The sequence below is a fragment of the Acinetobacter sp. RF15B genome (assembly GCF_007558235.1).
GTDB classification, from domain to species: Bacteria; Pseudomonadota; Gammaproteobacteria; order Pseudomonadales; family Moraxellaceae; genus Acinetobacter; species Acinetobacter lwoffii_C.
On the sequence record NZ_VLSR01000017.1, the window covers coordinates 1 to 53,400 of the forward strand.

At 43.8% G+C, this 53,400-nt stretch carries 46 protein-coding genes and 1 tRNA gene; 31 read left to right on the forward strand and 16 right to left on the reverse strand.

Translation table 11 applies throughout. From position 1 onward, the window contains the following. Window positions 1-426: 426 nt before the first annotated feature. Window positions 427-780 (reverse strand): hypothetical protein, encoded by a 354-nt coding sequence (locus E2K74_RS11480; protein ID WP_151204121.1) that lies wholly within the window; start codon window positions 778-780, stop codon window positions 427-429. Window positions 781-1,006: 226 nt separating this feature from the next. After that, window positions 1,007-2,029 carry an AraC family transcriptional regulator gene (locus E2K74_RS11485; protein WP_151207703.1) on the reverse strand — a complete coding sequence of 341 codons (1,023 nt, stop codon included), beginning with the start codon at window positions 2,027-2,029 and terminating at the stop codon, window positions 1,007-1,009. Window positions 2,030-2,166: 137 nt separating this feature from the next. On the opposite strand from E2K74_RS11485, the gene E2K74_RS11490 reads away from it, so the two are divergent. From E2K74_RS11490 to E2K74_RS11500, 3 genes are all read left to right on the forward strand, one after another. Continuing rightward, window positions 2,167-2,937 carry a 3-hydroxyacyl-CoA dehydrogenase gene (locus E2K74_RS11490; RefSeq protein ID WP_151207705.1) on the forward strand — a complete coding sequence of 257 codons (771 nt, stop codon included), beginning with the start codon at window positions 2,167-2,169 and terminating at the stop codon, window positions 2,935-2,937. Between the two features lie 100 nt (window positions 2,938-3,037). Next, entirely contained in the window at window positions 3,038-4,174 is a 1,137-nt protein-coding gene (locus tag E2K74_RS11495; RefSeq protein WP_151207707.1) for an acyl-CoA dehydrogenase family protein, read from the forward strand. Between the two features lie 253 nt (window positions 4,175-4,427). After that, window positions 4,428-6,074: an AMP-binding protein gene (locus tag E2K74_RS11500; protein ID WP_151207709.1), complete on the forward strand. Its 1,647-nt coding sequence runs from the start codon at window positions 4,428-4,430 to the stop codon at window positions 6,072-6,074. A gap of 192 nt (window positions 6,075-6,266) precedes the next feature. Here E2K74_RS11500 and E2K74_RS11505 read toward each other — a convergent pair whose 3' ends face one another. Continuing rightward, on the reverse strand, window positions 6,267-6,779 hold the full coding sequence (locus tag E2K74_RS11505; RefSeq protein ID WP_151207711.1) for a pyridoxamine 5'-phosphate oxidase family protein: 513 nt from the start codon (window positions 6,777-6,779) through the stop codon (window positions 6,267-6,269). A gap of 419 nt (window positions 6,780-7,198) precedes the next feature. Between E2K74_RS11505 and E2K74_RS11510 the strand changes: the two genes are divergently transcribed. The 4 genes from E2K74_RS11510 to E2K74_RS11525 all read left to right on the forward strand — a co-directional run bounded on the left by E2K74_RS11510 (window position 7,199) and on the right by E2K74_RS11525 (window position 10,216). Then, entirely contained in the window at window positions 7,199-7,969 is a 771-nt protein-coding gene (locus tag E2K74_RS11510) for a HesA/MoeB/ThiF family protein (protein ID WP_151207765.1), read from the forward strand. Between the two features lie 58 nt (window positions 7,970-8,027). Continuing rightward, entirely contained in the window at window positions 8,028-9,326 is a 1,299-nt protein-coding gene (locus tag E2K74_RS11515) for an ABC1 kinase family protein (RefSeq protein WP_151207713.1), read from the forward strand. 121 nt (window positions 9,327-9,447) lie between these two features. Beyond that, a complete protein-coding gene (gene folB, locus E2K74_RS11520; RefSeq protein ID WP_151204128.1) occupies window positions 9,448-9,828 on the forward strand; it encodes a dihydroneopterin aldolase in 381 nt (126 codons plus the stop codon). Beyond that, on the forward strand, window positions 9,785-10,216 hold the full coding sequence (locus tag E2K74_RS11525; RefSeq protein ID WP_151207715.1) for a 2-amino-4-hydroxy-6-hydroxymethyldihydropteridine diphosphokinase: 432 nt from the start codon (window positions 9,785-9,787) through the stop codon (window positions 10,214-10,216). Before folB ends, E2K74_RS11525 begins: the two co-directional genes overlap by 44 nt. A gap of 433 nt (window positions 10,217-10,649) precedes the next feature. Here the strand turns inward: E2K74_RS11525 and coq7 are convergent, their stop codons facing one another. Next, window positions 10,650-11,285, reverse strand: a complete 636-nt coding sequence (coq7, locus tag E2K74_RS11530; RefSeq protein ID WP_151204130.1) for a 2-polyprenyl-3-methyl-6-methoxy-1,4-benzoquinone monooxygenase — start codon at window positions 11,283-11,285, stop codon at window positions 10,650-10,652. A 3-nt stretch (window positions 11,286-11,288) separates the two neighbouring features. Next, window positions 11,289-12,605 carry an MFS transporter gene (locus tag E2K74_RS11535; RefSeq protein WP_151207717.1) on the reverse strand — a complete coding sequence of 439 codons (1,317 nt, stop codon included), beginning with the start codon at window positions 12,603-12,605 and terminating at the stop codon, window positions 11,289-11,291. A gap of 173 nt (window positions 12,606-12,778) precedes the next feature. Between E2K74_RS11535 and E2K74_RS11540 the strand changes: the two genes are divergently transcribed. Then, entirely contained in the window at window positions 12,779-15,532 is a 2,754-nt protein-coding gene (locus tag E2K74_RS11540; RefSeq protein WP_151207719.1) for an autotransporter assembly complex protein TamA, read from the forward strand. Window positions 15,533-15,569: 37 nt separating this feature from the next. Next, on the forward strand, window positions 15,570-20,090 hold the full coding sequence (locus E2K74_RS11545) for a translocation/assembly module TamB domain-containing protein (protein ID WP_151207721.1): 4,521 nt from the start codon (window positions 15,570-15,572) through the stop codon (window positions 20,088-20,090). A gap of 690 nt (window positions 20,091-20,780) precedes the next feature. Here E2K74_RS11545 and E2K74_RS11550 read toward each other — a convergent pair. Further along, a complete protein-coding gene (locus E2K74_RS11550; protein ID WP_151207723.1) occupies window positions 20,781-20,987 on the reverse strand; it encodes a hypothetical protein in 207 nt (68 codons plus the stop codon). A gap of 439 nt (window positions 20,988-21,426) precedes the next feature. Between E2K74_RS11550 and E2K74_RS14730 the strand changes: the two genes are divergently transcribed. Beyond that, on the forward strand, window positions 21,427-21,567 hold the full coding sequence (locus tag E2K74_RS14730) for a hypothetical protein (protein WP_162850572.1): 141 nt from the start codon (window positions 21,427-21,429) through the stop codon (window positions 21,565-21,567). A 222-nt stretch (window positions 21,568-21,789) separates the two neighbouring features. Here E2K74_RS14730 and xseB read toward each other — a convergent pair whose 3' ends face one another. The 4 genes from xseB to E2K74_RS11570 form a co-directional block, all read right to left on the reverse strand. Further along, entirely contained in the window at window positions 21,790-21,984 is a 195-nt protein-coding gene (xseB, locus tag E2K74_RS11555; RefSeq protein WP_151207725.1) for an exodeoxyribonuclease VII small subunit, read from the reverse strand. Then, on the reverse strand, window positions 21,974-23,245 hold the full coding sequence (gene xseA / locus E2K74_RS11560; protein WP_151207767.1) for an exodeoxyribonuclease VII large subunit: 1,272 nt from the start codon (window positions 23,243-23,245) through the stop codon (window positions 21,974-21,976). The genes xseB and xseA overlap by 11 nt, the downstream gene beginning before the upstream one ends. Before the next feature lie 385 nt (window positions 23,246-23,630). After that, entirely contained in the window at window positions 23,631-24,296 is a 666-nt protein-coding gene (locus E2K74_RS11565; RefSeq protein WP_151203175.1) for an HAD family hydrolase, read from the reverse strand. Beyond that, window positions 24,263-25,471 carry a DUF1615 domain-containing protein gene (locus tag E2K74_RS11570; RefSeq protein ID WP_151207727.1) on the reverse strand — a complete coding sequence of 403 codons (1,209 nt, stop codon included), beginning with the start codon at window positions 25,469-25,471 and terminating at the stop codon, window positions 24,263-24,265. The genes E2K74_RS11565 and E2K74_RS11570 overlap by 34 nt, the downstream gene beginning before the upstream one ends. 80 nt (window positions 25,472-25,551) lie before the next feature. On the opposite strand from E2K74_RS11570, the gene dusB reads away from it, so the two are divergent. Further along, window positions 25,552-26,577: a tRNA dihydrouridine synthase DusB gene (dusB, locus tag E2K74_RS11575; protein ID WP_151203173.1), complete on the forward strand. Its 1,026-nt coding sequence runs from the start codon at window positions 25,552-25,554 to the stop codon at window positions 26,575-26,577. A gap of 247 nt (window positions 26,578-26,824) precedes the next feature. After that, window positions 26,825-27,502: a hypothetical protein gene (locus E2K74_RS11580; protein ID WP_151207729.1), complete on the forward strand. Its 678-nt coding sequence runs from the start codon at window positions 26,825-26,827 to the stop codon at window positions 27,500-27,502. A 68-nt stretch (window positions 27,503-27,570) separates the two neighbouring features. Here E2K74_RS11580 and E2K74_RS11585 read toward each other — a convergent pair whose 3' ends face one another. Further along, window positions 27,571-28,617 (reverse strand): NAD(P)H-dependent flavin oxidoreductase, encoded by a 1,047-nt coding sequence (locus tag E2K74_RS11585; protein WP_151207731.1) that lies wholly within the window; start codon window positions 28,615-28,617, stop codon window positions 27,571-27,573. A 401-nt stretch (window positions 28,618-29,018) separates the two neighbouring features. On the opposite strand from E2K74_RS11585, the gene E2K74_RS11590 reads away from it, so the two are divergent. Then, window positions 29,019-29,537 (forward strand): hypothetical protein, encoded by a 519-nt coding sequence (locus E2K74_RS11590; protein WP_151207733.1) that lies wholly within the window; start codon window positions 29,019-29,021, stop codon window positions 29,535-29,537. Window positions 29,538-29,581: 44 nt separating this feature from the next. Here E2K74_RS11590 and E2K74_RS11595 read toward each other — a convergent pair whose 3' ends face one another. The 4 genes from E2K74_RS11595 to metK form a co-directional block, all read right to left on the reverse strand. Beyond that, on the reverse strand, window positions 29,582-30,793 hold the full coding sequence (locus E2K74_RS11595; protein ID WP_151207769.1) for a YeeE/YedE family protein: 1,212 nt from the start codon (window positions 30,791-30,793) through the stop codon (window positions 29,582-29,584). 129 nt (window positions 30,794-30,922) lie between these two features. Beyond that, entirely contained in the window at window positions 30,923-31,624 is a 702-nt protein-coding gene (locus E2K74_RS11600; protein WP_151203169.1) for a VIT family protein, read from the reverse strand. A 118-nt stretch (window positions 31,625-31,742) separates the two neighbouring features. After that, window positions 31,743-32,078 carry a hypothetical protein gene (locus E2K74_RS11605; RefSeq protein WP_151207735.1) on the reverse strand — a complete coding sequence of 112 codons (336 nt, stop codon included), beginning with the start codon at window positions 32,076-32,078 and terminating at the stop codon, window positions 31,743-31,745. Window positions 32,079-32,407: 329 nt separating this feature from the next. Further along, complete coding sequence (gene metK / locus E2K74_RS11610; RefSeq protein ID WP_151203167.1) at window positions 32,408-33,574, reverse strand: methionine adenosyltransferase; 1,167 nt, start codon at window positions 33,572-33,574, stop codon at window positions 32,408-32,410. Window positions 33,575-34,038: 464 nt separating this feature from the next. Here metK and E2K74_RS11615 point away from each other — a divergent pair, with 464 nt between their 5' ends. From E2K74_RS11615 to E2K74_RS11630, 4 genes are all read left to right on the forward strand, one after another. Continuing rightward, window positions 34,039-34,422, forward strand: coding sequence for a pilin (locus tag E2K74_RS11615; protein ID WP_151207737.1), 384 nt, complete (start codon window positions 34,039-34,041; stop codon window positions 34,420-34,422). Between the two features lie 478 nt (window positions 34,423-34,900). Then, window positions 34,901-36,889 (forward strand): transketolase, encoded by a 1,989-nt coding sequence (gene tkt, locus E2K74_RS11620; protein WP_151207739.1) that lies wholly within the window; start codon window positions 34,901-34,903, stop codon window positions 36,887-36,889. A 244-nt stretch (window positions 36,890-37,133) separates the two neighbouring features. Next, entirely contained in the window at window positions 37,134-37,556 is a 423-nt protein-coding gene (locus E2K74_RS11625) for a GNAT family N-acetyltransferase (protein WP_151207771.1), read from the forward strand. A gap of 127 nt (window positions 37,557-37,683) precedes the next feature. Then, entirely contained in the window at window positions 37,684-38,277 is a 594-nt protein-coding gene (locus E2K74_RS11630; protein ID WP_151207740.1) for a YceI family protein, read from the forward strand. Between the two features lie 434 nt (window positions 38,278-38,711). Here E2K74_RS11630 and E2K74_RS11635 read toward each other — a convergent pair whose 3' ends face one another. Beyond that, the gene (locus tag E2K74_RS11635; RefSeq protein WP_151207742.1) at window positions 38,712-39,446 is read right to left on the reverse strand and encodes a glutamine amidotransferase; all 735 of its coding nucleotides are present in this window, start codon (window positions 39,444-39,446) and stop codon (window positions 38,712-38,714) included. A gap of 223 nt (window positions 39,447-39,669) precedes the next feature. On the opposite strand from E2K74_RS11635, the gene yfcF reads away from it, so the two are divergent. The 14 genes from yfcF (at window position 39,670) to E2K74_RS11705 (ending at window position 53,232) form a co-directional block, all read left to right on the forward strand. After that, window positions 39,670-40,308: a glutathione transferase gene (yfcF, locus tag E2K74_RS11640; RefSeq protein WP_151207744.1), complete on the forward strand. Its 639-nt coding sequence runs from the start codon at window positions 39,670-39,672 to the stop codon at window positions 40,306-40,308. A 263-nt stretch (window positions 40,309-40,571) separates the two neighbouring features. After that, complete coding sequence (locus E2K74_RS11645; protein ID WP_151207746.1) at window positions 40,572-41,507, forward strand: cation diffusion facilitator family transporter; 936 nt, start codon at window positions 40,572-40,574, stop codon at window positions 41,505-41,507. A 190-nt stretch (window positions 41,508-41,697) separates the two neighbouring features. Then, the gene (gene cysS, locus E2K74_RS11650) at window positions 41,698-43,119 is read left to right on the forward strand and encodes a cysteine--tRNA ligase (RefSeq protein WP_151207748.1); all 1,422 of its coding nucleotides are present in this window, start codon (window positions 41,698-41,700) and stop codon (window positions 43,117-43,119) included. A gap of 65 nt (window positions 43,120-43,184) precedes the next feature. Beyond that, window positions 43,185-43,260: transfer RNA gene (locus E2K74_RS11655), tRNA-Gly, on the forward strand. A 252-nt stretch (window positions 43,261-43,512) separates the two neighbouring features. Further along, entirely contained in the window at window positions 43,513-44,505 is a 993-nt protein-coding gene (locus E2K74_RS11660) for a KpsF/GutQ family sugar-phosphate isomerase (RefSeq protein WP_151207750.1), read from the forward strand. 3 nt (window positions 44,506-44,508) lie between these two features. Beyond that, the gene (locus tag E2K74_RS11665) at window positions 44,509-45,048 is read left to right on the forward strand and encodes a KdsC family phosphatase (RefSeq protein ID WP_151203158.1); all 540 of its coding nucleotides are present in this window, start codon (window positions 44,509-44,511) and stop codon (window positions 45,046-45,048) included. A gap of 33 nt (window positions 45,049-45,081) precedes the next feature. Beyond that, window positions 45,082-45,630 carry an LPS export ABC transporter periplasmic protein LptC gene (lptC, locus tag E2K74_RS11670; protein WP_151207752.1) on the forward strand — a complete coding sequence of 183 codons (549 nt, stop codon included), beginning with the start codon at window positions 45,082-45,084 and terminating at the stop codon, window positions 45,628-45,630. Beyond that, window positions 45,614-46,180 carry a lipopolysaccharide transport periplasmic protein LptA gene (gene lptA / locus E2K74_RS11675; protein ID WP_151207754.1) on the forward strand — a complete coding sequence of 189 codons (567 nt, stop codon included), beginning with the start codon at window positions 45,614-45,616 and terminating at the stop codon, window positions 46,178-46,180. Before lptC ends, lptA begins: the two co-directional genes overlap by 17 nt. Further along, window positions 46,180-46,923 carry an LPS export ABC transporter ATP-binding protein gene (gene lptB / locus E2K74_RS11680; protein ID WP_151203155.1) on the forward strand — a complete coding sequence of 248 codons (744 nt, stop codon included), beginning with the start codon at window positions 46,180-46,182 and terminating at the stop codon, window positions 46,921-46,923. Before lptA ends, lptB begins: the two co-directional genes overlap by 1 nt. A 141-nt stretch (window positions 46,924-47,064) precedes the next feature. Continuing rightward, on the forward strand, window positions 47,065-48,600 hold the full coding sequence (locus E2K74_RS11685) for a TolC family protein (RefSeq protein ID WP_151207756.1): 1,536 nt from the start codon (window positions 47,065-47,067) through the stop codon (window positions 48,598-48,600). Then, window positions 48,597-50,735, forward strand: coding sequence for a type I secretion system permease/ATPase (locus E2K74_RS11690; RefSeq protein WP_151207757.1), 2,139 nt, complete (start codon window positions 48,597-48,599; stop codon window positions 50,733-50,735). Before E2K74_RS11685 ends, E2K74_RS11690 begins: the two co-directional genes overlap by 4 nt. Beyond that, entirely contained in the window at window positions 50,732-51,919 is a 1,188-nt protein-coding gene (locus E2K74_RS11695) for an HlyD family efflux transporter periplasmic adaptor subunit (RefSeq protein ID WP_151207759.1), read from the forward strand. Before E2K74_RS11690 ends, E2K74_RS11695 begins: the two co-directional genes overlap by 4 nt. 103 nt (window positions 51,920-52,022) lie before the next feature. After that, the gene (locus E2K74_RS11700; RefSeq protein WP_151207761.1) at window positions 52,023-52,622 is read left to right on the forward strand and encodes an IMPACT family protein; all 600 of its coding nucleotides are present in this window, start codon (window positions 52,023-52,025) and stop codon (window positions 52,620-52,622) included. Beyond that, a complete protein-coding gene (locus tag E2K74_RS11705; protein WP_151207763.1) occupies window positions 52,615-53,232 on the forward strand; it encodes an acyltransferase in 618 nt (205 codons plus the stop codon). Before E2K74_RS11700 ends, E2K74_RS11705 begins: the two co-directional genes overlap by 8 nt. Window positions 53,233-53,400 lie beyond the last annotated feature (168 nt).

A 53,400-nucleotide genomic window follows, 5' to 3' on the forward strand; every position in this document is an offset into this window, starting at 1 on the left:
CTTCTTGAGTAAGATGAGTATAGTTCATGATGCAACTTTGACTTTGGTCGGTCGGAAGCAAAATGCTAGCTCATCTTGCTTCCTTCCAATAATTTAATCTCTGTTGCACTTCATTTGAGAATCCAAGTGATAAAAAAGCGGCTGAACTGAGTCGCTTTTTTATTGGAATATGAGTTTTAGAGGCATTTCTATCAAGACACAGGAACCGGTTTTAAAACTAGATTTTGCAAATATAAAATTTCCTAGCCACAGCTTGGTAGCTGGCCAATATCTTAGCTGGCCGCCCTGCGTTTTATGGCCCTGAATCATTACTCCGGCAGGATGAACACTAACAACTTTATTTTCATAAGTGATTTGCTATTGGTTTTATTATTCAAACCAAAAAGCGATGCCAAGGCACCGCTTCTGAATAATCCTTTAGACGAATTACATCGGATAATCTTCTAGACAGTCATAAATTTCGACTTGATCTAGGCTGCCGGTTTCCATTGCCAAGCATAATGCGACAACTTTTATCGTATCTGTCAAAGATTTTTCATCTTTTAAGTCAATGCCTTGCTGTAATTCCTGCATACGCTCTGCCGGAATTTCAAGTGCATGCGCTGTTTCCGTTGCGTCCACTTGGTTAAAGAAGTGCGAAATTGCGTCTTTCAGTTCTGCATCCGATGCATTCAAAATTCCTTGGTTCAACTGCTCTGTCAGCAGATCAGTTGAAGAAGATAAAGCTTGAGAGAATTTTTGAGCAAGGTTTTGACCCAGCACATCAGTCATCTTTAACATGGAGATACCTTCAACAATAAAGGAGAAAAGGGAGAAAATAACCCAAAGGGATGTTTTAAATTGGTTGAAAATTAACCTATATTGAGTGGAAATGCAAAGCTTTGTAGATGACTGAGCAGTAGGATAATTTAAGAGAATAAGCCTTGAAATATATAACTATCAGATAAATATGAGCTTAAATGGGTTTTAGAGCCAAATTTGATTTTTTGGAGCTATATTAAAGGAATTATTTAGTAACATTTTGCCGATACGCCCCTGGACTTACACCTGTCCATTTTTTAAAAGCCCGATGAAATGCGCTGACTTCCTGAAAGTTCAATTGTTCACTGATGTCTTGCAAACTTTGGGCGGTACGGGTTAACAGCTCAATTGCGGTATCACGTCGAATCTCATTTTTAAGCTGCTGATAACTAAATCCTTCATTTTTTAGGCGCCGTTGCATCGTGGCTTCGGACATATTCATTTTCAGGGCCAGTTCATTGAATTCCAGCCATTCGGCGGGTGGAACCGTTAAAAGCCGTTTGCGAATTTGGGTGCTTAGCGCATAAGGGTTTTTAAACCGGACCAACAGATTGTCGGGCGTTCGCTGGATAAATTGATACCAGGAGTTTTGATCCTGCTTCACCGGCAGATGTAAATAGGCTGCATCAAACTGGATATAATTTTCGCTGGCCTGATATTCAATCTGTTCACAAAAACGGACTTTATAATCAAAATCCTCCAGCGGTGCAGCACACTTGAGTTGAATCTGATTCAGCAAAATTCGCTGTCCACTTAACCAGCATAAGAGAGAATGAATTAGCATTAGATAGGTTGCATAGCTAAACATGCGCTTGGTCTGCTTCTGGTCATAAATCAGAATATAGGCGAAATTTTCCTGAACCATGAGGGTGCTGTGCAGGTCGTCCAGAACCAGATTAAAAAATTGCAGGATTTGTTGCAGGGCTTTTTCCAGCGTGTCGGCCTGTAACAGCATTCTAGATAAGAGCTTAAAACTGCCACGGCGCATCGGATGGCTATCCATCCCGAAAAACTCATCATTCATGCTGTCGGCAAGTACAGTCCACAAGGCGGCATATTGCGCGACAGAAACCCGGGCTTTGGCTGAGTGAAGAATTTCTAGCGGAATACCGGCTTTATTTAAGATTACAGAAATATCATAGTGCTGCGCTTTGGCATTTAACAGCGCTTCATGAACCAGATCAATCGAGATCGTTCCCTTACTATATTTCAAGGCAGGTAAATGCATGGCCAGTCCAATTTTCCTTTTTTATTGTCCAAATCCATCAATCAAGATGCGATATTTGGAAATTGTACAGAATTAAATCTCTGTTTACTCTGCCTATTAAGTCTTAACTTGCCAAACTATCTTAATAGGACATTAAAATGAAGATTCAGGGAAAAGTCATTGTGGTTACAGGTGGTGCATCAGGTCTGGGTGCCGCCACCGCCACGCATCTGGTAGAGCAGGGTGCACAAGTGATTCTTGTTGATATGAACCAGGAACTAGGCATTGCCTTAGCGCAGCAGTTGGGCGAACAGGCTGAATTTGTGCAACTGGATGTCACTGATGAGCAGGTAGTAGAAAACTTTTTTGCTCAGGTGGAAAATAAATATGGTCAGCTCAATGGTCTTGTGAACTGCGCCGGAATCGCACCTTCAGCGAAGGTGCTGGGCAAGAAGGGTATTCACGAGCTTGCTATGTTCCAGAAAGTATTAAATATCAATGTGGCTGGCACCTTTAATATGTTGCGTCATGCAGCGGCATTAATTGCAAAATATCAACTGCAATCAGACGAAGAAGAACGCGGTGTCATTGTGAATACGGCTTCAGTTGCCGCCTTTGAGGGGCAGATCGGTCAAAGTGCTTATGCTGCTTCTAAAGGTGCTGTGGTTGCCATGACTTTGCCTTTGGCACGTGAGTTGGCGCGTGAAGCGATTCGTGTAATGACCATTGCACCGGGCATTATGGAAACGCCCATGTTGAAAGGCATGCCACAGAATGTACAGGATGCCTTGGGGCAGATGGTTCCTTTTCCACCACGTCTGGCCAAACCTCAGGAATTTGCTCAATTGGTCGGTCACATCTTTGAAAATAGTTATTTAAATGGTGAAGTGATTCGTCTGGATGGGGCGATTCGTATGGCAGAAAAATAAAGATTTGAGCTTAAAGGGCATAAAAAGATCGGGTAAAAACGCCTTTTTAGCTATTTACCCTGTATTAAAAAATAAGAAAGATCAGTAAAGGAAATACACTGTGCTTTTAAATGATGAACAAAAAATGATTCAGGAGATGATGCGTAACTATTCGCAGCAGAAACTGAAGCCTACCGCGGCCTTGCGCGATAAAACGGCCCAATTTCCAGCTCAGGAACTCAAAGAACTGGGTGAGCTGGGAGCGCTGGGAATGACCGTTGCCGAACAGTGGGGCGGTGCAGGTCTGGACTATGTTTCTCTGGTATTGGCACTGGAAGAAATTGCCGCCGGAGATGGGGCTATCTCGACTATTGTCAGTGTGCAAAACTCCCTGCCTTGTGGCATTACTCAGCGTTATGGCACAGAAGAACAAAAGCAGACCTATTTAACCAAACTGGCTTCGGGTGAATGGCTGGGTTGTTTCTGTCTGACTGAACCACAGGCTGGCTCAGATGCCAGTGCTTTGCAATGTAAAGCAGAACGTGATGGAGATGAGTGGGTACTCAATGGCACCAAGCAATTTATTACCACTGGCAAACATGCCCAGATTGCCCTGGTGTTTGCAGTCACCGATAAGTCTGCTGGCAAGAAAGGTATTTCATGCTTTCTGGTACCGACAGATACGCCGGGTTATCTGATTTCAGGTCTGGAAGAGAAAATGGGCCAGCATTGTTCTGATACGGCCACGATTATCTTTGATCAATGCCGGATTCCAGCTCAAAACCTGTTAGGACAGGAAGGTGAGGGCTACAAAATTGCCTTGTCTAATTTAGAATCTGGCCGGATCGGGATTGCAGCACAGTCTGTGGGCATGGCACGAGCTGCGCTGGATGCCGCAGTGGAATATGCCAATGAGCGCAAATCTTTTGGGGTGGAACTGGTTCAGCATCAGGCAGTAGCCTTTCGGCTTGCTGATATGGCGACCCAGATTGAAGCAGCGCGACAACTGACTTTGCATGCAGCTACTTTGAAAGATGCCGGTTTAGCATGCTTGAAAGAAGCCTCTATGGCCAAACTGTTTGCTTCGACGATTGCAGAGCGGGTCTGCTCGGATGCCATTCAGATTCATGGCGGATATGGCTATGTGTCGGATTTCCCCGTAGAACGTATTTATCGGGATGTACGCGTCAGCCAGATTTATGAAGGGGCTTCAGATATTCAGCGTCTGGTGATCGCCCGGGAGGTCAGCAAAATCTAAGGCGCAGGGCGAATAGGACTTTTCAAATCCTGCAGGCCTATTGATGGATATGGAAATTGTAGAAGGTGATAAAGCATGGTGAATTATTGATTCAATCGAAAAGCCACTCGCTACAAGGACAGCAACACATGCTCTGAAGCTAAAGCAGCTTTTAACCTGCCTGTAATGGACTTCGCAGGCAGTAGAGAGAACAACAATTACAACGGACACAGACACATCGTCTGGACATACAACAGAAATAGAGGTTGTCGGGATGAAGACACTAGAACAAGCATATCGCGAATTTGATTTTGACATGATAGTTCAACAACAGCTGGCAGGAACGCCGGAGGCACTCAATGCTTATACAGAATGCTGCGGACGCTATCTGGGCCAGAACCGGACTGCGCTGATCTGGGAAAGTAAAAATGGCACAACACAGCATTGGAGTTTTGAGCAGCTGGCAGACGCTTCAGCACAGCTTGCCCACTATATGACAGCACTCGGTTTGCAGGCAGGTGACTGCATTGCTGGTCTGCTTCCGCGTACTCCTGAATTACTGATTACTATTCTTGCCACCTGGCGTATTGGTGCTATTTATCAGCCTTTATTTACGGCTTTTGAGAGTAAGGCGATTGAACATCGGATTAATACGGCTCACACTCAACTGATTGTTGCTAACCAGGAACAGCGTCCAAAACTGAACGGGCTGGATATTCCTCATATTTTAACGGTGCAACCAAGTCCAGAAAATGCGGCTCGAGATGCTGATTTCTGGGCGAAGCTTAAAAAGTACCCTACCGAGTTTGACACGGTTCAGGGCGGTTTAAGTGATATTTTTCTGATGATGTTTACCTCAGGTACGACTGGTCTGGCGAAATCCGTCCCTGTGCCTTTAAAAGCTCTGCTGGCCTTTAAAGGTTATATGTTGCACGCCGTAGATTTGCGTGAAGAAGACTCATTCTGGAATCTGGCCGATCCCGGTTGGGCTTATGGTTTGTACTATGGCATTGCCGGTCCATTGAGTCTGGGGCATAGCATTATTATGGATGAACGTGCTTTTAGTGTAGACCATGCAGTTGAGATTATTAAAAAATATCAGGTCAATAATTTAACCGGCTCACCAACGGCATTCCGGATGTTCTTTGGTTTTAAAGAAAAATTTGATGCCGAAATCAGTTCATATTTACGTGTGGTCAGTAGTGCAGGTGAACCTTTAACTCCAGAAGTCATTCAATGGTTTAACCATGAACTGGGAGTAAATATCCACGACCAGTATGGACAGACTGAGCTAGGAATGGTGATCGCCAATCATCATGCACTGGATCATCACAAGAAAATTGGTTCAGCCGGTTTTGCGATTCCGGGGCATCGCTTTGCAGTGCTTAATAATGACCTTCAGGAGGTAGCAAAAGGTGGCATTGGTACTTTGGCGATGGATTGTACTGCTTCACCGCTGATGTGGTTTGAAGGCTATGGCGGTCATAACCGGAAGGCTTTTGCCGGCCAGTATTATTTAACTGGTGATACGGTCAAACTAAATGAATATGGCGGGGTTGATTTTATCGGACGTGCTGACGATGTCATTACAACTTCAGGGTATCGGGTGGGACCTTTTGATGTGGAAAGCACCTTGCTTGAATGTGAAGAAGTGCTGGAATCTGCTGTGATTGGCAAGCCTGATCCGGAGCGTACCGAAATTGTGAAAGCCTTTGTGGTATTAAAGCCACAGTGCTTGGCCAGTGAAGAGCTGAGGCTCAAACTTCAGCACTATGTACGTTCACGACTGTCCAAGCATGCTTATCCCAAAGAAATAGAGTTTGTGAAGGATTTACCAAAAACCTCAAGCGGTAAAATTCAACGCAACCTGCTCAAGCAACAAGAAATTGCAAAAACTCAGGACATTCAACAGGTCAGTTAATAATTTTACTTATCTTAAGGTCGCGGTTGCGGCCTTTTTTTATCGGATTTGATTTGGTGAGGTCTAAAACTGATTAAACTCAATAACTGCTCTTTGTGATTACAATGTCATTTCATTTTTCTGGGAAATTTAAGTTTATCAAAAAATTAGCCCCTTTTAAAAAGAGGCTAAAAGGAGAGAAAGGTTTAAAAATTATAAGTTTATTTTCGCATGTTCTGCATCTGGCTTTTCCGGTTTTCCAGTAACATTGCCTTTGAGTACTTTAAGTAAATGCGTCACTTTATTGTCGGTAATATTCCAGTATTCTGCACTGAAGGCTTTGGCCACCAGAACACGAATACTAGGATCATCCTTGCCGTCAAACCAGTTTTCCGCCCACGGATTCCATAATTTTTCAATGAGTGCACGATCGGTACTGATTTCACCATGCGCACTGATAGACACATAAGTATCATCCGAAGGCTTGGCAAATGACAGGCCTAAATGATGGCGTCCTGTAGTGATGGCCTGCACAATATCATTGGTATCTTTCATAATGAAATATAAGTTCTGGTTTTCATTCATTCCCTCAAAATTCAGCATTGTCATAGGCTGAGAGTGGATTTCTTGAGTCTCGGTCTGATGGCTGATCATGGTAAAACGAACACCTTTAATCAATTCCCATAATTTTTCACGATCATTATGCTCTGAATAAGATTCGGTCATACAAATTCTTCCTTCTATTTTAGATGGGGTTTTCTGGGTGACTACTTAAACAGCTTAATCTGATTTATAGGAGCAGGCAGAAGGTCTCACTGAACTTATACATTTTCAAACTGAAACACAGAGTGTGAATACAGAAGCACTCAAAAGAGTGCTATCTATTAAAGTTCGTTCAACAGAATAAGCAAAATAAGCGCCATGAATAAAGGCAGCATTCAAATGATTTCTACTTGATGCTGCGGGTTAAGCTGATATGCTATTTGACGCCCAATTGCATTCTCCTTTATTAAATCGCTATTGAAGCGCTGTGACATTGATCACATTCTTATTGGTATGACATTTCCATATTTCTATAAAGGTAATTTTTGGGTAAGCGCTTTTTAAACATTTTGGAACAAGGAAAGACGTTGTCTACATTCACGATGGATGCTATCTCCCCGGAACTTGAATTGACAGATGCCGAATTGCACCTGTATAGCCGTCAGATTTTATTAGAGGGCTGGGATATTGAAGCACAGGAACGACTGAAACTGTCAAATGTCTGTATTGTGGGGTGTGGCGGGATCGGTTGTGTGCTGGCAGAACTGTTGGCGCGGGCTGGTGTGGGTAAAATCACCCTGATTGACCCAGATACGATTGAGATGAGTAATCTGCAACGTCAGCTGGCTTTTACCCCCGAAGATCTGGGTTTCTATAAAGCAGAAATCCTGGCTAAAAGGTTGAGACAGATTAATCCGCATGTACGGGTTGAATCTATTAATCGGGCTTTAACGACTGAAAATGCGACTGCTCTCATCCAGCATCAGGACTTGGTGCTGGATGGTTGTGATCAGTTTGCAACGCGTTATCTGGTGAATCAAAGTTGTGTAAAATTAAATGTGCCCTTATTGAGTGCCTCTGCCATTGGATTTCAGGGGCAGTTATTTATGATTGAAGGGGATTCCGCCTGTTATGCCTGTCTGTTTCCTCCAGAAAATCAGGCAGATGAAAGCCTGCGTTGTGCGGATTCAGGTGTGTTGGCCACCACACCCAATGTCATGGCCAGTTTGCAGGCCCACCATGCTTTGCTTTACCTGGGCTTAGGAAAAATGCCATTGAGACAGAAGTTTCTGCTGTGGGATGGCCTCAATTTCAAACAGCGAATTTTAAGTTTCCAAAAAGATACAGATTGCCCGGTTTGTCAGGCAAGATAAGCCTGCAAATTTTATTTTTTTTGCTACACTGCGTGTAATTAATTTTTCCTAAGACATTATGAAAAACAATATCTGGTTAGATGGACTTCGTTCAGTGGCCCGTATGGGAGAAACTGCGGTCGTTGCAGCAAAGGCGGGCATTAAATATGCAACTGAAAAGCCGAGCAATGCCAAACTCATGCGTGAAACTTTTGAATCTTTAGGTTCGACTTATATCAAGCTCGGGCAGTTTATTGCCAGCACACCTTCGCTGTTTCCGCGCGAATATGTAGAGGAGTTTCAGGGCTGTCTGGATCAAACACCGACTTTGCCCTTTAGTTATATCCAGCAAGTCTTAGCCTCTGAGTTTGCTGATCGTAATCTGGATGAAATTTTCGCTTCAATTGATGAAACGCCGCTAGCGTCTGCTTCTATTGCGCAAGTTCATGCTGCCAAGCTGGTGTCTGGCGAAAATGTCGTGATTAAAGTGCAAAAGCCGGGTGTGGAAACCATTCTTTACACTGACCTGAATGTGCTGCACTGGGCCACCAAGCTGCTGGAAAAAGCTGTACCTAAAGTTAAATTTGCGTCTCTGGCCGATATTGTGGAAGAAATTAAAACCCGCATGGTACGTGAAGTTGATTTTATCGAGGAAGCGCAAAACCTGGATGATTTTGTCAACTATCTCAACGTGACCAATAATCAGGCAGCAACAGCACCTAAGGTTTATCATCAATATTCTACCCGTCGGGTCTTAACCATGGAGCGTCTCTATGGGGTGTCATTGACGGACTTTGAAGTGGTCAAGAAAATTTCTAAAGATCCATCACAGGTGTTAATTACTGCAATGAACACCTGGTTTGGTAGCTTGATGATGTGTAATAGCTTCCATGCGGACTTGCATGCCGGTAACCTGATGTTGTTGGAAGATGGCCGGATCGGTTTTATTGATTTTGGTATTGTGGGGCAATTGAAGCCAGAAGTCTGGACTGCATGTATGGCCTTTATGGAGGCTTTGCAACACACCAATTATGAATTGATGGCAGAGAACATGCTAAAAATGGGCATGACTGCAGTCGAGATTGACACCAAAGTTCTGTCAGCCGATCTTGAGCGTTTATTTAGCGGTGTACTGATGTCTGATCCTCAGGAGCTACTGAGTTCAAATCCTGCTGATCTGAATGATATCATGATGGATATGGTGGCCGTCGGTGAACGTCATGGTATTCGTTTCCCACGTGATTTTGCCCTGTTATTCAAGCAAATGCTGTATTTTGATCGCTTTATGCGAATTCTTGCACCGTATACCGATATTTATGCCGACCAGCGTCTGCAAATGGTGCAGGATATGGATCCTAATCTGCTGTTAAAGCATTAATTAAATCCCGCTTATCCTTTCTTTCATTCAAGTAAGGGAAGGATTTCCCCAAAAAGTTCTTTTTTATTCAAGGAGGGCTTTGGGGAGTTGACTTATCAATATCCTATTCTCGAGTGATCAAATGGACGCAATTATTATTGAAGGCTTAAAAGTCGATACGGTGGTCGGCTGCTTTAATTGGGAGCGTCAAATCATTCAGCCTTTATTGCTGGATTTGACCATCCATACCAGTCTGGAACAGGCATCACAATCAGATAGGCTGGACGATACGCTAAACTATGCCGAAATTTGTGAGATTTCAGCACGTGTGATTCAGGAAGCACAGCCAGAATTGATCGAACATGCAGCAAAATTGGTGCTGGATGCGCTTTTTACTACCTTTGAAAGTATAGAATCGATTATGATTACGATCCGTAAGCCTGCCATCATCGCGCAAGCCAATTCTGTAGGGATACGTCTTGAACGCCACCGAAACGATATTCGCCTTAGCACTGGCGAGTAATTGTCATCCACAGCACCATTTTCAGACTGCACAGCAATGTATTTCACAATGGGGAGAGGTAAAATTCTCGCCTATATATGCAATTCCATGTCGTGATGCGATTGGTTCAGATTACTGGAATGGCGCCTGTCTGCTATCCAGCCATATTTCTGTTGAGGAATTAATCAATTTTCTTAAGCAGCTGGAAGCAGACTCGGGACGGGTACGTCCATCCCATCAGATCACTCTGGACGTCGATTTAATTGCATGGGGGCCTGATCTGGCCCATATGCAGCTGAATGAGAAAAAACTGCCGCTGGCATTGGATGTCAAAATTCCTATGTGGGATGTATGGAAAAATGATCTTTTTCAACATCAGGCACACGCTTTTCCTGTTATCCAGCCTTAAGACCTGAATATTAATTGCTTCATTAGACGATATAGTTTTAAGCTAAATGGATGACTTGTTTATTATTGATTTTTGATCAATTTGGATAAATCGTCTTCAAATAGTCTGTTTTATTATTTTTGGTGCTGATGAACAAATAAAAATAATTATAAGTATAAAAAAAGCTTGTTTTAATGGGAAGGAAATAATTTTTTCGATTTTAAATTGGCATTATTTTTATCTAAATTAAGTTTAAAATAGAATACAACGTGGATTTAAGTCCGCGTTATATTCATTCTGATGTTCAGAATAGCGATATTGTTATGAACTAACAGGTACTAAATCTTCTTTGATCATCACATGGTGGATTTCTTCGTCCACCGCAGCGATCATCATCTTATGTTAGGGCGAAAAAAAGCTCACCTTACGATGAGCTGTTGGGCTTGGTTAGCAATTAGATATAATAACTGGTTTGGGTCATTAATTTTGAAATTGCAGTCATGGTCATCCGTACGGGAGCAGGCAAATCTACGCCACCTGCGGCCAGCGCTGTATCGCGGTGATGCAGCTCATCTTCATTCATTTGCTGCAAAATGCGTCGGGAGCGCTCGTCTTGCGCGGGAAGCTGACGAATATGATGCTGCAAATGTATGCTGACCTGACGCTCAGTTTCTGCCACAAAACCCAGACTATATTTGTCACCCGCAATTCCGGCAATGGCGCCCATACCAAAAGACAGACCGTACCAGACCGGGTTCAGCAAACTGGTATGACTGTCCAATTCTTTAAGCCGGTCTTCACACCATGCCAGATGATCCTGCTCTTCAATAGCTGCCTGTTGCATTTCCCGACGAACATTGGGAAGCTTTGCTGTCAAAGCCTGCCCGTGATAGAGTGCCTGGGCACAGACTTCACCACTGTGATTAACTCGCATCAGGCCAGCGACATGGCGTGCATCGCTCACCGTTAACTGGGTCTCTACCAATTGGGCTGGATTTTCACGTTGTGCAGAAGTACTCCCCGGAACAAGACTGCGTAGTGCCTGGTCAAAGGAATGAATAAGTTTATCGACACCTGTATATTGACGCATGAATTAATCCTCCAAGGGGGCGTTTGCGGTTTTGAGCATGGATTTGAGCCGGTAGAGTAGCCAGACAGTGAAGATGCCACTCAAGACTGCGGTAATACAAAAAAGTATTTTAAGATCAAACTCTAGAACGCTTAAAATAATAATTGAAAATATAGCAGAAGATACCATGAAAACAGCATTCAGGATGTTATTTGCAGCAACCACACGCGCACGATGTGAGCGAGGAGAATGAGCCTGCATCATGGCATATAACGGGACAATATAAAAACCGCCACTGATGCCCAGCAAGGTTACTGCCAGCATGACATGATAATAGCTCCAGCCTTGCTGAAATACCTCAGCCAGGCCGAGCAAAGCACCGCTACGTTCAGGAATGGCAGCCAGGCTTGCTGCCAGATAGAGGGCAAAAATAACCAGCCCAACTGCACCAATCGGAACCATTTTAATATTGACTTCGGTGCCGCCCAATCTGCGGCATAAATAAGAACCAAGGCCAATCCCGACTGAGAAAAAAGTCAGCAGCAGGCTGGCTACATTTTCCGAGGCATGCAGGTTTTGTAGGGTCAGTTGGGGAATCTGGGTCAGATAGGTCGCCCCATAGAACCAGTACCAGGAGTTACCCAGTAAAATTAAAAAAATCAGCGGCAAGCTTTTTGCATATTTTAACGTCTGAAAACTGGTGCGAAAAAAATTCCAGTCAATCTGAATGTCGGGGGCTGGAATACTCTGTTTCAATATAGAGCGACTAGACCAATACCCCAGCATGGCAATTGTCAAGATAGTCAGACTAATCCAGAGCAGATGACCATTTGAGGCTGCAATAACAGTGCCGCCCAGAATCATACCAAACAGGATGGCCAGTGATGTGCCAGACTGAAACAGGGCATTTCCAGACATCAGCTCATCTGGCTTCAGGACTTCAGGTAAAATGGCGTATTTAATCGGGCCAAAGAACGTGGACTGGGTGCCCATCAAAAACAGGGCAAAGAGCAAAATCCATAAATTCCCCAGTAAAAAACCGATGGTTCCCAAAATCATAATGACGATTTCTAGAATCTTTAAATAACGAATCAGTTGGGCACGTTCATATTTGTCAGCAATCTGTCCGGCAGTGGCTGAAAAAATGAAATAAGGCAGGATAAACAGCAAGGCAGCCAGGTTGTTCAGCGTGCTGATATGGGTACTCTGTTGAATCCAGCCATAGGTGATGACCAGTAATAAAGCCTGTTTGAAAACATTATCATTTAAGGCGCCAAAAAACTGGGTCAAAAACATCGGTAAAAAACGACGGGAGCCCAGCAGATGTTCGTTATTATTCATAGACACGTGCTACATTAAGTTTTATGAAGAAATGTGAGAGATGCGTAAACATTCGGAAAAATCATGTAAGATACTTTCGGCTAGGTGAAGGTAAAAACCAGTAATTTAAGTTCTTTAGCTTATATTTTTTGGTCAAATAATCAATTAAAGAATGTATTTGTTTAGAGTTTGCTATGCTTGCAAAAAGAAATTTTAAAAAAACGATGCTGAATCGTAGTATGGGGAACCTCATACCACATCATGGCCGGACATGGCTGTGTATGAGCATATTTTTTATGATGTGGTCACATCAGGGCATAGCACAGACTGAACAGGCAGCAGACACTCCAGTCGCAGTGTCCCGAACGGAAAAGGTTGAAGAGCTGTCTCAGGAAGCCCTTCGCCAAGGTCTGGTTAATTCCGAAAGTGAAGCGGTCGAAACCATACAACAGGCACTGGTGCCGCAAATATCCGTTGATAGTATGCAGATGTTGCAAGAGCAGCAAAATGCCGGTGGTATTCTGGAAGAGTTTAGTCCAATTGAATTTGAAGATCTGGAAAACCTGCCGATGCAGAGTATTGACCAGAGCATGGCCAATGAAATTTACCGTGTCGCTGAAGAAGCTAAACGTGAAGCACAGGATTATCGCAATACCCAGCAGACTGAAACGGTGGTAGATATCAGTCAGCAGGAATTGCTTGAAATAAATCAGGCGCCAGTAAATGTTGATCAGCTGATGCAGTCTATTCGGGCAGATAGCAACATTAGCGTACAGAGTAATGAGGCGGCTCGGACTTTAAGAGATATTCCGGGGCCGACCGAGCCGGAAGATGCCAAAAAGCCCAATATCGTAAAACGACTCTGGTATAAGCTGCGCCCACCACGTCAGATCATGATCGCCAGCACACCCCGGATCAGTGCTGAAGTCATCATTATGAATGGGAATGGTACTGCCGAGAGTAATGGCGTACTGAATCGTAGATATGAGTCTGAAGCTTATAATAATTTAAGCAATAATATCCGTGCCAAACTGTCCAGTTTTACGCAGGAATCCTTTGAGGATTTTTCTTCGGCATTGCCCCAATTACGCAACCTGTCCAAGCAGGCAGCGCAGGCAGTGGGCTATTATAATGCCGAGTTTAAGTTTGAACGAGTGTCGGATAGTCGCGTAAGAGTCCGGGTAATACCCAATGAGCCCGTACTGATTAGCAGTCATCAAGTGGAATTTACCGGACCCGGGGCAGAGCAGCCACAATTCCAGGTTATTGGTCTTTTACCGGAACAGGAAGAAGGTGATATTTTCAATCATGGTGCCTATGAAACCACCAAAGGCAGGATTGTTGAGGCAGCCAGTCATAATGGCTATTTCGATTCCTTCTGGCGCCTGCATGATGTATTGATCAAACAGCCGCAAAATACAGCGGATGTCAATCTGCGCTTTGAAACCGGTGAACGCTATAAGCTGGGACAAGTTGAATTCAGAATGAGTGATCCTGAAAAAGAATTTCCGCTGGACCCAGATATTCTGGAGAGTCTGGTGACCTGGAAAGATGGGGCTGACTATGCCTTCTGGCGTGTCAATAGCCTGGCCAACAACCTGACCAACTCGCGTTATTTTAACTATACACTGGTTGATGCGATACGTCCTGATCCGGTGGACAGAGAGCTAGAACTGGCTCCTGATATTCAGAACCTGATTGAACAGCAGAAACTGGAAGAGGGTGGTTCTACCGCAAATGTTCCTCAAAAACCGGCTACTTCTACTGAAGTCACGCAAAATGTCGTGGATGAAAGTCAATTTGCTGGTATACAGGATCAGGAAAATCCGAGTCTTATGAGCTTGCGTGTGGAGCAGAAAAGCAAGGAAAATGAGCAGGACCGTTTAAAAGCACAGGCACGTGAAGAGAAGAAAGTTCCGGTCATTGTGACTTTAAATGCAGACCGCCTGAATAGTGCTGAAGTCGGTATCGGTTATGGTACAGATACTAATGTACGCTTACGTGGGCAGTATCGCCGTGCCATTGTCAATAAACGTGGTCATTCATTTGACGCCAACCTTGAGCTTTCCGGGATCCGCCAGTCAGTTGATGGCCGCTATAATATTCCATATCATCATCCTCTCAATGACTATGTCAGCATTGTGGGCGGGTATGAACGTGAAGAGCGGGAAGATGTCGCTCAAGATACAGGCCTGCTAATTGAGTCGGCCGTACTAGGCGCAGACCGGCTTATTAAAAATCCACTGGGGAATTGGCAGCAGGCCTTTGGTGTGCGTTATCGTCTGGACCGGCTGACACAGGACGGTTCGGTTGACTTTAACCAGATTCCAGAAGCTTTTAGATTTAATTCCGCTGCTGAGCAGCAGTCTCTTCTGTTTGGTTATGAAGTGTCACGCACGGAGAGTGACCGCCGGATTAATCCGACCAAAGGCTTTAAGCAGATTTATAAGGTCGAACTTGGGAGTGAGGCTTTATTGTCTGATGCCGATATGGCCATCCTTAATGCGGGCTGGCGTTTTATCTATTCATTGGGAGAAAATGCTGACCATCAATTTGTTGGTCGTGCCGATCTGGGCTATATTTTCACAGAAGATTTTGCCAAAGTACCTTATAACCTGCGTTATTTCAGTGGAGGCGATCAAACCATTCGAGGTTTTGATTATAAGAGTCTTTCGCCTGAAATTGATGGCTTTAAAGTTGGGGGGCAGGCTTTGGGTGTAGCCTCACTTGAATATAATTACCAGTTCAGGGAAGGCTGGCGAGCTGCAGTCTTTGCAGATGCCGGCAATGCCTATAATGAGGATTTTAGCAATCCGACTGAATATGGTGCGGGGTTGGGAATTCGCTGGGCCTCACCGATTGGCCCGATTCGGGTTGATGTTGCAACCGGATTATCAGATGACAGTCATCCAATCCGACTGCATTTCTTTATTGGCTCACCGTTATAAAACATTCATTTTTTAAAAAGATTTATTTGGGTACGTTATGGTCGAAAACCAACCACAGCCGGAACAAGAACAACCAAAGAGAGTGCCAAAGCAGCGCCGTATATTGAGAAGTATCCTATTGTCGGTACTTTTCTCTATCATTTTTTTGCTCTCTGTTCTGGCAGTTCTGTTTTCGACTAATCAGGGCAGCAAGTTTTTGCTGGAACAGGTCATGCAACGCCAGCAGATTATTCATTATGAATATGAAGGCGGGAATTTATGGCGTGGGATCATTTTAAAAAACATCCTGGTCAGTCTGGAGGCTGTAGATGTCAAAATTGACCGGGCTGATGTTACCTTGGGCTGGCGTGCGATACTCAAAAAGGAAATCCATCTCAATAACGCAGATGTGACGCATTTGCAGGTGATTAATAAAGGTCCTTCCAGTAATGAACCTTTCAAGTTTAATGCAATCCGTCTGCCTTTTGAGTTGCGTGTCGATCATCTGCTGCTTGACCATCTGCTAATTAAAACCCAGACCACTGCGGTGGATGTATTTAATATTGAATTAAATGATGCCTTATGGTCAGGAACTGAACTGAATTTTGAAGATTCCCGTATGGATATGGGGTATCTGTCGGTACGCGAAGCGAGCGGAAAAATGCAGTTTGAAGGCAAGTATCCACTTGATGCTCAAGGTATTGTAAATCTGCCTGCGTTAAGAGAAAGCCTGAATGTCCATGATATTCATCTACGGGCAAGAGGTACGCTGGATACGATTCAGGCCGGCGTTGCCACGAATACTCCTGATCTGCTGACCGGATGGGTAATCTTGCATCCGATGCGCCCTCATGTACCGATGAAAGGTGAGCTGAAGTTTAAAGAATATCACTGGCCAATTCTGCCTGAACAGAAGCTGTTTACTCAGGATGGTATTGCTGAATTTAATGGGGATATTGAACGCCTGAATTTAAATGTGCGCACTGACCTGAGCGGAGAAAATATTCCGCGAGGTGAATATAATGCGGTGATGCATACCGATCTGGTCAATCAGCTTAATATTAGCGACCTGAATGGACAGCTCATGAAAGGTTCAGTCAGCTTGGTAGGAACTGTGGGCTGGTCAGACCGGGTGGATTGGGAACTAAGCGGTCGTATGAAGGGGATTGATCCCAAGCATGAACGTATTCCACAAGTGCTTCAGGATTTTTTGCCGCCTAGTCTGGATGGCAAGATAGCCTCAGCAGGTCATCTGGAAAAGGGTATGCATCTGACCGCTCTGGTCGATTTTGACCGCTATGAAAGCTGGAAGCTCAAGCTGGATCAAGCCCCACAAAAAGCTAACAAGCCGGAACCGATGCTACTGGATGTTGCCTGGAATAATATTGATCGTGCTGTCCCTTATATTGGCTGGCTGAGCAGTGACTCAGGGGATGTCAAACTGGCACTACGAGAAGGTCAGCAAAACATCCATGTGGCGACCAAGGTGAGTAGACATGAGGACGGCGTGCTGCCGCCAGGAATGTATCGGGCGCAGCTTGATCTCAAAGATAATATTCTGCGAGTGCCAGACTTTAATTATGGTGCTGATGCACAGGCCGGCAGCTTAAGCGGTAATGCGGTCATTGAGTTGCCGGACGAAAAACGTCAGCTGAAATGGAGCACCGTATTAAATGCCAAGGAGCTGAATACACAAACGATTGCTGCGGCTTCACCCATTGACCGTTTAAATGGTCAAATCAAGGCGAATGGCTATGCGCAACCAAATCAGCAGATTATTAAAGTAACGGGTGTGGATTTAAGCGGCAGACTGGCTGATCAAAATGAAACCGTACATTTAAAAGGAACCAGTGGAATTGCCCTGTTATTCCATAATGAAAAAGCCGGCGGCGGATTTAAGGGCTATGCGGTGAATTATAATGGTTCATTAAGCAGTAGCCAGTTAAAAGCCAGCAAAGGGATGCTTAAAGTACGCCTGTCTGGAACGCCGGATATGTTGCGTATCGCAGAGCTACGACATGATGGAATCGCCGGGAAAATCAATGCCAATGGTCGCGTTCATCTGGCTAAAGGAATTGGCTGGGATATTAACGCCTCACTCATACGTTTTAAGCCACAATATTTTAATGCCAAGCTGAAAGGCGAGATTTCAGGCAACATCCAGACCCGTGGGCTGTGGTCAGATCAGCTGAAACGTATTCAGATTCAACGTTTGAACCTGGCAGGGATATTAAACGACAAACCGGTTCGGGGCACAGGTAATCTGGCGGTCATTATTAATTCAAATCAGCGTGGCTTTGTACCGGAGCAGTTTGAAGCCAATAATCTGTTTCTGTCTTATGCTAGCAACCAGATTCAAGCGACCGGCAATGCGCAGAACTTGCAGTTAAAAGTGAATGCACCCGCCTTGTATGAGTTATACCCAGGCTTGAAAGGCCGGGTACAAGGTTATATTAATATGCAGTCCCAGCCGCGTTTGCAGGCTTCAACCAATCTTGCGATTGATAATTTAGCCTTTAAGCGGCTGTTCAGTGTGCAGCAGGTTCGGGTGCGCGGTCAGCTACCGACTTCACAAAACACGCCGACTTTATTAACTGCAACTATGGAGCGCTTACGTAGCGGATCACGGGAAATTGCTCATGGAGAGGTTTCTCTGGCGGGTACCCGTTCTGCACATATTTTAAAGGTTCGGGCAGAAAACCGCCTGTCAAAATTCTTTATCCAGCTGGCGGGTGGTTTTAATGCGCAAAATAACTGGTTGGGCCAGATTCAAAATGGTGACTTTGACTCCTTAAGAACTCATCTGGTGCAACGTCAAAATGTAGCGGTGATTTATAATACTGCTCAATCTGATCTTTTCATTGGTGCGCATTGCTGGATGAGTCAGCAAAGCCAGTTGTGCTTTGATCAGCCTGTTCGGGTGAATCCAGCGCGAGGCAATGTCTCTTTTGTGACCAAAAACCTCGACCTGAATGACTTTAGTGCCTTCTTGCCTGAAGGCTTGGCTCTGACCGGTAAAATTAACGGTTATGCCAAAGCTTCATGGGCTAAAAATGCCAAGCCAAAAATTGATGCCCGTCTGGTCACCCGCAGTGGTGTGGTCGGACTGTCTTCTGAAGATCCGGAATATCTGGGTTCGACCCTTCAGTATGATGAAGTGGGGCTGATCGCCAAGAGTGTTGCCCAGGGTTTACAGATTCGTTTAGATGTGAAAACGCCGGATATTGGTACGGGTTATGCCAATGTCATTATTGATCCGTATCAGGACAGCAAGCCAATGCGTGGTGAGATTGCCTTTAATCAGGTGCAGCTCAAAGTGTTTAAGCCATTTGTTCAGGATATCCGAAATCTGGAAGGGATTTTATCCTATGCCGGTAAGGTGGGCGGCACATTAAGAGATCCATTACTTGAAGGCGAAGTCCGGGTGAAAGATGCTGCCATCAGTATGATTTCCTTGCCGGTGAATCTGACCAATGTCCAGCTTTATTCATCCATTCGCCAGAATAGCGCCACTATTAATGGTGCATTTAATAGTGGTCGTGGAGCAGGGACGCTGACGGGTTCGGTTGATTGGAAAGGCGATCCGCGTGTTCAGTTAAAGCTGCAAGGGGAAAATCTGCTGATCCGTCAGGCACCGCTGATTGCTGCAGTGGTTACTCCTGATTTGTCCTTGGATATGTATCCATTAAATAAAAAGCTCAGCCTGCGTGGCAAGGTAGAGGTACCACGTGCGCTAATTTCCATGCCAGAAGCCTCTGAACCGGTGGTGGGTCTGTCTTCTGATGTGCGCGTTGTGCATGAGGGGGATGATCAATTGGCCATTTTAAATGCGGCACGTCCATGGGATATTCGAGCAGATGTTGCAGTGTCTTTAGGTGATCGGGTCATTTTCCAAGGCTTTAATAGCCGGATTCCACTGGCAGGTCGGGTTAATTTATCTCAGCGTGGTCTGGAAACAGCAATGCGGGCCAATGGTGCAATTGGGGTATCACAACGGGTGAAGATTGAGGCTTATGGTCAAAGTCTGGACCTGACCCGTGCTATTGCCCGTTTTAATGGTGAGTTGACAGATCCGACTCTGGATATTGATGCCAATAAAACTGTACAGGGCAGCACCGTGGGAGTGCGTGTAACGGGTACGGCATCGAGTCCAAATATCCAGATTTATAACGATGCGGGCCTGTCTGAACAGGAAGCTCTCAATGCCTTGATTACCGGGCGGATTAATGAAGGTGCCTCTAGTCTAAGTCAGGCGGAAGGCTTTAGGTCTGATGTTAACAATACTATTGCTGCGGCAGGGATCAGCCTGGGCTTAGGTGGTACCCGTGCATTAACCAACCAGATTGGCCGGAGTTTTGGTCTAAGCGGTCTGGCGCTGGATGCGGAGGGCACAGGTGATGATACGCAAGTATCGCTAACAGGTTATATTACGCCAGATCTTTATATCCGTTATGGGGTCGGAGTATTTACACCAGTCAACAAATTGACTTTACGTTATCAGGTAAACCAGCGCTTATATCTGGAAGCGAGTCAGTCTCTCGAACGGGCCATTGACTTGTTCTATAACTGGCGTTTCTGATTTAGAGACAATATATGTTGATATAAGTTGTTGTTATTTAATTCGTTATTCATTCAGTCTACATAGGAATGTGTGGAATGTGTAGACTATATAAACTGTTGAGTAATTTCAGGCTTAAAATACAAATGTCAAATTGGTAACTTAGGCCTGAAAGGCCACTCAACAAAACGAATGCAGATACGATGGCATTGATTGAAAAAGGATACACTATCTGTCTTGTCTGGGATCTGATTGGTTTTTTAGTTTAAGCCATTCTCAGAAATTTACCGATTATATTTGGCCTATCAACAACCTGCGTGACCAAAGTATGCGTCAGTTTGTCATCTTGCTGTGTATCCTGTGCACAGCTTATTTAGCTTGGACAGAGCGAGTAGTATTGCCAAGTATCATCATTTAAGATTGCTTTTAGCAAGGAGAGGGCATATAAAATTTTGACCTATGGTAAGTTGATAATCCTCCCGACCAAAGACTGGACTGCAAATGCTTTTGTGGCGTCAGCTGCGAAGCAAGTGTATGAATCTAAGAGTTAAAAAAAGCCCTCAGGTTGAGGACTTTTTTTAATAATCAAGGTTTAATTCGCGAGATTACTTTTGACTTTTCAGCTTCTTTTTCAATTTAGCTAACTTGTCTTTGTGTTTAGATATTTTCTTAAGGCGAGCTTTAATTTTTTGCTTCAGGGATTTTACTTGCTTAGCCACAATGTTGCTCCTCTGTTGGTGTATCCGCTGACTGATTTTTTTTAATAAAACTACGGATGAATTTTCTTAACTCTCTAGCTGCGCTTGTATCCAGGCTATCACATAAGTGAATGAACTCATCACGCTCAGCTGTATTGATGCGAATTAAGAGCTGACCATCTTTTTTATTAAGCTTGGTTTTTTTGGGTAACTCAGTCATATCATGTTTCCCCACCAAAGCTAATAAATAAAATGTATATACAAAGTATATGCTGAACAGCATTTAGTCAATCACCTCTTATAAAACTCCAACAGTCAATATCCTATCCTGACTAAAATAATTCTGGGTCAAGCTACCATAACTCTTTGAAAAGAAATGATTATGTAGTCTGTATGGCCTGATAGTAAGTTTTTGTTGCTTAACTTCCATTGAATATCTTCCAAGCTGCGGCAGTTTTTCATTCTGTATAAAATATAATTAAATAAAGTCAACAAATTAAAACCTATATGCTCAGAGCTGATGCATTTCACGATAGGAACACAATCTTTTTAATGAGGGCTTTGTTTTTAAAAAGTTAATACGCAACGCCAATATTCTTGAGTCTGAACACCTGCTATCATGTTTATTCCCCTCGACCATAAATCACAAAGGAATAGCTATGACTAATCAGACAGACCAAAAATCTAGTCCGCAAAAAGAATCTAATGATGATAAAGGAAAGCAGGAGTCTTATAAAAATACAGAGCCCAAGAAAAAACCGAATGCAGAACCGGAGAATCCACTGAAAGAGCAAAAATAGCTAATTCAACTTTAAAAAGCCCTCTGGGTGAGGGCTGATGATAAAAGTTAGATATTTGAGGAGTATAGATCATGAGGCTTAGATCAGCTTACAGAAAACTTAAGCTCAAGCTATCTAAACAGTTTACAAAGCTATTGCTCATGGCCTGAAGTTTAAATGAATGAAAAATAGCCTAAGTTATATGGGGAGATCTGAGTGAATGCTATTTCTCATTCTTTGGAATTACTCCTTAAAAGTATCGTTCAACGCCGTTTGTACGGCTTCAACACGTGCCTTGCATGCTTTATAAGCGCTCATCGATTCTTCTACAATTTTCATCAGGTTGTCGATATCTGGCTCTTGCTGAGATTCAAGCAATTCAGCATTTTTTTTCAGGATGTTATAGCCTTCCTGAAAGCTTAAAGTGTCATGACTCATGAGAATTTACCTGTGTAAGTTGTACGGAGAAAATACCATCGTGTAATTCCACTTGAACGGGTTGTTGCACATCTAGTTGACGGACTGAGCGAACCACCTGATCTTGCTGGCGTACGATGGAATAGCCTTTAGCAAGAACATGACGCGGATTTTGTAATAAGGTTTCCCGCATCAGGGCATCCAGCTGTTGGCTGATAAGTTGAGTATGTTGTTGAGCTAGATGCGAGGTATCAGCTTTAAGCTGTTCCACTAGCTGCACGGCATAGCTGAGTTGATGGCTGGCCAGATTTTGTATCAGCTTGAGATATTGATCATTCTGGTTTTGATAGGCCTGAATCTGTTGCTGGGAAAGACGCTGAATCTTTTGCAGGTTTTGCATCAGCGCTTGGGTGAGCTCCACGATATGATTACGGATACCTGCAATAACTTTACTCGGTGTATCAAAGGAACGATGCGCAATTTCATCCAGAATTGTCCGGTCTTTTTCATGCCCAATGCCTACCCAAATCGGGACTGAGCGTTTACACAGCAGGGCAGCCAGCTCATAGTCATTTAAATAAGCCAGATCATTCACCGAACCACCCCCTCGAATGATAACGATCAGATCGGGTGCTTGGCTAAAAGTTTGTGCCCATTGTCTAAGTGCTTGGGCCAGACTTTGCATAATATTTTGCGGAGCCGTATTTCCCTGAAAAGTGGCGCTGTGATAAATAAACTGACAAACCTGTGCACGCTGCAATGCATCAGCATCTTTCTTGAAGTCACCCAAACCAGCAGCATTTTCAGGGGCGATTACCAGAATCCGGTTCAGATCAAAAGGAGCCGGCAGTTTTTTATTACGATCAATCAGTTTCTCAACAGTCAGCTTTTCTACGATCTGTTGATAACGTCGGGCAATGTCACCTAAAGTATAGCTAGGGTCAATCCCTACAATATTTAAAGAAAAGCCGTATTGTGGGTCAAAACTGGCCTTGACCTTGAGCAGAACTTTTAAATCACAGCTGAGCTCAATTCCGCTGTGCCGCTCAAATTGGGTGACAATTTTTTGGGCACTAAATTTCCAGATTGTGGCACGACAGCTGGCAATGACCCGATCTGTTTCAGCTTCTTTTTCTGCCAGTTCCAGATAGTAATGACCCGCTTTTATATTCAAGTTACGAATCTCGGCGGTCACCCACACCGGCTGATCGAAAGTGAGTTTAACCACTTCCTGTACCGTAGACAGATATTCTTTCAGGGAGAGTTGAGCGTCGTTTTGCATGCCGGTATAAAGTGTATTATTCAATCGAATATTAAAGCAATATGGCAAACTTCACAAATCTCGAAGCTGATGAATGGGGCAAGTATTCCAGGATTTTAAAGCTTTTAAGCTCAATAAAATTGAGCATTTTATAAAATATGTAATGACATTATAATGTCTTTGTACTGTAAATTTCCATGGGTTTGATCAGTCATTATTCCGGAAATCAACACAGGAAGTCTAAATAGCTTTATATTCTTCAACTGATTTAAGCAATCATGTAGATCAATTAACAGATCACCACAAAATAGAATCCCCTTTTAGGAAAGAGACTCGGATTGAAAAATCCTGAGACAGGTAGGATTAAAAGAATGAGGGGTTGTGCTTTTAATGCTCGGTTAAGCGCTTAATAATTCAAACGAAGGATAGATTCAGGATTATGCGGCTGTAGTACCGGAAGATTTTGATCTTGTCCTTCCATATAAGCATAATCTGCCAAACTTAGCATTTCTTCATCTTCTTCACTATTTCCATAAGCATAAATTTCAGTAAAGTTTTCAAGGGGATATTTTTTCATTACCCTGATTTTCTTTTGTTCTTTACTACAGTCCGCAGTACGGTACATGCCTGTTAAATAGTCATTTTGAATGTCAGTTTCGCTACAAATCAGGTCGATTTTCAGATAGTCACAAATCGGCTTCAAGTATAGATCTATGGAGGCTGACACCAGAACCACCTGATGGCCGAGCCGTTGATGCATTCTCAATTGCTCGAACAACTTGGGATTTAATTTAAAAACTAGCTGTTCGGCATAATCCTGAGCCAATTGCTGAATATCGATAGCATTACTATTTTTGAACATGCTGGCATAAATTTTAGGGCGCATCGCATGAGCAGGATAGAGCTTGAGATAATAGGCCTGAATCCACGGCAAAATACGAATACCGCGTTTCAGAATATGCCTTTTCGACAATGCATGGAAGATGAACCCGGTAAAACTGTCATCAGGATACAGGGTGCCATCAAAATCGAATAAGGCTAGAGTTTGAGATTTTTGACTTTGCGTATGCATGTTTGATATCGACCATCGACACGAGTGGCAAACCAGTTGGTATTATAATCCCGGCTGAGCTTCGGACCAGAAATTACCACTTCCGGCATTATGGCATAAAATGGGGTTTTACCTGTTTTCTCTTGGTAAAGTTTACTGACGCCTCGATAGGTCATGGTGTTTTCAAAGCTTTCTTCTTTTTCTTTCTTTAAGTCGGCCCGAATCTGGCGTTCAGTAATAACAAAATTATTTTTTGCGAAAACATGGATGAGCTCACGTTCTGACTGGCTCTTCTGTGCACGTATGCCACCATCTTTATTATAAAGTAATAAATCCCCATCTAGGCTGAGCTTAGTCTCGGTCAGGCTATTGAGCATCTTCTGGAAGGCTGCATTTCGACTAGAATATTTACCTGAATTATAATCTGCAAAACGGTAAATCGGTTTGTCATAGTTTGTCGGATACATCATCAGCCGATGAATACCATAATATAAGCCGCCGTATTGGGTGTATAAGTCGCTGCGCAACGCTGCAATATTTCCTCCCTGACGCTTATATTCTTTGGCATAACTAATATGAACCTGCATGGAACCCAAGGTGGTGATCGGATTCAACTTCTCACCAATATTTTGACCGAACAGTTTGGCGGCACCCGTCAAGGCACTGACACGATAATGCTTGGCCATGTAGTCAAAAATTTCACGATACAGTTCATCAAGTTCACGTTCGGTTTTCACCCGGCGCATTTGACTTAGATAATTATCTTTTGGATCCGGATGGTTTCTTAGTACATCCTGAAAATAACCCGCCACTGTTCCACCAATCGATTCGCCCAGTTTATCCTTGAATTTTTCTTCTAGGCGATCCTGCACTTCCTTCACGGCTTTTTCGCCCAAACCTAGAACCACAGGATCGGCAACAAAGTTAGATTCCTGATCTACCACAGCTACAATAGTACAGATATTCTCTTTGGTTTGAGGAATGCCGAGCTGCTCGGTAATGTCATAAATATCCTTGGCCCAAGACTCGCGGTCATTGACCCGGGCTGGAATGGCTTTACGAATATGTTCAACCTCAAGGGTGGGTTCATGATCTTTAGACCACCAGGAACCATTACCGCAGCCCAGCAAACCTACAGATAGTGTAAGCAAAGACAGGGACTTAATAGAAAAAGAAAGAGCAGGTTTTTTGTTCATGATGCTGTAAATCAATTGAAAAGATGAGTGAACAAAGCAGATGCAGTATACTATGCTCATCAAAAAAGTGATGATTTTATATGTATATTGGTCCATATCAACTGTCAAATAATTTGATTGTTGCCCCGATGGCGGGCGTAACTGACCGTCCCTTCAGGACTTTATGCAAGTACTTTGGTGCAGGCCATGCCGTCAGTGAAATGATGACCTCGGATAAAACCCTGCGCATGAGTAAAAAGAGTTTGTATCGTGCAAATTTTGATGGTGAGCTGGCACCCATTTCAGCACAGATTGCAGGTTCGGACCCGCAGGATCTGGCAGAAGCTGCACGCTATCAGGTCGCCAATGGGGCGCAAATAGTTGATATCAATATGGGTTGTCCAGCCAAAAAAGTCTGCAATAAACTGGCAGGCTCTGCCTTGCTGCAAGATGAAGACTTGGTGGCCCGAATTCTGGACACTGTGGCCGCGGCCGTAGATGTGCCTGTGACGCTCAAAACCCGTCTGGGCTTTCTGAATGGCCAGGAAAATATTCTACGTGTCGCCAAGCGTGCTGAAGAAGCAGGTATTGCAGCATTGGCCTTGCATGGCCGTACCCGGGAAGATATGTACCTGAATACGGCACGGTATTCGCTTATTAAAAATGTGAAAGAAATATTGACTATTCCTGTGATTGCCAATGGTGATATCGACAGTCCTGAAAAAGCCAAATATGTGCTCGACTATACGGGTGCCGATGCCATTATGATCGGCCGGGCTGCTCAAGGTAGACCTTGGATTTTTCGTGAAATTGATCATTATCTGAAAACCGGAGAATATCTGGCTGCGCCAAGTATTCATGAAGTTAAACAGGTTTTGCTTGGGCACTTGTCTGAACTTTATGAATTCTATGGTGAATACTCCGGTTGCCGTATTTCGCGTAAACATATTGCCTGGTACACCAAGGGGCTGCATTCGAGCAATGAATTCCGGCAAAGTATGTATCAGGTGGAGAACACTGCTGATCAATATAAAGTAGTGGAAGATTATTTTGATCGTTTACTTGAGTATGGTCAGATTATGAGTGATGTGCAGGTCGATCAAGTTAACCTGCTGGAAACCAAATAAATCAGATTAATCGCTAATGAATTAAGGAAAGGTGCTGTAGTGAAAACAGTACCTTTTTTATCTTGAGTCGAAGCTTTTAAGTGTTCCCGTTACATTTTATTCTGACTTAAACATAGCTGCATATTATATTCACCTAAACTGGACAGGACTTGGACACTGTTTACGTGAACCTTCTCTAAGATGGGTCTCTAGCATGGCAAGATGTAGTTTCAGTCTTGTTCATTCTCATGATCAAGGGAGATTCATAATGACTAATACTAATCGTCCAGTGACAGAATTCAGCCATAAAACTTCAACAGAATTACCAGAAGAACGCAGTGAAGCCTTAGATATTGATGCTACAGATGCAAGCGCACGTCCAGATTTAAATACACCTCCTAAAGAGAGTCATCGTGTTCCAGATATGAATGAAGGTGAAGATCATCTGGTGGCTACTGGTGCCGGTACTTTAGGTGGAGCTGCTGTAGGTGCCGCATTTGGTGCTGTGGGTGGTCCTCCTGGTGCAGTCGTTGGCGGTATAGTAGGGGGTATTGTAGGCGGTATTGCAGGTAATGATATCGCAACACCCGATCATCCAAATCAGGCAGATAATTACCAGCATCCCGAAAATTTGCGAGAGGCGGATAACTATCAGCAGCCAAGTGATCTAATTCAGGAAGATAACTACTGGAGAGATGAGTACCATAATCGCCCCTATTATAGTGAAACCCGTAATATGTATAGCGACTTGGACTATGACCGTGATTATCGGGGTGCCTATCAGGTCGGATATGAGAACCGTTCACGCTATGATCGCCAGACTGAATTTTCTCATGCTGAACCGGAACTGCGTACGAAGTGGGAACAGGTCAAAGGCAATACCCGTTTAAACTGGGAAGAAGCCAAGTTCGCAGTTAAGGATGCCTGGGATCGTATGACGCGTTAAATAGCATGTGTACATTCTGTAAATAAAAAAGCCTCTTTTTATAAGAGGCTTTTTTAAATTCTACTGTATTATGAACTATGTCTCATTTCCAGAACTAGCTGATTCACCAGATCTGAGGCTTCTATTTCACGGATCTGTGCCACATTTGAACCTGCCCAGAAAGCCCCATAACCGTGATCGCCATGTTGGGCAGCTGCTGCGTATAGCTGCTTGGCCAGATCATAGGTATAAGGATAGGCCGGTACATCCAGGCGCTCAGGAGTATCTACTTCAATATGCCAGTGGTTGATAATCCCGCGAGCAGGACGACCAGAAATGCTGGCACTTACCTGAGTAAGCGGCTTAGACAATAAAGCTCTGCGATAAGCATCACTGGCATTCGAGGACTTGCATTGTACAAAGGCAGTGCCAAGCTGAACGGCCTCTGCACCCAGTTCCATCATTTGGCGTGCCTGCTGGCCATCCATAATACCGCCCGCTGCAACAACAGGCAGAGAAAAGTGCTGTTTGATCAGTTTGACTAAATTAGAGGTTTTGACAGAGGCATCAAATTTTGTGCAAAAAATTCCACGATGTCCTCCCGCTTCAATGCCTTGAGCAATAATAATATCAATTCCTGCAGCTTCAATTGCTTTGGCTTCGGCAAAGTTGGTGGCCGATACCATAGTTACAATCCCAGCTTCTTTTAAGGCCTGAATCTGGTGTGGATGCGGAATCCCGAAATGAAAACTTACCGCACTGGGCTTGGTGTCCAGAACCAAATTCAGAAAATCATCATTGTCTTTAAAGCTGGGATAGATACATTTGAGCTGGGTAGGAGCATTGGCGCCGTATTCTGCAAATTTATCTTCAAACTGCGCAATCCATGCTTGGGCAATGCTGTCATCGAGTTCTTCAGTATCATGGCAGAAAAAATTGACCTGAAAAGGGCAATCTGTCAGCTCTTGAGTCTTTAAAATCTGTGCACGAGCAGACTCAACACTGCTGGCTCCGAGACCCAGTGAACCCAAGCCTCCCTGGTTAGACACTTCAGCAGCAAGTTCAGGCGTTGAAACCCCAGCCATAGGTGCTAAAAAAATAGGATGTCGTATTCCCAGTTTCTCTAATAAAGACATAGATTTGCTCCTTGTTATTTTTATTACTTTGCCTCTGGCAACAGAATTAAGCAAATAATATTGGTTATTTTATTATGAAATATAAGCTCTTTAGTAACAGGCTGATTACATTCTGCTCAGCATGAAAGCTTATGAAAAAGAGAGTCTATTTCCAAGTGCAATAAACAAAGTAGTTATCATCAACTTTTACCCAAGTGTGGCCTAAATTCATGTCTGATGATGTCCATAAGAAACTGCAAACTTGAGCTGAAATGGTCAAATCTTCAGGCATCTAAGAATATGAAGCTGTATAGTTAATCTGTCCAAACCCTATTGGTGGCGAGATGAGTGAGAAAAATACTTTAAACCTAATAGGGGTCTGCCATAATAGGCTTATCTAGCATGAAACTGAGAAGGTCATTATGAAGGCAAGGCTAATGTCATTGGCCCTTGTGGTGGGATTAACCGCTTGTACGGCAGAGCAGCAACCTGAAGATAGGGTTAATCCGGTGCAATATCAGGTGAAAACTGCTGCAGAGCTGCAACAACGCTTTAATACGCTCAATGCCCAGCTGGCGCAGGATTTCCAGCAGTTTAAAAAAGTAGAAAGCATAGCTTTTTCTCACCAGCTTCCACTGGATGTCAATAATCTGCAAACCTTGAATCAGCATCCGGTGAGCCGGACAGCATTGAAATCCAGCAAGCTGGCTTATTGCGATATGATGAATGCTTACTTTGCCGAAATGTATCGTTTGGGCCACTATAATCTGGATCTGGTCCATGCTATTCAATTGCCGAATGCCAAAGAGGAAGAACTGAAAAAGAACTTCTCTGATTCTGATCAGTTCTACAGTTTTATTCTGGATCGTTATACCACCTATCGTCAGGTTCAGCAGACCATGAATTATGGTTGTAATTTAAAAGCAGCTTTATCAGTTTAGGCGCTGAATACAAAAGCCCATCTTTAGTAGATGGGCTTTAGGGTTTAGCAGCCTGTTAATTTTTCAGTTTTCGGCTTTTCACCGGGGAAGAAAATCGGACGGAATTTAACACCAATGATATTGCCCAGAAAGGCAAAGACCAGCCATAACCAGCCATGGACACTGCCAGAGGCGATCCCGCTAAAATAAGCACCGATATTGCAACCATAAGCCAATCGCGCACCATAACCCAGAAGTAATCCACCGAGCACAGCAGCCAGCAGGGAGCGGCGTGGGATCTTAAAATTCGGCGCAAATTTACCTGCCAGACTAGCTGCCAGCAAGGCACCCAGCATAATACCAAAGTTCATCATCGAGGTAATATCAAACCAGAGCGATTGAGCCAAAGCTTTGGCATTGCCCGGTTGCTGCCAGTAATCCCAGGCACTAACCTCTATTCCTGCAAGACTGGCGACTTTTGCTGCCCAAACAGCAAGAGCAGAGGTGACTCCCCATGGACGACCTGCCAAAGCAAGCGTGGCAAAGTTGAGCAGGGTTAAAATAATACCCCCCCATATTAAAGGCCAAGGCCCGCGCAGAAAACGTTTCCAGCCTTGATGTTCGCTGACAGGTTCCGCTTCCAGACTGCCATGGCGTTTCTTTTCAAAATACACTGTTGCAGTAGCAATCAGGCCGAAAATGATAAAGCTTAAAACAAGTGCGGGGATCACCCCAAAACTTTCTACCACGGAAATCGGTGCCAAATGAGGCAGGTTAAACCACCAGTCCAGATGTGAAGTGGCAATCAATGAGCCTGTGCAGAAGAAAAATAGCGTAACCAGCATACGTGCACTGCCACTACCGACAGTATAGAGTGTACCTGAAGCACAACCACCGCCGAGCTGCATGCCAATACCGAAAATAAATGCACCAATCATCACGGACATCGAGATCGGATTGATGTTGCCTTTAACCGGATTACCAAACAGTTCACCAGCTCCCAATGCAGGGAAAAACAAGAGAACTGCCAAGCCCAGCATAATCATCTGTGCACGCAGGCCGCGGCCACGGCGCTCTTTAATAAAGACGCGCCAGCTTGAAGTAAAACCAAAGGAGGCGTGATACAGGGTCATTCCCAGTGCGCCGCCGATGAGAAAAAGCAAAGCCTGGTTAAGACCGACGACTTGATAGGCACCAATCGTACCGACAATAAGCAAGATAAAAGCCACCCAGACCGAAAGATTCGATCGCTGGGAGGATGCAGCAATAACTGACATGGGAGATAAAGCTTTAGAGATTAAACCGCTATATTCTACGCGACTTCTCCCCTCAACTGAGATCAGTTCAGTCATTTAAAGAGCAGTTGCTCAGTCTTATAATTGATATGATTTATTGGGTTAGCTGATTTATATCGTGTTGAGATTAAACAGCGAACCGATCCAACTGGAAAATAACATCGCTGCTACTCCCCACAGGAGTACCCTTAAGCTGCCTTTCAGCATGGATGTGCCAGAAAAGTAACTGGCGAGTGCGCCTAATAAAGCTAGAGAAAACAGGCCTACAAAACCCACCACAGACTCAACCCATTGTGCCGGGCTGAGCAAAATCGAGAAGGTGGGGAGTAAGGCACCCAGAGAGAAAGCCAGTGCCGATGATGCGGCTGCCTGTATAGGTCTGGCTGTCGTATGTTCCATAATCCCGATTTCATCACGTGCATGAGCTTGCAAGGCATTATGTTGAGTCAGCTGCAATGCAACCTCCCGGGCAAGTTCGGGTGTTAAGCCCCGTTGAATATAAATCTGGCTAAGCTCCCCAAGCTCTGCTGCCGGATTTTTAAGTAATTCACGATGTTCCATATGCAGGTCGGCTGTTTCAATATCTTGTTGGGATTTAACAGAAATATACTCTCCGGCCGCCATGGAGGAAGCACCTGAAATCAGTCCCGCAATACAGGTAATCAGAAGTGTCTGCGTAGACGCACCGCTAGCTGCCATTCCCATAATCAGACTGGTGACTGAAATAATACCGTCATTTGCACCCAATACGCTCGCTCTTAACCAGCCCGTGCGGCTAATATAATGTTTTTCATGATGCTGGGAATGAATCATAGGTATAAGCTCTAACTAGTCGGAACTTGGATACAATGCATTGTTTTTTAAAAAAATTCAATAAAAATCACGATAAAAAAGCCTGCAAAATGCAGGCTTTTTAACATAATAACTGATCTTAGTTTTCAGCTTTTTCACGCACATTACCTGCGCCTTCTTCAACTGCAGCAGCAGTCGCATTTTTAGCTGCTTCAGCCGTAGCATCCGCGGCACGAGATGCAGCAGCTGCTGCCTCATCAGCTGCCTGTGCTGTATTTTCGGCAGCATTATCCATGGCTCTTTCAGTTTCTACAGCAGCTTCATGACTTGCATCTTCCATATCATGACCAGCTTGGGTCGCTGCATTTTCCAGATGTTCACCTGTGGTCGCACCTGTTTCAGGGGTGTCTTCTTTCGCACAGCCTACAAGAGATACAGTTGCCACCAGACCTAAAGCAATAAGTAACTTATTCATCAAATAATATCCTTTGTTGTTGTATGAATGGCATTCAGTTTAACGACTGTTGGTAGGGTTTTGTGCTACAGAAAAGATCATAATTTGTTGAGCAAATGTAACTTTTATAAAGGCTTATAACGTTTTTTACTGCATTTGTAGTGAGTCAAGGATTTTGAGCGGCCTGTTTTTAAACATTCGGGGGAGTAAAAAATAAAGCAGGAGAAAAATAGGCACAATAGGTTGAATGATGACGTATAGGAGGGTGCTACATCTACCCACTCTGTATGAAATATAAAATCAGCAATAAAAAAAGCCCGTAATTATACGGGCTTTTCGGGTCTGGAGAATTAAAGACCGGCAGAGGCTTTCAGTGCTTCGACCTTGTCGGTTTTTTCCCAGGTAAATGCAGTATCAGAACCTTCCCGGCCAAAGTGACCATAAGCAGCAGTTTGCTTATACATCGGCTGGATCAGGTTTAACATATGAGTAATGCCATATGGGCGTAAGTCAAAGTGCTCACGTACCAGCGCAATGATCAATTCTTCTGACACTTTGGCAGTGTTAAAGGTATTGATAGAAATCGAAGTTGGCTCCGCAACACCAATTGCATAAGACACCTGGATTTCACATTTATCTGCAAGACCGGCAGCTACAATATTTTTAGCAACATAACGGCCAGCATAAGCTGCAGAACGGTCAACTTTGGATGGATCTTTACCCGAGAAAGCGCCACCACCATGACGCGCCATACCACCATAAGTATCTACAATGATTTTACGGCCAGTCAAACCGCAGTCACCCACCGGACCACCGATTACAAACATGCCGGTCGGGTTGATATGGAACTTGGTATCCGCATGGAACATATCAGCTGGAATGATTTTTTTTACAATTTCTTCAATTACAGCTTCTTTTAAGTTTGATTGTGTAATTTCTGGATCGTGCTGGGTAGACAGTACCACTGCATCCAGACGCACAGGTACACCATTTTCATAGGCAAAAGTCACCTGGCTTTTTGCATCCGGGCGTAACCATGGCAGCGCACCACTACGACGCAATTCTGCCTGTTTTTCCATTAGACGATGTGCGTAAGAAATTGGCGCTGGCATTAACACATCAGTTTCACGGCTGGCATAACCAAACATGAGGCCCTGGTCGCCGGCACCTTGATCTTCCGGTTTCTGGCGGTCTACACCCTGAGCAATTTCAGGAGACTGTTTACCAATCATGTTAATGACTGCACACGTTGAGCCATCAAAACCCAGATCAGAGTGGTGATAACCAATACCGTTTACGGTATGGCGTACAACTGCTTCAAAATCGATATTGGCAGTTGTTGTGATTTCACCAGCAAGTATCACCGCACCCGTTTTTACAAGCGTTTCACAAGCAACCCGTGCATATGGGTCTTCTTTTAAGATTGCATCCAAAATAGCATCACTGATTTGGTCAGCCATTTTATCTGGATGGCCTTCGCTTACAGATTCCGAAGTAAATACAGCGTACTCGCGCATAGTCCTATCACAGTTAATTTTAAAGACCCGGTATGTTACATCGACTTGCGTTTTAGAACTAGCATAAGACGACAAAATTGTCTAAAAATGTTTCAAATTATTGTGTTTTTATTTGATTATTGGAATTAAAAAAACTGATATGGCAGTTTGATTTGCTCTCCTTCAGCAATCCAGTATAAAAAATACTGACTCTATTCAGCAGAATAATAAAATTAACTGGTGATATTTTTGAATAAATTTTAGAAACAGGCAGTCCAGAAAAATAATCACCTTCATACCGGATAAATACTAAGAAAGTGATTGTTATATTAATAAAAAATCAGCGCCTTCATCATGTTCGATAAGCTGTCTTGTGGCAGGGTTAGTTTATTCTGCATATTAGCTCCAATTCTTCACTAGTCGCCAGTCGGGGTAGCCAACTTTTTTTATATGACTTGTTTAGGATGCTATGGGGAGAGCAAGAGATGTACCAAAAGGCTTTTAGTTTGATTGAAATGATGATGGTGCTCACGATGGTTGTTATTCTGACTACTGTAGCCGTGATGAGCTATCAGGGCTATATTGTTCGGACCCAGTTGGCCGAAGTATTTCAGTTGTCAGGTGCTTATCGAACCCAGTTTATTGCCTCAAATGAGCATTGTGATGCGGGGCGCCAGATTGGAAATGGAAGCCGGTATATTGAAAAAGTTGTGATTAATGCTGCTTGCCGGATTGAATTTCAATTACGTCAGGATGGAATCAATGCTGCCATTCGCGGAAAATCGATTGCTTTTGAGGTCTATAGTGGTAACTGCTTTTCCAGCAATATCAGTCAACGCTATTTACCTAAAGATTGTATTGGACAATAAATATCTGGCTTGGGCCAAAGTTCACTTTAGCGACATTTATGTCAAGACTTATATATGGACGTACTTAACTATAAAAAAAACTAGATAAGGGGTGTTTAAAATATACCTTAGATTGACATTTTAAATCTAAAAAATAGCACAAAAACAGCACATGCCTTACTCTGGTTAAAATCAGATATTTTACTGAACAGAAAGATCATTTTTTTCTTAAAAGCTCTTTCTAGGCGACAGATTTAAAATATGTGGAAGTGATTTGAAAACTTTATTTTTGAACGGTTGTCAGGATTTGATGGTCTGGAATGAAAGGCTTTTCTCTAAAAAATGCAGAATATTCACCCGATAAAAAAATACAAGATCAATAAATTGATAAATATTGTAGGGGAGTCTTTACCCCTCGCTGTTTTTTTAAGACAATAGAACACAGTTTTGAAAGTCTTTTCATCATTTCCTATTTCTGAATTATTTTGGACTCTGATTTATGACAACCCCGCTTAATGAACGTCGTATTGCAAACGCAATTCGTGTATTGGCAATGGATGCTGTGCAAAAAGCAAACTCAGGACATCCAGGTGCTCCAATGGGGATGGCAGACATCGCTGATGTGGTCTGGCGCGAATTCCTGAACCATAACCCAGCTAACCCGAATTGGGCTAACCGTGACCGTTTTGTATTGTCGAATGGTCATGGTTCTATGCTTCAATACGCACTTCTTCATTTAACGGGCTATGATCTTTCAATTGAAGATCTGAAAGCATTCCGTCAGCTTCATTCGAAAACTCCGGGTCACCCTGAGCTGGGCTATGCGCCCGGGATTGAAACGACCACTGGTCCATTGGGTCAAGGTATTGCCAATGCTGTTGGTTTTGCGCTGGCAGAAAAAACCTTAGCAGCACAATTCAACAAAGACGACATCAAGGTTGTCGATCACTACACTTACTGCTTCCTGGGCGATGGCTGCTTAATGGAAGGCGTTTCACATGAAGTCTGTTCATTGGCAGGTACTTTGGGTCTAGGTAAGCTGATTGCTTACTACGATGACAATGGCATCTCGATTGATGGCGAAGTAGAAGGCTGGTTCTCTGACGATACAGAACAGCGCTTCCTGGCTTATGGCTGGCAAGTACTAAAAGTTGATGGTCACGATGCAGATGCGATCCGTCAGGCAACTGTTGAAGCAAAAGCAGAAGCGAACAAACCAACCATTATTATCTGTAAAACCGTGATTGGTTTGGGTTCACCAAACAAACAGGGTAAAGAAGACAGTCATGGTGCACCACTCGGTCATGACGAAATTGTGTTGACTCGTGAAGCGCTAGGCTGGACTGACGAAGCATTTGTGATTCCTGAAGATGTGTATGCAGCTTGGGATGCGAAAGCCAAAGGTGCTGAATCAGAAGCAGCCTGGAATGAAACTTTTGCCGCTTATGCAGCAAAATACCCAACTGAAGCCGCTGAACTTAAACGTCGTTTATCTGGTGAACTACCAGCTGACTTCGTCGCTAAAGCAGATGCCTATATTGCAGATGTAAATGCCAAAGCCGAAACCATTGCAACACGTAAAGCCAGTCAAAACACCCTGCAAGCGCTGGTCCCTTCTTTACCGGAGGTTCTTGGTGGTTCGGCTGACCTAGCGGGCTCTAACCTGACTCTATGGAAAGGTGCACAAGGCGTACAGGACAATCCGGCAGGTAACTACGTACACTATGGCGTACGTGAGTTTGGTATGACTGCAATTGCCAATGGTGTGGCACTGCATGGCGGTTTCATTCCTTATGTAGCAACCTTCCTGATGTTTATGGAATATGCACGTAATGCGGTGCGTATGTCTGCTCTGATGAAACAGCGTGTGATCCATGTCTATACGCATGACTCAATCGGTCTGGGTGAAGATGGTCCTACGCATCAGCCAATCGAGCAAATTGCGTCTTTACGTGGTACACCAAACCTGAATACATGGCGTCCATGTGACACGGTTGAAGCAGCGATTTCCTGGAAATCTGCTTTGATGCGTGCTGAAGGTCCGACGGCGTTGATCTTCTCTCGTCAAAACCTGCCATTCCAGAACCGTACAGATGCTCAAATTGCTGACGTGGCAAAAGGCGGTTATGTACTGGCTGAAGAAAAAGGCGAGTTAAAAGCGATCATCATTGCAACAGGTTCTGAAGTAAGCCTGGCGATGGAAGCTTATACTCAGCTAGAAGGTGTGCGTGTCGTCTCTATGCCGTGTGCAGAAGAATTCATGAAGCAGGAAGCGGCTTATCGCGAAGCAGTCTTGCCGGCCCATATCCGTGCACGTGTTGCAGTTGAAGCGGCGCATGTAGATTACTGGTGGAAATTTGTAGGTCTTGATGGTCGCGTAATTGGCATGACCACATATGGTGAATCTGCACCTGCAAAAGATTTATTCCAGTACTTTGGTATCACCACTGAAGCTGTGGTTGCGGCGGTAAAAGAAATCACTGCTTAAGCTTTAAATAAGCTGTAGAAAAACGCTCCGGATTCGGGGCGTTTTTTGTTGATAAACAAAAATATAGTTCAACTTGTTTTATAGAGGTGTTGATTCAAATCCTCAGAGATCGTCATCAATATTATTTTAAAAGAACGGTGTTTATTATGGTATAAACTTAAACACTAAGAATATTCCATTATTTTTTAATAATATAGAAACCTACAGGGCTGTTTTAAGCGTGGCAGAAATTACTATTAAAGACATGATGAAAATTCCACAACAAGAATGGCTTGTATTGTGGAAAGGCTATCAAAAGTTTTATCAAACCGGAATATCAGAAGAGGTGAGTTCTAATACTTGGTCAAAACTGACCAGCCCTGAACAGGACAATATGTACGGTTTTGCTGCACTCATTGATCAAAAGGTCGTAGGGGTGGTGCATGTGGTTGAGCATGAAAGTAGCTGGACCATGCGGCCTTATGCTTATGTGCAGGATCTATTTACTCATCCGGATTATCGGGGACAGGGTGTGGCGCGCAAACTGATTGAGCATGTATATCAGGTGGCACAACAGCGTAATTGTGATCGGGTCTATTGGCTAACGCAGGAAAGTAATCGTCAGGCACAAGTCCTGTATGACAAAGTGGCCAAAAAAACCGGATTTATCCAATATCGTATGACCTAAATGCCTAGCTTTACATGAGAATTTACAATTTCATTGTTTCATGGTTGCAACAAAACGTTTTATCTTTAGGGATGTAATCATTTTAATATTCTATAAACTGAAGCTTATTCAGATGAGAGATAACCGCATGAATTTGAAAACATTAACTTTAGGGTTAGCTGTTGCATCCGTTGCAACTTTTGGTTTTGCAAAACCATTGACCTATACGATTGACCCGACACATACAGCGACAGTATTTAGCTGGAGCCATTTTGGTTTCTCTACACCATCAGCCAATTTCTCTGATATTCAGGGTAAAATCGTGGTTGATAATGCGAAGCCAGAAAAGTCATCGGTCAATGTTACCATTCCAGTGTCGAGTATTAATACCAACGTAAAAGCACTGGATGAGCATATACTGAAGGCTGATTTCTTTGATGCGGCTAAATACCCAAACATTACATTTAAAAGTACCAAAGTAGAAACGAAGGATAAAAAGAACTTCAAGATTACCGGTGATTTAACCATTAAGGGAATTACCAAGCCAGTGGTACTGGATGCAGTATTGAATAAACAGGCTGAACACCCAATGGCTAAAGTGCCTGCAATTGGTTTTAATGCGACGACTTCTTTTGATCGTTCAGCATTTGGTGTAGGGGCTTATACACCTAATGTCGGTGATAAAGTGACGGTACAGATTACCACTGAAGCAAGCATTCCCGCTCAGCCAGCCAAAAAATAAGTTTGTAGAGTTATAAACTTATCAAAAAGCACTCTTCTGGAGTGCTTTTTTTGTTGCTGAATCAGGCAGCTGTAGTTAATAAAAACTCTCCCTTTCTATCAATCTATTGAACAAATTTTTGATCATAAAGATTCATTTTTAGTATCGAAAAAATAATGGCTACAGTTATAAACCAGAATAAGCTCTCTACAAAGACCTGAGCCAAAAGAGAAGATTGTTCGGCTAAGTTGCTGGAGGGCGAATTACCCAAGAAAAATACTGTTGAAGTCAATCAGGGCTTTGGGGGCGCCATATTGGTGCAAAAGCCTTGAAGACACAGTTTCAAGTATGAAAGTTGATGGTAGGAGGATTACAATCTTGCTTTCTGGTCTGGGAAGGGGAGCTTTAAACTTGACCTCAACTAAAATTTCTACAGGTAAGAGTCAAGTTTAGGTCTAAAATGCCGCTGGCCTGGAGGCCATATTTAATTGCGCCAGAAATTTGCTTAATACAGTGTGTGAAGTTGCTTCAAGTGTAGGAGCAAACTGTAGACTGGCAGTTCGTAATTCAGGAATATTAATCTTTGCCTGACGCAACTCAGAGCTATGGCCAATCAGCCATTTTTCCTGACTGTCACTGGCCACTTCAGCATGAAATTGTAGCGCCAGAATATTTGAACCCACACGAAAGGCTTGATTTGGGTAATATTTGGAGCTAGCCAGCAATATTGCCTGTTCAGGTAAATCAAAGCTGTCACCATGCCAGTGCAGTACATTAATATTTTTTAAATTTTCTAAAGGATTGTTTTCAATACAGGAAAGGCTGAGTTGAGACCAGCCGATTTCTTTATACGGTCCTGCATAGACTCGAGCGCCGAGTGCATGAGCAATCAATTGAGCACCTAGACAGATACCTAAAGTAGGGAGATTCTTTTTCAAACGAACTTTAAGTAAGTCTATTTCCTGATGTAAGAAAGGATAGTCTTCTGTGTCATAAACCCCAATCGGGCCACCTAAAATAACAGTCAGACCTGAGTGCTCATACGCTTGACGCAAGTCATCTACACCCGCTTCAAAATAGCGTACCCGTAGTCCCAATTGATAAAAGACATCCTCCCAGGCACCTAAATCCTCAAAAGCCAGATGTTGAATTGCATATACAGTATCGGGTAAATGGTCCAGGTTCAGCATAATGGTGAGATTGAAAAAGGAAATATTGATTTAACGTCATTTTGCATAAAAATAGAAGTCTTTTTAACTCAAAGGCTGGGTGTGCTAGAAAGAGCTTCTGTGCTCAAGCTAGCCTGATATTAAACATGAAAACAGCTTAGTATCATGGTGCCGCCGTATTTTCCTTTTTAGCGGGAAAATCGGTAGAGTAACGATAATAGAGAAAAAGAGTTCAAGAAGAAAAATGCCAAACATCTGCCTTTATATTGATAAAAAACGTATCAGCCCTTATGCCATGTCAGTGTATGTGGCTTTGACAGAAAAAGGACTTCATTTTCAGGAAAAAGTGATTGATCTGGATCAGCAGGAACAACACTCTCTGGCTTATCGCAGAATTTGTCCAACTGGCAAAATTCCCTGTTTGGTGGTTAATGATTTCCATTTATTTGAATCCTGGGCCATTACGGAGTATTTGGAAAATACCTTTCCATTCCCGGAGTATCCCGAACTTTATCCTAATGAAATTAAAGCCAGAGCAAAGTGCCGCGCAGTTCAGGCCTTGGTAAAAACTGACTTTATCTCAATCCGGCAGGCAATGCCTTCAGATTCAATTTTTGTACCACCTCAAGTACCTGCCATTTTTTCAGCCGAGGCCATGCAGGATATTCAGCGTTTATTGGCAGTCACAGACACTGTATTAGGAGAGGAGCTTTGGTTAACTGAACACTGGTCCATTGCCGACTTTGATCTGGCCTTTATGCTATACCGCTTACTTAGTTATCAGGTTGAACTGCCTGAAAAAATTCAGGCGTATATCCAACGTAATTTCCAGCGTAGTTCGGTTCAGTCCTGGATTCAGGAAAATGCAAAGTTAGGTGCCTAAGCTATTTTTTATTAAGGCTGGGTTATGCAGATAGATATGGCTGTTATAGGCAGACTGTAAAAATTTAGGTGGAGATTTAAGTGACCGAGGATAAATATTCCTGATGGGAGTTTTATCCCAATTATGTGATCTATGTATTTTTAGATGAACCAGACTATACAAAAAAGAGTTTAAATATCAGTAGTTCCAACGTAGTATTGAAAATAAGCAGCGAAAAAACAGCTTAAAATCAAAGGTAATATTGAAAATAGAAGGAGCATTGTATGGGAGGCTCACATCAACATGATCACAGTCATGTAGAAGTCAGTGCTAAAAATGCTAAAAAACTGTCCTTGGCATTGCTTCTGACCACGACCTTTTTGATTGTAGAGGTCATAGCAGGTTTCATGACCCAAAGTCTGGCATTGCTCTCTGATGCTGCCCATATGTTTACTGATGCAGCTGCACTGGCCATTGCACTGGCGGCGATTAAAATTGGCCAAAAACCGGCAGATGATAAACGTACATTTGGTTATCAGCGATTTGAAATTCTGGCTGCTCTGTTTAATGCGCTCATGCTTTTTGTGGTGGCGATTTATATCCTGTTTGAAGCCTATCAGCGTTTTAGTCATCCTCCTGAAATTCAAAGTGTGGGCATGTTGGCCGTTGCGGTACTTGGCCTGATCATCAATCTGATTTCAATGAAAATTCTGGTTTCTAGTAGTCAGGAAAGCTTAAATGTTAAAGGGGCCTATCTGGAAGTGCTAAGTGATGCGATAGGCTCAGTCGGCGTCATTATCGGGGCCATCATGATCTATTTTAGCGGATGGATGTGGGTTGATACGCTGATTGCCGTCCTGATTGGCTTTTGGGTGATGCCACGCACCTGGGTTTTGCTGAAACAAAGTATCAATATCCTGCTGGAAGGTGTGCCAGATGAAATTGATATTGAAAAGCTGCGTAATGATCTGTTGTCACTGGAAGGCGTGAAAGAGATTCACCAGTTAAAAGTCTGGGCCATTACTTCTAAGAAAGTCATGTTAACGGTTCATCTGGTTGCGCCAGAGGTTGATTATAAAAAACTGCATCAGCAGGCATTTGAGATGTTGAAGCATGCGCATCATATTACCGAAATGACCCTGCAAATTGAAGATGAGCATTGTCTACCAGAACAGCATCAACATGAGCCACACAAAGGGCAGGAAAACCATTCACATTGATCAGTAGATGGTTATTGCAAAGCCATTATTTTATTCATTTTCATTTAGCAACTAGAAAGACGGGGTTGAGGCTCTAATTTCATGTAGAAATTGTTTTCAAGGAAGCTATAAAAATGATTCTTAAAACTTTGTGAAAAATAATGCTTAGGTTAAGATGAGTGATCATTTGTAAACGTACTTTAGAAGACCTATGCAACCATTTGTTCTATATAACTCAGAGCAACGTAAAAAAGTTGAATTTGTTCCACGCAAAGCAGGGCATATCGACATGTATGTGTGTGGTATGACAGTTTATGATTACTGTCATATTGGACATGCTCGGGTCATGGTTGCATTCGACTATATTATTCGTTTCCTGCGTAGTCAGGGCTGGAACGTAAAATATGTACGTAACATCACCGATATTGATGACAAGATTATCAAGCGTGCTAATGAAAATGGCGAAAGCATCACGGCACTGACAGATCGCTTTATTCAAGCCATGAATGAAGATGCAGCCAACTTGGGGTGCTTGGAACCAGATGAGGCGCCTCGTGCTACGGAATACATCGACCAGATGCAAAGCATGATTGGCAATCTGGTTGAGAAGGGAACCGCCTATCCGGCAGCAAATGGTGATGTATATTTTCAGGTAGAAAAGTTTGAAAAATATGGCCGTCTTTCGGGGCGTAAACTGGACGACATGCAGGCAGGTGCTTCGGAACGTGTAGATGTCGAAGTTGAAAAAAAACATCCTTTTGACTTTGTGCTCTGGAAACATGCCAAGGAGAATGAGCCGGCCTGGGCCTCTCCGTGGGGCAATGGCCGTCCGGGCTGGCATATTGAATGCTCTGCCATGTCGACCTGCTGCCTGGGTAACCACTTTGATATTCATGGCGGTGGTTCGGACCTGATGTTCCCGCATCATGAAAATGAAATTGCGCAATCAGAAGCCTCCACAGGTGAACAGTATGTGAATTACTGGATGCATGTGGGCTTTATCAATGTCGATGGCGAAAAAATGTCGAAGTCGCTGGGTAACTTCTTTACCATTCGTGATGTCATGGAAAAGTTTCATCCGGAAGTGATTCGCTATTTCATTGTGTCTTCACACTACCGCAGTCCGGTGAACTTCTCTGATGTGGCACTGAAGGAAGCTAAAACTGCGTTGTCACGTTTCTATCATTCATTTAAGGCGTATCAGGCTGTTTATGGTGACAAGCGAGTAGACAACTTGGATGAAACCTTGGTGGAGCGCTTCAATGCCGCTATGCGTGATGACTTTAATACGGCAGAGGCAATTGCAGTCCTGTTTGAAATCAATAAAGAGCTGAATCGCGCGGTTAAAGAGGACAAGGCTGAACAGGCTGCTATTCTGTATGCTACTTTAAGCCACCTAACCAATATTCTGGGTCTGGTACAGCACAATGTCGATGAGTTTTTAAAATCTGATATTGGGCAGGATGCTTTGGGTCTAACTGAAGAACAGATCGAAGATCTGATTCAGCAGCGCCAAGACGCCAAAAAAGACAAAAACTTTGCCCGTGCTGATGAAATTCGTCAGTCCTTACTGGACCAAGGAGTGGTTTTGGAAGATACCCGTCAAGGAACAGTATGGCGTCGTGCTGATTAATTCGACACTTGATCGCATGGAGAGTTGACAGTTGTAAGAAACTCTCTATAATCCATTTCCATATTGCGGGAATAGCTCAGTTGGTAGAGCACAACCTTGCCAAGGTTGGGGTCGCGAGTTCGAGTCTCGTTTCCCGCTCCAAAATTTTAAAAACCCTGATCGAAAGATTGGGGTTTTTTATTGCTTGCTAAAAAACTATAAAAAACCGATCAGGAAAAGAGAACTGTACAGCTCTAGATTCGGGGCGAATGAAGAATTTAAAGGCATTCTGTTTAAGTTTTATTAAAAGCACACTATTTTCAAAACTGCGATTCGCATAGATATGATAAAATTGCGAAAATTATTCGTATCTCACGAAAGTTTTTCTCTGTCCTTAGTGTAGGTAAACAGGCTTTGAATCAAGAAAAAACAGCGAACTTATTCGATTTCCAGAAGGTTGCACTTGAAACATTACGCATTGAAGAAAATGCGTTACAGATTTTAGCTACGCAGATTGATGGCCGTTTTAGTCGGGCATGTGAAATTATCCTGCGATGTAAAGGGCGTCTGGTCATCACCGGGATGGGGAAATCTGGTCATATTGGCCGTAAAATGGCAGCCACCTTTGCTTCCACAGGTACGCCGTCTTTTTTCATGCATCCAGGTGAAGCGGGGCATGGTGACTTAGGAATGCTGGTCGAAGGAGATGTGCTGATTGCCATTTCTAATTCAGGCAAAAGTGATGAAATCATGATGCTGATGCCTTTGATCAAGCACCTTGGTGTACCTTTAATTACCATTAGTGGTGATGATCGCGGCCCGATGCCACAAAATGCTGATGTTGCCCTGACTTTGGGAGATATTCAGGAAGCTTGTCCACTGGGCCTGGCACCGACATCTTCAACGACTGCCACCTTGGCACTGGGGGATGCTCTGGCAGTGGCCTTGCTGGATGCTCGCGGGTTCACCTCAGATGACTTTGCACGATCACATCCTGCAGGTGCGCTTGGTAAACGCTTGCTGCTGCATGTAAAGCATTTGATGCATACGGGGGAAGATTTGCCGAAGGTCGCACCTGATACCCCGATGAATAAAGTGCTTTATGAAATTTCTGATAAGCGCTTAGGCTTGACTACAATTGTGGATGAACAGGAACGTTTGCTCGGAATCTTTACCGATGGTGACTTGCGCCGCCTGATTGATAAACAGCAAGGTTTTGATGTTAATCTTCTGGTGCAGGACGTGATGATTCAAAATCCATGGACGATTTCTCAGGAAGCACGTGCAGTCGAAGCCTTGGAACGTATGAACGAGCGTAAAATAAACCAATTTGTAGTGGTGGATGAGACCAATAAGGTGATTGGTGTGATCAGTATGCATGACCTGATTCAGGCTGGGGTAAATTAATCGATGGCATCTTATGTATTACTAGAGCAGGCACGTCATATTAAAGCATTGGTGCTAGATGTAGATGGTATTTTAAGCGATGGTTTTGTCACGTTGACCAATACAGGCGATGAAATCAAATCTTTTGATATTCGCGATGGCTTGGGGATGAAACTGGTTCAGCAGGCTGGTATCAAAGTGATTATCATCACTGGACGTAAAAGTAATATCGTTGAAAAGCGTATGTCAGATCTGGGAGTCGATCTGGTCTATCAGGGTCGTGAAGACAAAGGTCTGGCTTTGAGTGAGGCTTGTGCACAACTGGAGATTGCGGTAGAAGATTGCCTGTATATGGGGGATGACTGGCCAGACCTGTCTGCATTTGCCATTGCTGGCATGAAGGTGACAGTACCGAATGGTCATGTGGAAGTTCGCCGTCGTGCCGATCTGGTGACTCAGGCCATGGGCGGGCGCGGCGCAGTGCGTGAAATTTGCGATATGCTGCTGACCTCTAAAGGCGTATACCAAGAGTTACTTGAAAAATATATGCGTGCACCTTATTAATAATTCATACGATTTGGATTAAGTACACCGCTTATGGATACTAGATTTTTATACCTTACGGCTGTCATTATTGCCGCAATAAGTGGTGGTTATTACTATTACAGTGGAAAAGGCAACAAGCTGCAGACAGATTCTGCCCGCAGCATGACTTATTCTGCCAAGGATATTAACTTAACCCAAACTGATGGAAATGGCATGCTGTCAGTTCGTGCACAAGTCGATGAGCTTGAGCAAAACCTACAGCAACGAAGTTCGCATCTGAAAAATCTGCTAGCTTCCACCTATAAAGATGGCAAAGTAGAGGCCACTTTTATTGCCAATGTGGGAAATGGTTATGATGACAATACAAAAGTGGTACTTTCGGATGGCGTGATCGCGACCAAAATCCTGGACAATGGAAGAATTCGCTTTCGTACGGATGAGCTGACAGGTTTTCCGAAAACACGTGAAATTGAAACCGACAAAACCGTTCTGGTGGATTCTCCCCAGGCCAAGTTTGTGAGTCAGGGGCTTAAAGCCGATCTTAATGATGGTCAATACGAGTTCTTTAATATTCGAGGAAAGTATGAACCAAATTCTTAGAGTTAAAATGATGAACACTTTCCTGAAGCGCATGGCGCTCGTGACGATAGCTGGCTGCTGTTCGGTGACGGCTTTCGCTTTGCCATCTGACCGTAATCAGGCAATTACCTTGCTGGCAGACCGTGCAACTTTTAATGAACGTACTGGGGTAACCACTTACTCTGGGAATGTCATTATCGAGCAGGGCACTATGAAGTTGCAGGCCAACTCAATTGTGGCCAATCTGAACAGTAAAAAGCAGATCAGTGTTATTACTGCAACAGGTAGTCCGGCTCGGTTCCAGCAAAAAATAGACGCGGCGAAAGGTCTGGCGAAAGGACAAGCACAAAAAATTGTTTATAATGCTGAAACCGGTATTATTACCCTGTCAGGCAATGCTTACCTGCAGCAGGATGGTGCCAGCATTCGCGGTAATATCCTTAAATACAGTATGAACAAAGGGGATATTGAGGCCATCGGTACACCGAACAAAACCGGTTCATCTTCAGGTCGTGTAGAGATTGTGATTCCGCCATCTGCGAGTCAGTCCTTCCCGGGAGCACGTGATTAATGGAGCAAGTGCAGCAGGTTCAGACTTTATGCATCAAACATCTGGCAAAAAACTATAGCAAACGCTGGGTAGTTAAAGATGTTTCTTTCAGCATGGAAAGTGGTCAGATTGTAGGGCTTTTGGGTCCTAATGGTGCCGGAAAAACCACCAGTTTCTATATGGTAGTCGGACTGGTGCGCATGGATAAAGGTGAAATTCATCTGGATGATCTGGATTTATCTGATCTGGCCATGCATGAACGTGCCCGTAAAGGCATTGGCTATTTGCCACAGGAAGCCTCTATTTTCAGAAAATTGACTATCGCTGAAAATATTATGGCGATTCTGGAAACCCGTAAGGATTTGAATAAGGAACAACGTCAGCAGCGCCTCAAGGAATTGCTGGCAGATTTTAAAATTACCCATATCAAAGATTCATTAGGGATGAGTGTTTCCGGTGGAGAACGCCGTCGTGCTGAAATCGCACGGGCATTGGCTGCTGATCCGAAATTTATGCTCTTGGATGAACCTTTTGCAGGGGTCGATCCAATCTCGGTTGGTGATATTAAAGATATTATCATGACCTTGAAAGAACGTGGAATCGGGGTGCTGATCACCGATCATAATGTACGTGAAACTCTGGCGATCTGTGAGCATGCTTATATTGTCAGTGAGGGTGCTGTCATTGCAGAGGGCACGCCGAATGAAATTCTGGCCAATGAAACGGTGAGAAAAGTTTATTTGGGTGATGATTTTACTGTTTAAGTCCGTTACTATTTTCTTTAAAATTCCCTCATTATCAGCTTAGAATGATGAGGGAATTTTTTTAAGCATTTATTTGAAAGAACACAGTCTTTTTAAACAAACTTTGTTATAGTCTTTGCAAAATGTAAAATATAAGAAATCATGTTATTTCGGGTAAAACACAGCGTTAAAAATCAGAGGAAAGTTTACGTGAAAAGTGGAATATTTATGTTTTTCCTTTTTCCTCTGCAAATCTCTCTCGTTCATGCAGAAACCAGCTATTTTTCAAATATAAAAAATAGTTTTGGAAAACTGATTGCTCCTGAGCCTACCTCTTCTGCCTATAAGGTGGAGATGTCTAGTTTAAGCCAATACTCTATGGATACCTCCCGAGTCGCAGAGCTGCCTCAGGTGATACGCCCGCAGTCAGGACAGGGTGTAGTCAATCCAATGGCTGTAGCTTTGCCCCGAAAAATGGGTTTAATTGATGCAGTGCATACAGCGGTACAAAGGCGTCCTGAAATTTCCCAAAGTGTTTCTCAATTATCTGCGCAGGCTGCCAGTATTGATGTAGCAAAAGCCGCCTATTATCCCCAGATATCCGGGGGGCTAGGGACAGGTGATTTCACTACCGGAGAGCGTGGCCGGCAGGTTATTTCCTTAAATGCTACTCAAGTTGTATATGATTTTGGCAAAATTAAAACCAATGTCAGTGTCGAAGAAGCCAGACTGACAGAAGAACAGGCACGTGTACTGATCAGTCTGGATCAGATTGCTCTGGAAGTTGCGGATGCCATTATTAATATCAAGCGCTATCAGGAAATTACTAAGATTGCCCAGCAACAGATTGAGGGCATTGGGCGGATCGCAGAAATTGCGAATTTACGTGCCCAAGCCGGAATCAGCAGTCAGGCTGACCCTATCCAGGCCCAATCCAATCTTGAAGCAGCAGAGTCGAATCTACTGATTCAGCAAACCCAGTTAAGACAGTACCAGCAGCGCTTGCGCAATCTGCTGGGATTTGATGTTTCTCATGTTGAATGGGTTATTCCAGAGAAGATTGTGCAGCAAGCCCATCTGTATCAAGATCCTGATTTCACCCGGATTCCCAATATGATTTTGGCCAATGCCGGTGTGGAAGTGGCACGCTTACAGAAAAATCAGGCACGCTTAAGCAGCTATCCGACCTTTAACTTGAAAGGTAGTGTAAGCCAGGCCGTGAATGGGCGAAACCCGAATAATAATGAAGATGACGGTTTCTACAATTCTATTATGCTGGAAGCCAGCAGTAACTTTTATCAAGGTGGAGCGATGCGTTCTCAGGCTCGTGCAGCCAGTTTTGCCGAAGAAGCAGCGCGTGCTCAGGTCAATACCGTTTATTTGGATGTGCAGGATCAAATCCGTCTTATCCGTGAGCAGATAGAGAACAAGCAAAAGCAGATGGATGTTTTGGCCAAACGCCGCTCGACCACTGCCCGGACCAAAGAGCTTTATCAAGAGCAATATAAATTAGGTACGCGTACCGTGGTGGATCTGTTGAATGCCGAGCAGGCGATTCATAGTGCGGCTCAAGAGATTGAGGCAGCGCGTTATGATATTTATGCTGCGATTGTGCAATATATTCAGGTCACTGGTCGTACGCGCGATCTTTATGCGCTTAATGATATTTCAATTCAAGGATTTGAAGTTCAGCCATGAGTACTATAATAAATTATCAACCGTGGCTCCAAGCGGTTTTGAATATTGCAAAACATTATCGAATCGAGCCTTCTGAAGAGCGGATCCGTTTACAGCTAGATTGGAGTCAGCATCAGGATGCCGATGAGATACTGAAAATCGTCAGCCGCCAGATTGGTTTAAATGTCCGTAAAAATAACTTTGACAGTGGTTTGCTAAACCCGTGGCGTTTACCTTTGCTGGTTGAGTTTCAGAATGGTGATGTGGGTGTCATTGAGCGGATTGATACGGCAGGAAATGTCAGTGTTCAACTGAGTGGAGATCAAGGTCTTTCTCAGGTATTTAAAGTCGAGCAGCTGAATGAAGGGGTAAAACATCTTTATATTTTACGTCCCGAATCATCCGTACCTGATGCCCGTGTTGATGAATATATCAAGCCCTTTGAAAAAAACTGGTTCTGGTCCATTGTTCTGAATGACTGGAAGCGTTATATCGATGTTATGTTTGCCTCATTGATTGCCAATATTCTGGCACTGGCAACCATCGTATTTTCAATGAATGTCTATGACCGGGTAATTCCATCCCAGTCTGTTCCTACTTTATGGGTGCTGGCAAGTGGGGTACTCATTGCGGCGATTTTTGAGTTTATCTTGCGTGTCTCCCGGATTTATCTGTCCGATATTATTGGGAAACGCGCAGACCTGAAAATCTCTGACCGGGTATTTGGACATTCGCTCCGAATTAAAAATAGTGAGCGCTCCAAATCTACCGGTACTTTTATTTCACAGATTCGAGAACTGGAAGGGGTACGTGAACTGGTCACCTCAACCACTGTGACCGCAATTGCAGATCTTCCATTCTTCTTCCTGTTTCTGGGGATTTTCTGGATCATTGGCGGTAACCTGTTCTGGGTGATGCTGCTGGTTGTACCCTTAATGATTTTGCCGGGTATTCTGGCACAGAAAAAACTGGCAGAGCTGGCTCAGCTGGGGATGCGTGAATCCTCCATCCGTAATGCCTTGCTGGTAGAGGCCGTACAAGGCATTGAAGATGTCAAGCTATTACGTGCAGAAGCCCGTTTCCAGAATCAGTGGAATCATATGAACGAAGTTTCTGCTGATGTCAGCATGCAGCAACGTAAAATTGTCGGCTTGATGACCGCATGGACTCAAAAAATTCAGGGTTTAACCTTTGCAATTGTAGTGCTGGTGGGGTGCTTTGCGGTTATGGAAGGCGAAATGACAACCGGTGCACTGGTGGCCTGTTCAATTCTGTCTTCACGTATGCTTGCACCGATTTCACAACTAACAGGTGTTTTGGGGCGTTTACAGCAGGCGAAAGCTGCAAAAGCCGGGCTGGATGAATTAATGAAAAAGCCGGTAGACCAGCCTGATTATGCTCACCTGATTCATCGTCCGGTTTTAAGTGGCCATTATGAGCTGAATAATGTGGTATTTAAATACACCGAAGATGATACAAAACCGAGTTTAATGATTCAAAAACTGGAAATTAAACCGGGAGAAAAAATTGCGATTCTTGGTCGAAACGGTGCTGGAAAATCAACCCTGTTACAGTTGCTATCGGGAATGCAGGTGCCTATACAAGGTACAGTTAAACTCGATGGACTCGATTTAAACCTGATTGATCCGGCAGACGTGCGTCGGGATATGGGCTTGCTTAATCAGCACTCACAACTGTTCTATGGCTCTATTCGTGAAAACCTGACACTTGGAGCACCATTGGCAACCGATCAGCAGCTTATCGAAGCGCTTCAGATTACTGGTGCTCTGGGATTTGTGCAGGAGAAAAAGGAAGGGCTGGATCATATTATTCTGGAAGGTGGCGTAGGCTTTTCAGGTGGTCAGCGTCAGGCACTGATGCTGGCGCGATTATTGATCCGTCAGCCCAATATTGTATTAATGGATGAACCGACTGCAGCTCTGGATGATGTGTCGGAAAAACAGCTTATTGATCATTTAAAAACCTACCTGACTCACCGGACTATGATTGTAGCTACGCATCGCCGCGCTGTTCTGGAGTTGGTGGACCGGATTATTGTGGTCAATGAAGGCAAGATTGTGATGGATGGACCACGTGACCAGATTTTGAATCAGTCACCAACTGGAACAAAACGGGCAGCTGGAGCAAGTACATGAGCGAACAAGCAGAATTAAAACGTTCAACCAAAGCCAGCTTTCAGGAGCCTCCTTTACCCAAGTCTAGTGTCATTATCTGGATTATCGGTATTGGGCTGTTAATTCTATTGACATGGGCTTGGCTGTTTAAGCTGGAAGAAGTATCGACCGGTACCGGTAAAGTGATTCCATCTTCCAAAGAACAGGTCATTCAGTCTCTGGAAGGGGGAATTCTCACCAAGTTAAATGTCAAGGAAGGTGAAATTGTCGAGCAGGGGCAGGTGCTGGCCCAACTGGACCCTACACGTTTTGAATCGAATGTCGGTGAGTCGGAATCCTTACTCGTTGCATCACGTGCGACCTCCGCGCGTTTACGTGCAGAAGTCAGTGGTCTAGCTTTAGAGTTTCCAGAAGAGGTGTTGAAATATCCAAAACTGGTCGCAGAAGAAACAGCGCTGTATCAGTCACGTCGTGCCAATCTGGAAGACTCACTGGCTGGGCTTAAGCAGGCGTTGGTGCTGGTACGACAAGAACTGGAAATGACAGAACCTCTGGTGGCCAAAGGCGCTGCCAGTGAAGTAGAAGTTTTGCGCTTAAAACGCGAAGCCAATGACTTGCAGAATCAGATGAATGACATTCGTAACCAGTATTTTGTGCAGGCGCGGGAAGAGTTGTCTAAGGCCAATACCGATGTACAAACCCAGCAGCAGATTGTACGTGGCAAATCAGATACCTTAAGCCGGACTGTATTTAAGTCACCCGTACGCGGTGTAGTCAAAGAAATTGATGTTATGACTTTGGGCGGCGTGATTCCGCAAAATGGCAAGCTGATGACCATTGTCCCGCTGGATGAAAAACTCTTGGTAGAAGCGCGTATTTCACCTCGTGATATTGCCTTCATCCGCCCGGATCAGGAAGCACTGGTCAAGATTACCGCTTATGACTATTCCATTTATGGTGGCCTAAAAGGTAAAGTGACGGTGATTTCACCGGATACTCTGCGTGATGAAGTCAAACAGGATCAGTTCTATTACCGGGTATATATCCGCACAGATAATGACAAGCTAAGTAATAAGACCGGACAGGAATTTAATATTACGCCGGGGATGGTGGCTACAGTGGATATCCGTACGGGTGAAAAAACCATCTTGGATTATCTGATCAAGCCGTTTAATAAAGCCAAGGAAGCCTTGCGTGAACGCTAAGCTGGGTATGAGCTGAATAAAAAAGCCTCTTTATCAAGAGGCTTTTTTATTTCATTGTGCAAAGCGGGTATACTTTAAGTCTGAGTGTTAACAGCCTGAATTTATGCCATTTACCATTGCCAGTCTAGTGACTTTTGAAGAAGAAATTAAAAAAAGCCGCTTTCAGGCTTTTGCAACTCCTGTAGAAAATGAGCAGGAAGTGAAGGATTTTTTGGAAACTTACCGTGACCCGACCACCACGCATCAATGCTGGGCCTGGAAAATCGGCCATCAGGTGCGTTTTAATGATGATGGTGAGCCTTCAGGAACTGCAGGTCGGCCCATACTGGCGACCATTGAAGGCAATGAGCTGACCAATATACTGGTTCTGGTTAATCGCTGGTATGGTGGAATCAAGTTGGGAACTGGTGGACTGGTGCGGGCTTATGGTGGCTGTGCCGGACAATGCTTGCTGTTGGCAGAAAAAATTGAACTGATCGAAAAGAAAAAAGCCAGTTTCTTTTGCCAGTTTAATGAATGGGCTATTTTTCAATATGAATTGAATCATCAAGGTATTGATTACCAAGAAGAATATATAGCCGAAGGTGTGCAGGTCAGTGCCTTGTTTCAGGCGCATCAGATCGAAGCTTTTGCCTTAAAACTTCAGGATGTGACCCGTGGCCGTGAACAACTGAAGATCATAGAAGAAGACACAGATGACTGAGATAAATCCGCTGCTCAAATACCGTGAACAGCATAAGCATCGTCTAAATTATATGCCTTGGTTGTATTACTCCCTAAAGCCTAAACATAGGGGCTGGGCAGAGGAGTGGCAGCAGGAATATCAGGCCTATCTCATGGAGATGGAAACAGTCGAGATAGGCAAAAACTGTTTTATTTCTCCGCTGGCACATATTTTTGCCGAACCGGGCCGCAAGATCAGTATTGGGGATAATACTTTTATTGCCGCAGATTGTACCTTGCATGGTCCACTAGAGATTGGCAATGAAGTAGCAATAAATCATCATTGTATTCTGGATGGGGGGCGGGTCGGTATCAAATTACATGGTCAGGTGCGTCTAGCTGCGTATTGTCACCTTTATGCTTTTGATCATGGAATGGCGCTAGAGCAGCCGATTTATCAGCAGCCGGTTCGTTCCCAAGGAATTGAAATTGGTCGGGATGTGTGGTTAGGCGCTCATGTGGGTATCAAGGATGGGGTAAAGATTGCAGATCAGGCCATTATAGGTATGAATAGCATGGTGACCAAAGATGTTGCAGCGCGTGCTATCATGGCAGGTAATCCGGCCAAATTGATCCGCTATCGCGATTAAGGGAGATTCGCTAGCACCCTGCCTAGAATCAATCTAGTACTTAGGGCGTGTCCTCATTTGAAGAATTGGTTTTAAATACTTAAAATCCTCCTTTGAGTTATTTTTATTTCTACATTTTCAATGGCACGCACTCTTCTTACCGATGATATCTGGCAGAAAATTCAAGAT

Bases quoted from the DNA above. Each gene is read 5' to 3' on its own strand.
- E2K74_RS11615 (WP_151207737.1), top strand. From the start codon at position 34,039: ATGTACCAAAAGGCTTTTAGTTTGATTGAAATGATGATGGTGCTCACG.
- E2K74_RS11505 (WP_151207711.1), bottom strand. From the start codon at position 6,779: ATGACCGAATCTTATTCAGAGCATAATGATCGTGAAAAATTATGGGAA.
- E2K74_RS11550 (WP_151207723.1), bottom strand. From the start codon at position 20,987: ATGACTGAGTTACCCAAAAAAACCAAGCTTAATAAAAAAGATGGTCAG.
- E2K74_RS11590 (WP_151207733.1), top strand. From the start codon at position 29,019: ATGAAGGCAAGGCTAATGTCATTGGCCCTTGTGGTGGGATTAACCGCT.
- E2K74_RS11700 (WP_151207761.1), top strand. From the start codon at position 52,023: ATGCCATTTACCATTGCCAGTCTAGTGACTTTTGAAGAAGAAATTAAA.
- E2K74_RS11600 (WP_151203169.1), bottom strand. From the start codon at position 31,624: ATGATTCATTCCCAGCATCATGAAAAACATTATATTAGCCGCACGGGC.
- xseA (WP_151207767.1), bottom strand. From the start codon at position 23,245: ATGCAAAACGACGCTCAACTCTCCCTGAAAGAATATCTGTCTACGGTA.
- E2K74_RS11540 (WP_151207719.1), top strand. From the start codon at position 12,779: ATGCTTGCAAAAAGAAATTTTAAAAAAACGATGCTGAATCGTAGTATG.
- folB (WP_151204128.1), top strand. From the start codon at position 9,448: ATGGACGCAATTATTATTGAAGGCTTAAAAGTCGATACGGTGGTCGGC.
- yfcF (WP_151207744.1), top strand. From the start codon at position 39,670: ATGCCAAACATCTGCCTTTATATTGATAAAAAACGTATCAGCCCTTAT.
- E2K74_RS11515 (WP_151207713.1), top strand. From the start codon at position 8,028: ATGAAAAACAATATCTGGTTAGATGGACTTCGTTCAGTGGCCCGTATG.
- E2K74_RS11565 (WP_151203175.1), bottom strand. From the start codon at position 24,296: ATGCATACGCAAAGTCAAAAATCTCAAACTCTAGCCTTATTCGATTTT.
- dusB (WP_151203173.1), top strand. From the start codon at position 25,552: ATGTATATTGGTCCATATCAACTGTCAAATAATTTGATTGTTGCCCCG.
- E2K74_RS11625 (WP_151207771.1), top strand. From the start codon at position 37,134: ATGATGAAAATTCCACAACAAGAATGGCTTGTATTGTGGAAAGGCTAT.
- E2K74_RS11635 (WP_151207742.1), bottom strand. From the start codon at position 39,446: ATGCTGAACCTGGACCATTTACCCGATACTGTATATGCAATTCAACAT.
- E2K74_RS11480 (WP_151204121.1), bottom strand. From the start codon at position 780: ATGTTAAAGATGACTGATGTGCTGGGTCAAAACCTTGCTCAAAAATTC.
- E2K74_RS11490 (WP_151207705.1), top strand. From the start codon at position 2,167: ATGAAGATTCAGGGAAAAGTCATTGTGGTTACAGGTGGTGCATCAGGT.
- E2K74_RS11645 (WP_151207746.1), top strand. From the start codon at position 40,572: ATGGGAGGCTCACATCAACATGATCACAGTCATGTAGAAGTCAGTGCT.
- E2K74_RS11665 (WP_151203158.1), top strand. From the start codon at position 44,509: ATGGCATCTTATGTATTACTAGAGCAGGCACGTCATATTAAAGCATTG.
- lptB (WP_151203155.1), top strand. From the start codon at position 46,180: ATGGAGCAAGTGCAGCAGGTTCAGACTTTATGCATCAAACATCTGGCA.
- E2K74_RS11545 (WP_151207721.1), top strand. From the start codon at position 15,570: ATGGTCGAAAACCAACCACAGCCGGAACAAGAACAACCAAAGAGAGTG.
- E2K74_RS11605 (WP_151207735.1), bottom strand. From the start codon at position 32,078: ATGAATAAGTTACTTATTGCTTTAGGTCTGGTGGCAACTGTATCTCTT.
- E2K74_RS11570 (WP_151207727.1), bottom strand. From the start codon at position 25,471: ATGAACAAAAAACCTGCTCTTTCTTTTTCTATTAAGTCCCTGTCTTTG.
- cysS (WP_151207748.1), top strand. From the start codon at position 41,698: ATGCAACCATTTGTTCTATATAACTCAGAGCAACGTAAAAAAGTTGAA.
- E2K74_RS11595 (WP_151207769.1), bottom strand. From the start codon at position 30,793: ATGTCAGTTATTGCTGCATCCTCCCAGCGATCGAATCTTTCGGTCTGG.
- E2K74_RS11585 (WP_151207731.1), bottom strand. From the start codon at position 28,617: ATGTCTTTATTAGAGAAACTGGGAATACGACATCCTATTTTTTTAGCA.
- coq7 (WP_151204130.1), bottom strand. From the start codon at position 11,285: ATGCGTCAATATACAGGTGTCGATAAACTTATTCATTCCTTTGACCAG.
- E2K74_RS11630 (WP_151207740.1), top strand. From the start codon at position 37,684: ATGAATTTGAAAACATTAACTTTAGGGTTAGCTGTTGCATCCGTTGCA.
- E2K74_RS11500 (WP_151207709.1), top strand. From the start codon at position 4,428: ATGAAGACACTAGAACAAGCATATCGCGAATTTGATTTTGACATGATA.
- lptC (WP_151207752.1), top strand. From the start codon at position 45,082: ATGGATACTAGATTTTTATACCTTACGGCTGTCATTATTGCCGCAATA.
- xseB (WP_151207725.1), bottom strand. From the start codon at position 21,984: ATGAGTCATGACACTTTAAGCTTTCAGGAAGGCTATAACATCCTGAAA.
- lptA (WP_151207754.1), top strand. From the start codon at position 45,614: ATGAACCAAATTCTTAGAGTTAAAATGATGAACACTTTCCTGAAGCGC.
- E2K74_RS11685 (WP_151207756.1), top strand. From the start codon at position 47,065: ATGTTATTTCGGGTAAAACACAGCGTTAAAAATCAGAGGAAAGTTTAC.
- E2K74_RS11535 (WP_151207717.1), bottom strand. From the start codon at position 12,605: ATGAATAATAACGAACATCTGCTGGGCTCCCGTCGTTTTTTACCGATG.
- E2K74_RS11485 (WP_151207703.1), bottom strand. From the start codon at position 2,029: ATGCATTTACCTGCCTTGAAATATAGTAAGGGAACGATCTCGATTGAT.
- tkt (WP_151207739.1), top strand. From the start codon at position 34,901: ATGACAACCCCGCTTAATGAACGTCGTATTGCAAACGCAATTCGTGTA.
- E2K74_RS11580 (WP_151207729.1), top strand. From the start codon at position 26,825: ATGACTAATACTAATCGTCCAGTGACAGAATTCAGCCATAAAACTTCA.
- E2K74_RS11690 (WP_151207757.1), top strand. From the start codon at position 48,597: ATGAGTACTATAATAAATTATCAACCGTGGCTCCAAGCGGTTTTGAAT.
- E2K74_RS11695 (WP_151207759.1), top strand. From the start codon at position 50,732: ATGAGCGAACAAGCAGAATTAAAACGTTCAACCAAAGCCAGCTTTCAG.
- metK (WP_151203167.1), bottom strand. From the start codon at position 33,574: ATGCGCGAGTACGCTGTATTTACTTCGGAATCTGTAAGCGAAGGCCAT.
- E2K74_RS11705 (WP_151207763.1), top strand. From the start codon at position 52,615: ATGACTGAGATAAATCCGCTGCTCAAATACCGTGAACAGCATAAGCAT.
- E2K74_RS11510 (WP_151207765.1), top strand. From the start codon at position 7,199: ATGGATGCTATCTCCCCGGAACTTGAATTGACAGATGCCGAATTGCAC.
- E2K74_RS14730 (WP_162850572.1), top strand. From the start codon at position 21,427: ATGACTAATCAGACAGACCAAAAATCTAGTCCGCAAAAAGAATCTAAT.